Source organism: Klenkia terrae (genome assembly GCF_900491935.1).
GTDB lineage: Bacteria > Actinomycetota > Actinomycetes > Mycobacteriales > Geodermatophilaceae > Klenkia > Klenkia terrae.
In genome coordinates this window covers 3,897,742-3,952,329 of the sequence record NZ_UEXK01000004.1, presented here as the reverse complement: position 1 = coordinate 3,952,329, position 54,588 = coordinate 3,897,742, and the positions used below count along the sequence as shown (strand labels likewise).

The 54,588-nt window shown below is 74.8% G+C and carries 61 protein-coding genes and 1 pseudogene (1 of these 62 only partly in view); 26 read left to right on the top strand and 36 right to left on the bottom strand.

Annotation, left to right across the window (positions count from 1 at the left end; translation table 11 throughout):
- Positions 1-215: the 5' portion of a helix-turn-helix domain-containing protein gene (locus LFA75_RS19695; protein WP_225235290.1), read on the bottom strand. Its footprint begins 52 nt before the window's first position; the window shows 215 of its 267 coding nt (coding positions 1-215); it begins with the start codon at positions 213-215; its stop codon lies beyond the left edge, outside the window.
- Positions 216-250: 35 nt separating this feature from the next.
- Between LFA75_RS19695 and map the strand changes: the two genes are divergently transcribed.
- Positions 251-1,027, top strand: coding sequence for a type I methionyl aminopeptidase (map, locus tag LFA75_RS19690; protein ID WP_225235289.1), 777 nt, complete (start codon positions 251-253; stop codon positions 1,025-1,027).
- 147 nt (positions 1,028-1,174) lie between these two features.
- A complete protein-coding gene (locus LFA75_RS19685; protein ID WP_225235288.1) occupies positions 1,175-1,510 on the top strand; it encodes a hypothetical protein in 336 nt (111 codons plus the stop codon).
- 62 nt (positions 1,511-1,572) lie between these two features.
- On the opposite strand, the gene LFA75_RS19680 is transcribed toward LFA75_RS19685, so the two are convergent.
- From LFA75_RS19680 to LFA75_RS19665, 4 genes are read right to left on the bottom strand one after another with little or no spacing between them, the layout of a single operon-like run.
- Positions 1,573-2,088 carry a hypothetical protein gene (locus LFA75_RS19680; protein ID WP_225235287.1) on the bottom strand — a complete coding sequence of 172 codons (516 nt, stop codon included), beginning with the start codon at positions 2,086-2,088 and terminating at the stop codon, positions 1,573-1,575.
- A 17-nt stretch (positions 2,089-2,105) separates the two neighbouring features.
- Positions 2,106-2,639, bottom strand: coding sequence for a dihydrofolate reductase family protein (locus LFA75_RS19675; protein ID WP_225235286.1), 534 nt, complete (start codon positions 2,637-2,639; stop codon positions 2,106-2,108).
- 52 nt (positions 2,640-2,691) lie between these two features.
- Positions 2,692-3,099: a hypothetical protein gene (locus LFA75_RS19670; protein ID WP_225235285.1), complete on the bottom strand. Its 408-nt coding sequence runs from the start codon at positions 3,097-3,099 to the stop codon at positions 2,692-2,694.
- A gap of 33 nt (positions 3,100-3,132) precedes the next feature.
- Complete coding sequence (locus LFA75_RS19665; protein ID WP_225235284.1) at positions 3,133-3,348, bottom strand: hypothetical protein; 216 nt, start codon at positions 3,346-3,348, stop codon at positions 3,133-3,135.
- Positions 3,349-3,395: 47 nt separating this feature from the next.
- On the opposite strand from LFA75_RS19665, the gene LFA75_RS19660 reads away from it, so the two are divergent.
- Positions 3,396-3,722, top strand: a complete 327-nt coding sequence (locus LFA75_RS19660; protein ID WP_225235283.1) for a hypothetical protein — start codon at positions 3,396-3,398, stop codon at positions 3,720-3,722.
- On the opposite strand, the gene eutC is transcribed toward LFA75_RS19660, so the two are convergent.
- The 4 genes from eutC to LFA75_RS19640 form a co-directional block, all read right to left on the bottom strand.
- Entirely contained in the window at positions 3,682-4,410 is a 729-nt protein-coding gene (gene eutC, locus LFA75_RS19655) for an ethanolamine ammonia-lyase subunit EutC (protein WP_225235282.1), read from the bottom strand. The genes LFA75_RS19660 and eutC overlap by 41 nt on opposite strands.
- The gene (locus tag LFA75_RS19650) at positions 4,407-5,819 is read right to left on the bottom strand and encodes an ethanolamine ammonia-lyase subunit EutB (protein WP_225235281.1); all 1,413 of its coding nucleotides are present in this window, start codon (positions 5,817-5,819) and stop codon (positions 4,407-4,409) included. The genes eutC and LFA75_RS19650 overlap by 4 nt, the downstream gene beginning before the upstream one ends.
- Complete coding sequence (gene eat / locus LFA75_RS19645) at positions 5,816-7,234, bottom strand: ethanolamine permease (protein WP_225235280.1); 1,419 nt, start codon at positions 7,232-7,234, stop codon at positions 5,816-5,818. Before eat ends, LFA75_RS19650 begins: the two co-directional genes overlap by 4 nt.
- A 96-nt stretch (positions 7,235-7,330) precedes the next feature.
- A complete protein-coding gene (locus tag LFA75_RS19640) occupies positions 7,331-8,422 on the bottom strand; it encodes a carboxylate-amine ligase (RefSeq protein ID WP_225235279.1) in 1,092 nt (363 codons plus the stop codon).
- 60 nt (positions 8,423-8,482) lie between these two features.
- On the opposite strand from LFA75_RS19640, the gene LFA75_RS19635 reads away from it, so the two are divergent.
- From LFA75_RS19635 to LFA75_RS19625, 3 genes are all read left to right on the top strand, one after another.
- Positions 8,483-9,742, top strand: coding sequence for a M18 family aminopeptidase (locus tag LFA75_RS19635; protein ID WP_225235278.1), 1,260 nt, complete (start codon positions 8,483-8,485; stop codon positions 9,740-9,742).
- A 45-nt stretch (positions 9,743-9,787) separates the two neighbouring features.
- Positions 9,788-9,976 (top strand): YjzC family protein, encoded by a 189-nt coding sequence (locus LFA75_RS19630; RefSeq protein ID WP_225235277.1) that lies wholly within the window; start codon positions 9,788-9,790, stop codon positions 9,974-9,976.
- Positions 9,977-10,063: 87 nt separating this feature from the next.
- On the top strand, positions 10,064-10,285 hold the full coding sequence (locus LFA75_RS19625) for a hypothetical protein (protein WP_225235276.1): 222 nt from the start codon (positions 10,064-10,066) through the stop codon (positions 10,283-10,285).
- Positions 10,286-10,353: 68 nt separating this feature from the next.
- Here LFA75_RS19625 and LFA75_RS19620 read toward each other — a convergent pair whose 3' ends face one another.
- The 3 genes from LFA75_RS19620 to uvrA all read right to left on the bottom strand — a co-directional run bounded on the left by LFA75_RS19620 (position 10,354) and on the right by uvrA (position 14,125).
- Entirely contained in the window at positions 10,354-10,536 is a 183-nt protein-coding gene (locus tag LFA75_RS19620; protein ID WP_225235275.1) for a DUF2795 domain-containing protein, read from the bottom strand.
- Between the two features lie 30 nt (positions 10,537-10,566).
- Positions 10,567-11,583, bottom strand: a complete 1,017-nt coding sequence (locus LFA75_RS19615) for an IS481 family transposase (RefSeq protein ID WP_225235274.1) — start codon at positions 11,581-11,583, stop codon at positions 10,567-10,569.
- 118 nt (positions 11,584-11,701) lie between these two features.
- On the bottom strand, positions 11,702-14,125 hold the full coding sequence (uvrA, locus tag LFA75_RS19610; protein ID WP_225235273.1) for an excinuclease ABC subunit UvrA: 2,424 nt from the start codon (positions 14,123-14,125) through the stop codon (positions 11,702-11,704).
- Positions 14,126-14,179: 54 nt separating this feature from the next.
- Here uvrA and fae point away from each other — a divergent pair, with 54 nt between their 5' ends.
- Both fae and LFA75_RS19600 read left to right on the top strand, forming a co-directional pair.
- A complete protein-coding gene (gene fae, locus LFA75_RS19605; protein ID WP_225235272.1) occupies positions 14,180-14,692 on the top strand; it encodes a formaldehyde-activating enzyme in 513 nt (170 codons plus the stop codon).
- Between the two features lie 75 nt (positions 14,693-14,767).
- A complete protein-coding gene (locus LFA75_RS19600; protein ID WP_225235271.1) occupies positions 14,768-16,384 on the top strand; it encodes a glycoside hydrolase family 13 protein in 1,617 nt (538 codons plus the stop codon).
- Between the two features lies 1 nt (position 16,385).
- On the opposite strand, the gene LFA75_RS19595 is transcribed toward LFA75_RS19600, so the two are convergent.
- The 5 genes from LFA75_RS19595 to LFA75_RS19575 all read right to left on the bottom strand — a co-directional run bounded on the left by LFA75_RS19595 (position 16,386) and on the right by LFA75_RS19575 (position 20,700).
- Entirely contained in the window at positions 16,386-17,405 is a 1,020-nt protein-coding gene (locus LFA75_RS19595; protein ID WP_225235270.1) for an AAA family ATPase, read from the bottom strand.
- A gap of 29 nt (positions 17,406-17,434) precedes the next feature.
- Positions 17,435-18,010: a TetR/AcrR family transcriptional regulator gene (locus tag LFA75_RS19590; RefSeq protein ID WP_225235269.1), complete on the bottom strand. Its 576-nt coding sequence runs from the start codon at positions 18,008-18,010 to the stop codon at positions 17,435-17,437.
- Complete coding sequence (locus tag LFA75_RS19585) at positions 18,003-18,836, bottom strand: alpha/beta fold hydrolase (protein WP_225235268.1); 834 nt, start codon at positions 18,834-18,836, stop codon at positions 18,003-18,005. The genes LFA75_RS19590 and LFA75_RS19585 overlap by 8 nt, the downstream gene beginning before the upstream one ends.
- Positions 18,837-18,928: 92 nt before the next feature.
- Positions 18,929-19,282, bottom strand: coding sequence for a VOC family protein (locus LFA75_RS19580; RefSeq protein ID WP_225235267.1), 354 nt, complete (start codon positions 19,280-19,282; stop codon positions 18,929-18,931).
- A 107-nt stretch (positions 19,283-19,389) separates the two neighbouring features.
- Positions 19,390-20,700 carry an MFS transporter gene (locus LFA75_RS19575; protein WP_225235266.1) on the bottom strand — a complete coding sequence of 437 codons (1,311 nt, stop codon included), beginning with the start codon at positions 20,698-20,700 and terminating at the stop codon, positions 19,390-19,392.
- A gap of 241 nt (positions 20,701-20,941) precedes the next feature.
- On the opposite strand from LFA75_RS19575, the gene LFA75_RS19570 reads away from it, so the two are divergent.
- Positions 20,942-21,886, top strand: a complete 945-nt coding sequence (locus LFA75_RS19570; protein ID WP_225235265.1) for a hypothetical protein — start codon at positions 20,942-20,944, stop codon at positions 21,884-21,886.
- A gap of 11 nt (positions 21,887-21,897) precedes the next feature.
- On the opposite strand, the gene LFA75_RS19565 is transcribed toward LFA75_RS19570, so the two are convergent.
- The 6 genes from LFA75_RS19565 to LFA75_RS19540 form a co-directional block, all read right to left on the bottom strand.
- Positions 21,898-22,242: a hypothetical protein gene (locus LFA75_RS19565; RefSeq protein ID WP_225235264.1), complete on the bottom strand. Its 345-nt coding sequence runs from the start codon at positions 22,240-22,242 to the stop codon at positions 21,898-21,900.
- Positions 22,239-23,207: a siderophore-interacting protein gene (locus tag LFA75_RS19560; RefSeq protein WP_225235263.1), complete on the bottom strand. Its 969-nt coding sequence runs from the start codon at positions 23,205-23,207 to the stop codon at positions 22,239-22,241. The genes LFA75_RS19565 and LFA75_RS19560 overlap by 4 nt, the downstream gene beginning before the upstream one ends.
- Positions 23,208-23,415: 208 nt before the next feature.
- A complete protein-coding gene (locus LFA75_RS19555; RefSeq protein ID WP_225235262.1) occupies positions 23,416-23,598 on the bottom strand; it encodes a hypothetical protein in 183 nt (60 codons plus the stop codon).
- Entirely contained in the window at positions 23,595-27,179 is a 3,585-nt protein-coding gene (locus LFA75_RS19550; RefSeq protein ID WP_225235261.1) for a TM0106 family RecB-like putative nuclease, read from the bottom strand. Before LFA75_RS19550 ends, LFA75_RS19555 begins: the two co-directional genes overlap by 4 nt.
- A gap of 75 nt (positions 27,180-27,254) precedes the next feature.
- A complete protein-coding gene (locus tag LFA75_RS19545) occupies positions 27,255-28,478 on the bottom strand; it encodes an acetyl-CoA C-acetyltransferase (protein ID WP_225235260.1) in 1,224 nt (407 codons plus the stop codon).
- 27 nt (positions 28,479-28,505) lie between these two features.
- A complete protein-coding gene (locus LFA75_RS19540; protein WP_225235259.1) occupies positions 28,506-28,844 on the bottom strand; it encodes an LppU/SCO3897 family protein in 339 nt (112 codons plus the stop codon).
- 169 nt (positions 28,845-29,013) lie between these two features.
- Between LFA75_RS19540 and LFA75_RS19535 the strand changes: the two genes are divergently transcribed.
- Together LFA75_RS19535 and LFA75_RS19530 are read left to right on the top strand one after the other, a co-directional pair.
- Complete coding sequence (locus LFA75_RS19535) at positions 29,014-29,907, top strand: SDR family oxidoreductase (protein WP_225235258.1); 894 nt, start codon at positions 29,014-29,016, stop codon at positions 29,905-29,907.
- Positions 29,904-31,685: a glycoside hydrolase family 15 protein gene (locus tag LFA75_RS19530; RefSeq protein WP_225235257.1), complete on the top strand. Its 1,782-nt coding sequence runs from the start codon at positions 29,904-29,906 to the stop codon at positions 31,683-31,685. The genes LFA75_RS19535 and LFA75_RS19530 overlap by 4 nt, the downstream gene beginning before the upstream one ends.
- A 59-nt stretch (positions 31,686-31,744) precedes the next feature.
- On the opposite strand, the gene LFA75_RS19525 is transcribed toward LFA75_RS19530, so the two are convergent.
- The 4 genes from LFA75_RS19525 to LFA75_RS19510 all read right to left on the bottom strand — a co-directional run bounded on the left by LFA75_RS19525 (position 31,745) and on the right by LFA75_RS19510 (position 35,122).
- Positions 31,745-32,353, bottom strand: coding sequence for an LppU/SCO3897 family protein (locus LFA75_RS19525; protein ID WP_225235256.1), 609 nt, complete (start codon positions 32,351-32,353; stop codon positions 31,745-31,747).
- 203 nt (positions 32,354-32,556) lie between these two features.
- Entirely contained in the window at positions 32,557-33,342 is a 786-nt protein-coding gene (locus tag LFA75_RS19520) for an ABC transporter permease (protein WP_225235255.1), read from the bottom strand.
- On the bottom strand, positions 33,342-34,145 hold the full coding sequence (locus tag LFA75_RS19515) for an ABC transporter permease (RefSeq protein ID WP_225235254.1): 804 nt from the start codon (positions 34,143-34,145) through the stop codon (positions 33,342-33,344). Before LFA75_RS19515 ends, LFA75_RS19520 begins: the two co-directional genes overlap by 1 nt.
- On the bottom strand, positions 34,142-35,122 hold the full coding sequence (locus LFA75_RS19510; RefSeq protein WP_225235253.1) for an ABC transporter ATP-binding protein: 981 nt from the start codon (positions 35,120-35,122) through the stop codon (positions 34,142-34,144). Before LFA75_RS19510 ends, LFA75_RS19515 begins: the two co-directional genes overlap by 4 nt.
- Positions 35,123-35,184: 62 nt before the next feature.
- On the opposite strand from LFA75_RS19510, the gene LFA75_RS19505 reads away from it, so the two are divergent.
- From LFA75_RS19505 to LFA75_RS19495, 3 genes are read left to right on the top strand one after another with little or no spacing between them, the layout of a single operon-like run.
- Complete coding sequence (locus LFA75_RS19505; protein WP_225235252.1) at positions 35,185-35,433, top strand: hypothetical protein; 249 nt, start codon at positions 35,185-35,187, stop codon at positions 35,431-35,433.
- 9 nt (positions 35,434-35,442) lie between these two features.
- The gene (locus tag LFA75_RS19500) at positions 35,443-35,589 is read left to right on the top strand and encodes a hypothetical protein (RefSeq protein WP_225235251.1); all 147 of its coding nucleotides are present in this window, start codon (positions 35,443-35,445) and stop codon (positions 35,587-35,589) included.
- Between the two features lie 9 nt (positions 35,590-35,598).
- A complete protein-coding gene (locus tag LFA75_RS19495) occupies positions 35,599-35,880 on the top strand; it encodes a DUF427 domain-containing protein (protein WP_225235250.1) in 282 nt (93 codons plus the stop codon).
- Here the strand turns inward: LFA75_RS19495 and LFA75_RS19490 are convergent, their stop codons facing one another.
- Positions 35,881-36,651 (bottom strand): hypothetical protein, encoded by a 771-nt coding sequence (locus LFA75_RS19490; protein ID WP_225235249.1) that lies wholly within the window; start codon positions 36,649-36,651, stop codon positions 35,881-35,883.
- Between the two features lie 173 nt (positions 36,652-36,824).
- Between LFA75_RS19490 and LFA75_RS19485 the strand changes: the two genes are divergently transcribed.
- Positions 36,825-37,988, top strand: a complete 1,164-nt coding sequence (locus LFA75_RS19485) for an RtcB family protein (RefSeq protein ID WP_225235248.1) — start codon at positions 36,825-36,827, stop codon at positions 37,986-37,988.
- 52 nt (positions 37,989-38,040) lie between these two features.
- On the opposite strand, the gene LFA75_RS19480 is transcribed toward LFA75_RS19485, so the two are convergent.
- Positions 38,041-39,009: a coiled-coil domain-containing protein gene (locus LFA75_RS19480; protein ID WP_225235247.1), complete on the bottom strand. Its 969-nt coding sequence runs from the start codon at positions 39,007-39,009 to the stop codon at positions 38,041-38,043.
- A 173-nt stretch (positions 39,010-39,182) separates the two neighbouring features.
- Between LFA75_RS19480 and LFA75_RS19475 the strand changes: the two genes are divergently transcribed.
- Positions 39,183-39,419, top strand: a complete 237-nt coding sequence (locus LFA75_RS19475; protein ID WP_225235246.1) for a hypothetical protein — start codon at positions 39,183-39,185, stop codon at positions 39,417-39,419.
- Between the two features lie 17 nt (positions 39,420-39,436).
- Here LFA75_RS19475 and LFA75_RS19470 read toward each other — a convergent pair whose 3' ends face one another.
- Positions 39,437-40,426, bottom strand: coding sequence for an LLM class flavin-dependent oxidoreductase (locus LFA75_RS19470; RefSeq protein WP_225235245.1), 990 nt, complete (start codon positions 40,424-40,426; stop codon positions 39,437-39,439).
- Between the two features lie 84 nt (positions 40,427-40,510).
- On the bottom strand, positions 40,511-40,948 hold the full coding sequence (locus LFA75_RS19465; RefSeq protein ID WP_225235244.1) for a hypothetical protein: 438 nt from the start codon (positions 40,946-40,948) through the stop codon (positions 40,511-40,513).
- Between the two features lie 33 nt (positions 40,949-40,981).
- Here LFA75_RS19465 and LFA75_RS19460 point away from each other — a divergent pair, with 33 nt between their 5' ends.
- The 7 genes and pseudogenes from LFA75_RS19460 (at position 40,982) to LFA75_RS19430 (ending at position 46,599) form a co-directional block, all read left to right on the top strand.
- On the top strand, positions 40,982-41,422 hold the full coding sequence (locus tag LFA75_RS19460; protein WP_225235243.1) for an SRPBCC family protein: 441 nt from the start codon (positions 40,982-40,984) through the stop codon (positions 41,420-41,422).
- Between the two features lie 19 nt (positions 41,423-41,441).
- Positions 41,442-42,962, top strand: coding sequence for a class I adenylate-forming enzyme family protein (locus tag LFA75_RS19455; protein WP_225235242.1), 1,521 nt, complete (start codon positions 41,442-41,444; stop codon positions 42,960-42,962).
- An 86-nt stretch (positions 42,963-43,048) separates the two neighbouring features.
- Positions 43,049-43,942: an IS982 family transposase gene (locus tag LFA75_RS19450; protein WP_225232589.1), complete on the top strand. Its 894-nt coding sequence runs from the start codon at positions 43,049-43,051 to the stop codon at positions 43,940-43,942.
- Between the two features lie 27 nt (positions 43,943-43,969).
- A pseudogene (locus LFA75_RS19445) lies at positions 43,970-44,080 on the top strand (IS982 family transposase); the annotation flags it as partial.
- Positions 44,081-44,112: 32 nt separating this feature from the next.
- Complete coding sequence (locus LFA75_RS19440) at positions 44,113-45,003, top strand: SMP-30/gluconolactonase/LRE family protein (RefSeq protein WP_225235241.1); 891 nt, start codon at positions 44,113-44,115, stop codon at positions 45,001-45,003.
- 79 nt (positions 45,004-45,082) lie between these two features.
- Positions 45,083-45,427, top strand: coding sequence for a YciI family protein (locus LFA75_RS19435; protein ID WP_225235240.1), 345 nt, complete (start codon positions 45,083-45,085; stop codon positions 45,425-45,427).
- Positions 45,424-46,599 carry an RNA polymerase sigma factor gene (locus tag LFA75_RS19430; protein WP_225235239.1) on the top strand — a complete coding sequence of 392 codons (1,176 nt, stop codon included), beginning with the start codon at positions 45,424-45,426 and terminating at the stop codon, positions 46,597-46,599. The genes LFA75_RS19435 and LFA75_RS19430 overlap by 4 nt, the downstream gene beginning before the upstream one ends.
- A gap of 6 nt (positions 46,600-46,605) precedes the next feature.
- On the opposite strand, the gene LFA75_RS19425 is transcribed toward LFA75_RS19430, so the two are convergent.
- From LFA75_RS19425 to LFA75_RS19415, 3 genes are all read right to left on the bottom strand, one after another.
- Positions 46,606-47,727, bottom strand: a complete 1,122-nt coding sequence (locus LFA75_RS19425; RefSeq protein ID WP_225235238.1) for a serine hydrolase domain-containing protein — start codon at positions 47,725-47,727, stop codon at positions 46,606-46,608.
- A gap of 4 nt (positions 47,728-47,731) precedes the next feature.
- Positions 47,732-48,415, bottom strand: a complete 684-nt coding sequence (locus LFA75_RS19420; RefSeq protein WP_225235237.1) for a Rossmann-fold NAD(P)-binding domain-containing protein — start codon at positions 48,413-48,415, stop codon at positions 47,732-47,734.
- Between the two features lie 98 nt (positions 48,416-48,513).
- A complete protein-coding gene (locus tag LFA75_RS19415; RefSeq protein ID WP_225235236.1) occupies positions 48,514-49,746 on the bottom strand; it encodes a lipase family protein in 1,233 nt (410 codons plus the stop codon).
- Between the two features lie 126 nt (positions 49,747-49,872).
- Between LFA75_RS19415 and LFA75_RS19410 the strand changes: the two genes are divergently transcribed.
- Both LFA75_RS19410 and LFA75_RS19405 read left to right on the top strand, forming a co-directional pair.
- Entirely contained in the window at positions 49,873-50,388 is a 516-nt protein-coding gene (locus tag LFA75_RS19410) for a SigE family RNA polymerase sigma factor (protein ID WP_225235235.1), read from the top strand.
- A complete protein-coding gene (locus LFA75_RS19405; protein ID WP_225235234.1) occupies positions 50,385-51,020 on the top strand; it encodes a hypothetical protein in 636 nt (211 codons plus the stop codon). The genes LFA75_RS19410 and LFA75_RS19405 overlap by 4 nt, the downstream gene beginning before the upstream one ends.
- A 57-nt stretch (positions 51,021-51,077) precedes the next feature.
- On the opposite strand, the gene LFA75_RS19400 is transcribed toward LFA75_RS19405, so the two are convergent.
- Both LFA75_RS19400 and LFA75_RS19395 read right to left on the bottom strand, forming a co-directional pair.
- On the bottom strand, positions 51,078-53,228 hold the full coding sequence (locus LFA75_RS19400; protein ID WP_225235233.1) for an IPT/TIG domain-containing protein: 2,151 nt from the start codon (positions 53,226-53,228) through the stop codon (positions 51,078-51,080).
- Positions 53,229-53,435: 207 nt separating this feature from the next.
- A complete protein-coding gene (locus tag LFA75_RS19395; RefSeq protein WP_225235232.1) occupies positions 53,436-53,882 on the bottom strand; it encodes an NUDIX domain-containing protein in 447 nt (148 codons plus the stop codon).
- A gap of 50 nt (positions 53,883-53,932) precedes the next feature.
- Here LFA75_RS19395 and LFA75_RS19390 point away from each other — a divergent pair, with 50 nt between their 5' ends.
- Positions 53,933-54,586, top strand: coding sequence for an alpha/beta fold hydrolase (locus LFA75_RS19390; RefSeq protein ID WP_225235231.1), 654 nt, complete (start codon positions 53,933-53,935; stop codon positions 54,584-54,586).
- Positions 54,587-54,588: the final 2 nt, after the last annotated feature.

The window sequence follows — 54,588 nt, the reverse complement described above, 5'->3', positions numbered from 1 at the left end:
TCCAGCGACAGGTCGAGCACCCCGGCGATCGCGGCGATGGTGGAGAAGGCGGGCGTGGCCACCCGGCCGGACTCGATCTTGCGCAGCGTCTCGGGCGAGACACCCGCGGCGAGCGCGGTGTCCAGCATGGGCCGGTCGCCGCGGGCCCGGCGCAGCACCGCGCCCAGCCGACGTCCGCGCTCGATCTCGTCGGGGGTGAGCGGCAACCTGACCATGACCGGGATACTAGTACCGGGATAACATGGCCAGCGTGATCGAGATCCTCTCCCCCACCCAGGTCGCCCGCGCCCGGGACACCGGCGCGCTGGTCGCCGACATCCTGCAGTCGCTGCGCGAGCGCAGCACCGTCGGCACGAACCTGCTGGAGATCGACCAGTGGGCGAAGGAGATCATGCTCGGCGCCGGGGCCACCTCCTGCTACGTGGACTACGCGCCGTCCTTCGGCCGGGGGCCGTTCGGCCACTACATCTGCACCTCGGTCAACGACGGCGTGCTGCACGGCCTGCCGCACGACTACGCCCTGGCCGACGGCGACCTGCTGAGCCTGGACCTGGCCGTGATCCTCGGCGGGGTGGCCGCGGACTCCGCGATCAGCTTCGTCGTGGGCGAGAGCCGCCCGGCCGAGAGCATCCGGCTGATCGAGACCACCGAGCGGGCGCTGGCCACCGCGATCGCCACCGCCGGGCCCGGGGTCAAGCTGGGCGACATCTCCGCGGCCATCGGCGGCGTGCTGACCGGGGCCGGCTACCCGGTGAACACCGAGTTCGGCGGGCACGGCATCGGCACGACGATGCACCAGGACCCGCACGTGCCCAACGACGGCCGGGCCGGCCGCGGCTACAAGCTGCGCCCGGGCCTGATGCTGGCGCTGGAGCCGTGGGTCATGGTCGACACCGACGAGCTGGTCACCGACGACGACGGCTGGACGCTGCGCAGCGCTACCGGCTGCCGCACCGCGCACAGCGAGCACACCGTCGTGGTGACCGAGGACGGCGTCGACGTCCTCACCCTGCCCTCCCGCCGCTGAGCCGCCCGGCCGAGCTGCTGCAGCCTGGGTCAACCCACCCTGGCGCCCCTCCGTCGAGGCCACACCCTGGTGGGAGGGACGCTCCGGCGGGTTGACCCAGGCTGCAGCCGAGGAGAGGGCCGGGCCGCGACCGCTACCGTGCCCGTCATGCGTCTGGCCACGGTGGGGAAGCTGCTCGGGGTCGCCGGCATCGCGGGGGTGGCGGCCACCGGTGTCGTGCTGGCCCGGGACGAGCGGGAGCGCCGCGCCTACACCCCGGACGACGTCCGAGTCCGGCTGCACGCCCGGGCGGACGCCGTGGCCTCCCAGCCGGCACCCGGCGAGGGCTCGCTCGAGGTCGTGCCCGAGCCCACCACCCGCCGCGGCCGGCTCGCCCAGCGCGCCAGCTGGCAGCGGCGGCGCTTCGTGGACCCGGTCGCCACGGCCGTCGGCAACCAGGTCGCCCGGCTGCGGCGCCGGTCGTCTGGCAGCGGCGCGAGCTGACCCGGCGCCCGCCGAGCGACAGCTGAGCGGGCGCCGGGACGACGCCCGTGCCCCCTCAGGTGTCACTCGCCGAGGTCGCGGGCCCGGGCGGCAGCGAAGGACCAGGACGCCGGCAGGTCCCACTCGCCGTCCCACTCCTCCCACTGCTCGTCGGTGAGGTCCAGCTCGCGCTCCTCCTCGCCGACCACGGTGCCGCGGACGAACCAGGCCGTGCTGGCGTACTCGCTCTCGCAGGTGGTCACCGCGTGCACCACCACGTCGGGGTGGGCGGCGGTCAGCGCCTGCAGCGCGGCGTAGGGCGGCGCGTAGGCGGTGGCCAGCCGGTAGACGAGCCGGTCGGGGCCGGCCTCCTCCAGGGTCGCGTCGGTCTCGGGCCGGGCGGTGCCCCACATCTCGACGGCGCGCTCCCGGTCCCAGGCATCCAGGTCCATGCCGGAGGGGACGACGGCCTCCAGCGAGAACGCCGACGCGGGTGCCCGCCGGGAGGCTCCCCGCGGAGCCACCTGCGCCTGCACCCGGGCGAGCGCCGCCGGGTCGGCCGACCAGACCGTCACCGTCGACAGCGCGTTGTTGGCCACCCCGGCAGCGTGCCAGCTCAGGCCGGTCGCAGGTCCACCAGCAGGTGCCCGGTCGGCGTCCGCGCGGTGCGCAGGGTCTCCATGGCGATCGCCGGCAGACCCTCGAGCAGCCGCCGGCCGCGGCCGGCGATGTTCGGCGAGATGATCAGCCGCAGCTCGTCGACCAGGCCGGCGGCCAGCAGCGCCTGGGTGACCGAGATGCTGGCGTGCACGCCGATGTCGCCGCCGGGCTGCTGCCGCAGGTCGCGGACAAGAGTCACCAGGTCGCCCTCGATGACCGTGCTGCCTGGCCAGTGGATGGTCAGCGGTGTCGAGGTGGCCACGTACTTGGTGACGCCGTTGATGAAGGTCGCGAACGGCTCGATGTCGCTGCCCGGCCAGTACCCGGCCCACTCGTCGTGGCTGCGCCGGCCCAGGACCACAGCGTCCTGGGTCCCGATGACCGCGGCCAGGTTGTCGTCCATGACGCTGTCCCAGCCGGTGATGAACTCGTCCGGCGCCTCGGCGACGCCGTCCAGGGACACCAGTTCGTACGCGACCACCCGGCGCATCGCTCCTCCTCCGTGTTCGTCCTGCCCCTCCGACCGCGCGCGGCGCGGGGACTCATCGGCCGAGGTCCAGCCAGGCGCCGAAGGGGTCGTTGGCCCGGTTGCCGTCGCGGTCGTCGGGGACGGGCACCACCTCGCGCGCGGTGGCCGGGACGGTCACGCCGAACCGGCCGGTCAGCCAGCTGCCGAACGCGGCGGGTGCCACCCAGCCCCCGGCGGGGCCGTCCTCGGCGTAGGCCTGGGCGGGCCCGACCTCGTGGTGCTCGGGCCAGCACAGCTCGTCGTAGCCGATGGCCAGCAGCCGCAGGAAGTCCACCGGGTCCGCGGTGATCACGCCCGACCAGATCGACCCGGACCCCGAGCCCAGGTGGATGAACTGCTGCCGGCCGGCGTCGTCGACCCAGATCCCGGCCTCGGACCCGTCGGCGCCGGTCGCCACGAAGGCGGCCAGCCGGCCGGTCACCCGGGGGTCGTCGGAGGCCAGCCACCAGTGCCCCTAGTCGCCCGGCACCGGGTGGAACGCGGCGCCGCCCGCGCCCACCGACGACTCCCGCTCGGCCGGGGACAGCAGCGTCGCCACCGGCCCGGTCCGGGTCTGCAGCACGTGGCCGTGCTCGTCCAGCCAGTCCAGCGCCTCGGCGAGCGGGGCAGGGAGGGTGATCCCGGCCGGGAACGACGCCTGCACGGCCTGGGTGAACTGTCCGGTCCCCATGCCGGTCGAACCTGCCACGCGGCGGACCGACCCGCCATGATCAGCCGGTGACCCGCGACGACCTGCCGCGCCTGGAGTTCTGGCCCGAGCACGGCGCCGGCCCGCTCTGGGACACCGACGGTCGCCCGGCGACCGGGGACCACCTGCGGCTCCCGCCCGAGCTGGTCGACCGGCTCGAGGCGTTCACCGCGGCCTGCGCGGAGGAGCGGTTGCCGATCGACGGTGACGGCGACCCGGACTACCTGGCGCTCGGCGCGCACCTCCTGGCCGACGTGCGCGTGGCCCTGGCCGGTCGGTTCGTCGTGGTCGTCACCGAGACCTGGTGGGCGGCGGTCAGCCCGCCCCCGGGGGCAGGGCCATCCCCTCGTCCTTGAGGACGACGCCGCTGGCCCCCAGCTCACGGGAGGCCAGCAGCAGCCCGGCGAGGGTGTCGGCGGCCTGCGCGTAGCCCAGCCCGTGCGGGGGCCGGACGTTGGAGATGCAGTTGCGCTCGCTGTCGGCCCGGCCGGTCCGCGGGCCGAAGGTCAGGTAGAGCCCGAGGCTGTCGGCGCTCGACAGCCCGGGCCGCTCACCGATGAGGACGACGACGATCCGCGCCCCGAGCGCCTCGCCCACCGGGTCGCCGAGCGCCACCCGGGCCTGGGTGGCCACCACCAGCGGCGCCACCGACCAGCCGGCCAGCCGCTCCAGCACCGCGGCCACCGTGCCGGCTGCATGCTCCTCGACCGCCCGCGGCGAGAGCCCGTCCGCGACCACCAGCGCGAGGTCGTGCTCACCGCCGGGCAGCTCGGTGCCCTCGGCCAGCCGGCGGCCGAGGTCGGGTCGCTGCAGGTAGGTCGCCCGGTCCGGCGCCGCCGAGGCCACGGCGAGGACGTCGAGGCCGGTCGCGGCCAGGTCGGAGGTCACGCGGGCGACGTCCAGCGGTGAGTGGACGGCGTCCCGGGCGGCGGCGTGCGCCGCCCGGAACTCCAGCAGCCGCCCGGTCGGCAACCCGTCGCCGGCCCGGCCGAGGGCCACCCGGGCGCGGGTGGCGCTCCGCAGCACGTCGAAGGCGTCGGTCACCGCGCGGCCGCCAGGAGGGCGCGGGCCTGGGGTGCGTCGGCGGTCAGCTCCCGGACCCGGCCGGCGTCGTCCACCAGGTCCATCTTCTGCAGCCAGGCCTCGAACTCCGGCGCCGGCCGCAGGTCCAGCACCTGGCGGGCGGTGAGCACGTCCTGGAAGGAGAGCGACTGGTAGTGCAGCATCACGTCGTCCGACCCCGGGACGGCGATGACGAACGAGCAGCCGGCGGCCCCGAGCAGCAACGTCAAGGTGTCGGTGTCGTCGGGGTCGACGTCGGTGTGGTTGGTGTAGCAGACGTCCACGCCCATCGGCAGGCCCAGCAGCTTGCCGCAGAAGTGGTCCTCCAGCCCGGCCCGGATCACCTGCTTGGCGTCGTAGAGGTACTCCGGCCCGATGAACCCGACGACGGTGTTGACCAGCAGCGGGTCGTAGTGCCGGGCCACCCCGTACGCCCGGCACTCCAGCGTCTGCTGGTCCACCGGCGCCCCGCCCACGCCCAGGTGCGCGCCGGCCGACAGCGCGGACCCCTGGCCGGTCTCGAAGTAGGTGACGTTGTTCCCGACCGTGCCGCGCTTGAGCTCCAGCGCCGCCGTCCGGGCCTCGGTGAGCAGGTCGAGGGTGACGCCGAAGCCCTCGTTGCCGCCCTGGGTGCCGGCCACCGACTGGAACACCAGGTCGACCGGGGCGCCCTGCTCCAGCGCCCGCAGCGTCGTCGTCACGTGGGCCAGCACGCAGGACTGCGTGGGGATCTCGTAGCGGCTGATCACCGCGTCGATGAGCTCCAGCAGCGCGATGGTCTGCGCCGGGGAGTCCGTGGCCGGGTTGATCCCGATGACGGCGTCCCCGCTGCCGTGCAGCAACCCGTCCAGCAGCGAGGCGGTGACCCCGACCGCGTCGTCGGTGGGGTGGTTCGGCTGCAGCCGCGACGCCAGCCGACCCGGCAGCCCGATGGTCGACCGCAGCCCGGTGACCACCCGCGCCCGCCGGCCGACGGCGACCAGGTCGGCGTTGCGCATCAGCTTGGAGACCGCGGCCACCATCTCCGGGGTGAGCCCGCGAGCCAGCCCGGAGATCGCGGTCTCGTCGGCGGCCGCGGCCCGGGCCAGCAGCCAGTCCCGGAACTCCCCGACCGTGTGCGAACGGACCGGCGCCAGGGCCTCGGCGTCCAGGGTGTCCAGGACGAGCCGGGTGACGTCGTCCTCCTCGTAGCCGACGACCTGCTCGTCGAGGAACGTGGTGAGCGGCAGGTCGGCGAGCACCGTCTGGGCGGCGACCCGCTCGGCCTCCGAGGTCGCCGCGCAGCCGGCGAGCACGTCGCCCGACCGCGCCGGGGTGGCCTTGGCCATGACCTCGACCAGGGAGGGGAACTCGTAGGTGTGGCCGGCCAGCGTCGCCCGGCGTGCCGTCATCGGACGTCGTCCGCGGCTGCGGCGAGTGCCGCGAACTCCTCCTCCGGCGCCGAGGCGACCAGGTGGTGCCGGCTGTAGAAGGCGAAGTAGGCCATGAACAGGCCGAACGCGACCAGGGTCAGGCCGGCGGCCAGCGGGTCGACCAGGAAGGTGGCCAGCACGGCGAGGACGGCGAGCACCAGGGCTACCCACGTCGTGGCGGTGCCGCCCGGCGTCCGGTAGGGACGCTCCAGGTCGGGCTCGCGGCGGCGCAGCACGATGTGGCTGGCCATCATCAGCACGTAGGACACGGCCGCGCCGAACACCGCCATGTTGAGCAGGGTCGCGCCCTGGCCGGTGAGGGTGAGCAAGAAGCCGACGATGCCCGGCACGATCAGCGCCAGCACCGGGGCCTTGCGGTTGTTGGTCACCGACAGCGACTTGGGCAGGTAGCCGGCGCGGGAGAGGGCGAAGGTCTGCCGGCTGTAGGCGTAGACGATGGAGAAGAAGCTGGCGACCAGGCCGACCAGGCCCATGTAGTTCACGACCGTCTGCAGGGTGCCCGGCTGCAGCCCGTCGACCGGCGGGTTGGCCGACTCGCTGATCAGCTGCGCTCCCCCGGCGCCGGTGGTGAAGACCAGCATGAGGATCGCCAGGGTGGCCAGCACGGCCATGGCGGCGACGATGCCCTTGGGCATCGAGCGGGCCGGGTCCTTGGCCTCCTCGGCGGCCAGCGGGACGCACTCGACGGCGAGGAAGAACCAGATGCCGAACGGGAACGCGGCCCAGATGCCGAGCAGGCCGAACGGCAGCCAGTCCGAGGCGCCGGCGGCGTCGGTGGGCACGATGTCGGTGAGGTTGGCGGCGTCGAAGTTCGGGATCGCGCCGACCAGGAACAGCACCAGGCCGACGACGGCGACCGCGGCGATGGCCATCATGACCTTGAGCGCCTCGCCGACGCCCATGAGGTGGATGCCGATGAAGATCGCGTAGACGGCGAGGTAGACCCACCAGCCGTCGGTGATGCCGAACAGGCCGAGGGACTCCACGTAGCCGCCGATGAAGGTGGCGATCGCGGCCGGGGCGATGGCGTACTCCAGCAGGACGGCGACGCCGGTGGCGTAGCCGCCCCAGGGTCCCAGCGCACGCCGGGCGAAGGTGTAGCCACCGCCGGCGGTCGGCAGCGCCGAGCCCAGCTCGGCCAGCCCGAAGACCATGGCGGCGTACATGATCCCCATCAGGACCGTGGCGATCAGCAGTCCGCCGAACCCGCCCTCGGCCAGGCCGAAGTTCCAGCCGGCGTAGTCGCCGGAGATGACGGCGGCGACGCCGAGGCCGGCCAGCAGCGTCCAGCCGGCGGTGCCGCCGCGCAGCTGGCGCTTGGCCAGGTAGTCGCTGGTCCCGGTCTCGGGTGGGGCGGTGGGTTCAGCGGTCACAGCAGGCCTCCGGGGTCGGGTGGCGCTCACTGTGGCCCTGCTGTGTTGCGGGGGCAATGCCGCCGCGTTCCGAGTGCTCGTTCCCGGGGGGACGTGTCAGACCGCGGTGCCGCCCACGTACAGCAGGTCCCGGACGACAGCACCGGGGTCGCCGGTGCGGGCCATCACCCGGCGCTGCCGGACGGCGGAGGTGCCGCGGGTCAGCAGCTGGGCGGTCAGCGCGCGGACCTCCTCGAGCTCGCCGCGGGAGTCCAGGTCGTCGGCCAGGAGGTCGACCAGCCCGTGCACCGCGTCGGCGGCGGGGACGAGCAGCCCGGTCACCGGGTCGACCAGCTCGCCGGACAGCCCGGCGCGGGCGGCCTTCCAGCGGGCGGCGCGCAGCACCTCGGGGCGGATGGCGGGCGCCGGCGTCTCGTCCCGGGCCAGCACGGAGACCAGCGACCGGCACAGCGCGGCGTGCAGGACGACGTCGTCCAGGTCCGTGCAGACGTCGCCCATCCGGAACTCGACGGTGGGCACGTGGGTGGAGGGCCGCAGGTCCCAGTACAGCTGGGAGCCGTCGGGGACCATGCCGGTGCCGACCAGCGCGGCGACGACGGCGCGGTAGCCGGCGGCGTCCCCCATCGGCTCGGGCGGGCCGGAGACCGGCCACCGCGACCACCAGACGGTGCGCCAGGAGGAGTAGCCGGTGTCGGCGCCGGCGTGGAACGGGGAGCTGCCGGTCATCGCCATGAGCAGCGGGAGGTACGGGCGGGCGCGGTCCATGACGTGGACGGCGGTGTCCAGGTCGTCGACGCCGACGTGCACGTGGGTGCCGCAGATGTCCTGCCCGGTGGCCAGGCCGGCCCAGCGCTGCACCATCACGCGGTAGCGCGGGGCGTCGGTGAGGACCAGCTCGGCGAGCAGCGCGGAGGGGTGGGTGGAGGCGGCCAGCACGGTCAGCCCGGCGGTCTGCGCGGCGGCGACGGCCTCCTTGCGCGTCTGCAGGAGCGCGGTGCGGACCCCGTCGAGGGTGGTGAGGACGCCGGTCGCAGTCTCGAGCTGGGTCTGGCTGATCTCGGGCTGGACGTGCTGACCGGCCTGCCCGAGGACGGCGGCGTCGGCCACCGCCGGGCTCGCCACCAGGGCCCCGGTCGCGGGGTCGACGAGGTGGAACTCCTCCTCGACGCCGAGGGTGGTTGCGGTCATGCGGGGAGCTCCGTCGGTAGGGCGGGGGTGGCCCGGGAACGGTACGGGAGACTGCTGCGCATGGATCTGACCCTCGGTGACGACCTCCGCGCGTTCGTCGACGCCTCGCCCTCCCCCTCGCACGCGGCGGCGGAGATCGCCCGGCGCCTGGTCGCCGGCGGGTTCCGCGAGCTGGCCGAGACGGACGTCTGGGACCTGTCCCCCGGTGACGCCGTGTTCACGGTCCGCGGCGCCAGCGTGGTGGCCGTGCGGGTGGGCTCGGAGCCGGTGCCCGAGGCGGGGCTGCGGATCATCGGCGCGCACACCGACTCCCCCACGTTCAAGGTGCGCCCGCGCTTCGACGTGCGGCAGGCCGGCTACCGGCTGGTCGGGGTGGAGCCCTACGGCGGCGGGCTGTGGCACACCTGGCTGGACCGTGAGCTGACGGTCGCCGGCCGGCTCGCGCTCCGCGGTGGGACGACGGTGCTCGCGAAGCTGCCCGGTGCACCGCTGCGGCTGCCGTCGCTGGCGATCCACCTGGACCGCTCGGTGCGGGAGGGCCTGACCCTGGACCCGCAGCGCCACCTGCAGCCGGTGTGGGGCTCGGACCTGGGCACGGAGCCGGGCCTGCTGCAGGCGCTGGCGGCCGAGGCCGGCGTCTCCGCGGCCGACGTGGTGGGCCACGACCTGGTGTTGGCCGACACCCAGCCGGCCGCACGCGCGGGGGCGGACGGCAGCTGGATCGCCGCCCCCCGGCTGGACGACCTGGCCTGCTGCCACTCCGGGCTGCTAGCGCTGCTGGGTGCCGACGGCGCCCGGCACACCCAGGTGCTGGTCTGCAACGACCACGAGGAGGTCGGCTCCGGGTCGGCGTCCGGCGCGCGGGGGTCGTTCCTGGAGGACGTCATCAGCCGGCTGGCCGGGTCGGAGCCGCAGGCCTTCGCCCGGACGATCGCGGCGTCGACGCTGGTCAGCGCGGACATGGCGCACGCGGTGCACCCGACCCGGTACGACCGGCACGAGCCCGCGCACCAGCCGCTGATGGGCGGCGGACCGGTGCTGAAGCTGAACGCCAACCAGGCCTACGCGACGGACGCGGTGTCGGGTGGGTGGTTCACCGAGCGCTGCGAGGCGGCCGGGGTGCCGGTGCAGCACTTCGTCACCCGCGCCGACCTGCCCTGCGGCTCCACCATCGGCCCGCTGACCGCCACCCGGCTCGGCCTGTCGACGGTGGACGTCGGGGCGCCGCAGCTGGCCATGCACTCGGCCCGCGAGCTCGCCTCCGCCGCCGACGTCCCGCTCATGGTGTCGGCCTTCGCGAGCTGCCTGCAGGAGCGGTGAGTCCGGCGGTGGGTGCCGCGCCCGCGACCCGGGTACCCGGTCTGGATGGCAGCCGACCAGCAGACCTTCCACCCCGGCCAGATCGTGCCCCGCAGCGGCATCTACCGCTGCACCGAGGGGCACGGCGACCACTCCTACGAGTCCACCGACGTCAAGGGGCACCGCTTCCCGCCGCTGCCCGACGGGTGCCGGGGCGAGGGCTGGGTGCTCGAACGGGCCGCCGGCCAGCACTGAGCCCCGCCCACATCCCGTGCGTCCCCGCTCAGGTCGACGGGTACGGATCCGGGACGCCTGGACCGTCCAGGCCTGAGGGGAGACACCGTGACCCAGCCCGACGATCTCGAGACCCACGGAACCGGGGAGGCGGCCCAGCGCATCGGGCAGGCCCCCACGACGACGGACGTGACCGACCCCGAACGGTCGTCCCGCAACACCGCAGCAGGCACCGGTTCAGACCCCGGCGAGGGCCGGGTGCACCCCGACGCCGACGAGGGGGTCGACCCCTCGGCGAGCATCGAGCCGCACAACGAGGGCCTGGCGTGAGCCGACGCAGCTGACGGCAGGGCGTCGGCGCCGCCTCCGACCGGGGGCGGCGCCGGCGCCCGGCCGTCTCAGTCGAAGACGGCTTTGCTCACGGCCGCGGGAGTGTCGTACTCCCGGTCGTCGATGCCCTTCAGGGCCTCCATCACCTCCTCGGTGCCGCCGTTGCCCTGCGCGTGTTGGACGACCTGGTCCTTCGTCGCGGGGTAGTCCATGCCACCGAGGGCCTTCTGGATGTCGATGGGGCTGACCATGCCGAACCGGTACCCGGTCGTCCGAGCGCGCTAGATGTTGCTCGTCATGACGTTGGTGACGCCGGCGTGGAGGCGTGAGGCGGGTGGTCGGTTCCCGGCGGCGGTGTGTGGTCGGTGGTAGTTGTAGTGCACGGTCCAGACCGCGATCGCCTGGGCTCGTTGGGCTTCGGATGTCCAGGTGCGGGCGTAGAGCAGCTCCTCGGCCAGGATCCGCTGGTAGCGCTCGACCTTGCCGTTGTGCTTGGGCGTGAACGGCCGGGTCCGCTGGTGGCGGCTGGCGTCGAACAGTGACCTGGTGAACGCCCCGGCGCGGTAGCAGGACCCGTTGTCGGTGATGACCCGGGTGATGCGGCCGATGCCGTGGGCGCGGAAGAACGCGCGGGCGCGGGCGAAGAACGCGATGGCGGTCTTGGCGGTCTCGTTGGCCAGGGGTTCGGTGTAGGCCAGTCGGGAGAACCCGTCGATGGCCGAGTGCAGGTAGACGTAGCCGGCCTTCTGGCCGGTCTTGGCCGCGGCGGTCTTGGCGCGTGCGGCGGCGCGGTCACCGTCGCTGCCGCGGCCGTGGGCGCGCCATCCGCCGCCGTCGGGGATGCGGCCGACCTTCTTCACATCGACGTGGATCATGTGCCCGGGGTAGCGGGCGGTGATCTTGCCTGGGGCGCGGTTGTTGTCCCCGTCGGGGTCCAGGAAGCGGCGGCGGTTGATGCCCAGTCGGGCCAGCCACCGTCCGACGGTGGCGGCGCTGATGTCCACACCGTCGCCGTTGAGCTCGGCGGTGATCAACCGCGCGGACCACTTCTTCTCCCGCCGCAGCGCCTCGATGCGGGCTACCACCTCGCCTTCGGTCTGGGTGGGGCTGGCGTGCGGGGCGCTGGAGCGGTCCAGCAGCCCGACCTCGCCAAGGGCGTCGTAGCGGTTCTTCCACTTGGACAGGCACTGCCGGGACACACCGGCCTCAGCAGCGATGTGCGCGATCGGACGGGTAGCGCACCGGTCGATCAACCGCAGCCGGCCAGCAGGGGTCAAGGGCGCGTTAGCGTGGGACAAGACGGGTCTCCGGGTCGGTCAGGACGTGTGGTCAGCGCTTCACATCCTGCCGCCGGGGACCCGTCCTACGTCCCGGCCCCTACCGCCCCGCTGTCAACAACCTCATGCACCGCAACAGCTAGACCTCGACTGCACGTGTCCGACCAGCGAGGAAGCGCGCGGTGGTGCTGTCCGCCCCGGCCACCTGCTCGGGCGTCCCCGCCGCGACGACGCGACCGCCGGCGTCGCCACCACCGGGCCCCAGGTCCAGCACCCAGTCCGCCTGCGCGACGACGTCCATGTCGTGCTCGACCAGCACCACCGTGTTGCCCGCGTCCACCAACGACTGCAGCTGCCGCATCAGCACCTCGACGTCGGCCGGGTGCAGGCCGCTCGTCGGCTCGTCGAGCACGTACAGCGTGTGCCCGCGCCGGGCCCGCTGCAGCTCGCTCGCCAGCTTCACCCGCTGCGCCTCCCCGCCGGAGAGCTCCGTCGCCGGCTGGCCCAGCCGCAGGTAGCCCAGCCCCACCTCCGACAGCGCGGTCAGGCTGCGCGCGGCGGCGGGCACCTCGGCGAAGACCTCCTGCGCCGTCTCGACCGTCAGGTCCAGCACCTCGGCGATCGTCCGGCCGTCCAGCGTGACCTCGAGGGTCTCGGCGTTGTACCGGGCGCCGCGGCAGGTCGGGCAGGGCGCGTAGGTGCCGGGCAGGAACAGCAGCTCGACGGTCACCGCGCCCTCCCCTTGGCAGGTCGGGCAGCGGCCCTCGGCGACGTTGAACGAGAACCGGCCGGCCGACCAGCCGCGGGCCCGTGCCTCGTCGGTGGCGGCGAACAGCTTGCGGACGACGTCGAACAGGCCCGTGTAGGTCGCCAGGTTCGACCGCGGCGTCCGGCCGATCGGTTTCTGGTCCACCCGCACCAGCCGGTCGATCTGCTCCAGCCCGCGCGCCCCGACACCCCCGACGTCGAGCACCTCGTGCTCCTCCTCGTCCGGAGGGGTGCCGAGGTGCTGGGCCACCACGTCGGCCAGCACCTGGCTGACCAGCGTCGACTTGCCCGACCCGCTCACCCCGGTGACCGCGGTCAGCACGCCCAGCGGCAGCACCAGCTCGACGTCGCGCAGGTTGTGCCGGGTGATCCCGGTCAGCACCAGCTCCCCCGACGACGAGCGCCGCTGACGGGCCACGGGCGGCCGGTCGACCAGGAACCGGCGGGTCACCGACTCCTCCACCTCGGCCAGACCGGCGACCGGCCCGCTGAAGAGCACCCGCCCGCCGTGCACGCCGGCGTGCGGACCGACGTCCACGACCCAGTCCGCCCGCCGGGCCAGCGCCATGTCGTGCTCGATGACCAGCAACGAGTTGCCGGCGGCGGTCAGCTGGTCCAGCACCGTCAGCAGCTGCTCGGTGTCCGCGGGGTGCAGCCCGGCCGACGGCTCGTCCAGCACGTAGACCACGCCGAACAGGCCCGAGCGCAGCTGGGTGGCGATCCGCAGCCGCTGCAGCTCCCCCGGCGACAGCGTCGGCGTCGTCCGGTCCAGGCTGAGGTAGCCCAGCCCCAGGTCGGTGAGCACCGCCATCCGGGCGACCAGGTCGGCGACGATGCCGCGACCCACCTCCGGCAGCTCCGCGGCCTCCAGCACCGGCACCAGCTCGGTCATCGGCAGCGCGGTGAGCTCGGCGATGTCCCGCCCGGCCACCGTGACGGCGAGGGACTCCGGCCGCAGCCGGCCGCCGCCGCACACCGGGCACGGCCGCGTGGTCACGTACTGCATCACCCGGCGGCGCAGCGTCGGGCTCTTCGTCGCCGCCAGCGTGTGCATCACGTACGCCCGGGCGCCCTGGTACCGGCCGACGTAGTCGCGCTGGATCTGACCCGGCCCGCGCACCGGGTGCACGGTCACCTCGGGCTGCTCGTCGGTGAACAGGATCCAGTCCCGCTCCTGCGCCGGGATGTCCCGCCACGGCCGGTCGATGTCGTGGCCGAGCTCGGTGAGGATGTCGCGCAGGTTCTTGCCGTGCCAGGCACCCGGCCACGCGGCGACCGCGCCGTCCCGGATGCTCAGCGACGGGTCCGGCACCAGCGTCTGCTCGGTGACCTCGTGCACCGAGCCGAGCCCCGAGCACTCCGGGCAGGCGCCGGCCGCGGTGTTCGGCGAGAACGCGTCGGAGTCCAGCCGCGGCGCACCCGGCGGGTAGGTCCCGGCCCGGGACAGCAGCATCCGCAGCGAGTTGGACAGCGTCGTCACCGTGCCCACCGTCGAGCGGCTGCTCGGCGTCCCCCGGCTCTGCTGCAGCGCCACCGCCGGCGGCAGCCCGGTGATCTCCTCGACCGCCGGCGCCCCGACCTGCTGGATCAGCCGCCGCGCGTAGGGCGCCACCGACTCGAAGTACCGGCGCTGCGCCTCGGCGTAGATGGTGCCGAACGCCAGCGACGACTTGCCCGACCCGCTCACGCCGGTGAACACGACCAGGGAGTCCCGCGGGACGGCGACGTCCACGTCCTGCAGGTTGTGCTCGCGGGCCCGGCGGACGCGGATGAAGGGGTCACGGTCGTCGGCCACCGGTCCAGGCTGCCCTGCCGGTGTCGGGCCTCGTCGCGCGGGGAGACTGAGCGCGTGCTGATTGGTGAGAGCTTCCAGGGCAGCGGTCCGGACGTCGCCCACGTCAACACCGTGCTCGGCCCGCGGCTGGGTCCGGTGGGCACCGCCTGGGCCACCGCGCTCGCCACGCCGTCCCAGGGCCACGCCCCGTTCGTGGTCTGCCTGCAGCCGGGCACCGCGGTGAAGCCGTTCACCCTCTTCGTCACCAAGTCCGCGCCGGAGACCGCCGCGCACCGCACCCTCACCTGGGGCGCCGCCCAGGCGGGGGTCGCCGCCGGGGTCGCGGACGCGGTCAGCGAGGGCGTGCTCGCCCCGGAGCAGTGCGAGGACGACGTCGTCATCGCCGCTGTCTGGGTGAACCCCGACGCCGCCGACGCGGACGCCGTCTACGAGAACAACCGCGTCGCCACCCTCGAGGCCCTGCGCAACAGCGTGCAGGGCCTCCCCGGTGCCGACCAGCAGGCCGCGGCCCGGCGGCAGGTGTCCAACGGCTTCTACCCCGGACCGGACGCCCCGACCACGGAGTGATCTGCTGAAACCCCGGCCGCAGGACTGGTGACTCAGGCCACACAGCGGCACCGCACAGCTGCCGATGACGGAGTCATGGCAACCCGGTTGGCAGCGCTGCCGTCCCCTGCCGCGCCCGCGCCCACCCAGGAGTGGTGGCGCTCGGCCGTGGTCTACCAGGTGTACCTGCGCTCGTTCGCCGACTCGGACGGCGACGGCATCGGTGACCTGGCCGGCCTGCGCTCGCGGCTGCCCTACCTGGTCTGGCTCGGCGTCGACGCGCTGTGGATCAACCCGCACTACCCCTCCGGCGGTGCGGACGGCGGCTACGACATCGTCGACTACCGCGCCGTCGACCCCGACTACGGCGACCTGGCCGACCTCGAGGCGCTCATCGCCGACGCCCGCGCGCTCGGGCTCAAGGTGATCCTGGACGTCGTCCCCAACCACACCTCCGACCAGCACGCCTGGTTCCGGGCCGCCCTCGCCGACCCCGACGCCCCCGAGGCGTCCCGGTACCACTTCGCCCCGGCCTCGGAGCAGCCGCCGAACAACTGGCAGTCGCTGTTCGGCGGACCTGCCTGGTCACGCACCCCCGACGGTCGCTGGTACCTGCACCTGTTCGCCCCCGAGCAGCCCGACCTCAACTGGCGCGACCCCGCCGTCGGCGAGGACTTCGACGCCACCCTGCGGTTCTGGCTGGACCGCGGCGTCTCCGGCTTCCGGGTCGACGTCGCCTACGGCCTGGTCAAGGACGCCGGGCTGCGCGACAACCCCGGCACCTACTCCCCCACCCTCTTCGGCCACGGCCCCGAGCAGGCGATGACCTGGAACCAGCCCGAGGTGCACGACGTCTGGCGCCGCTGGCGGTCGATCTGCGACGAGTACCCGGACACCATGCTCGTCGGCGAGGTCTGCCTGGCCGACCTCGAGCAGGTCGCGCTGTACTCCCGCCCCGACGAGCTGCACCAGTCGTTCTCCTTCCGGCTGATCAAGTCCGGCTGGGACGCCGCCGCCTTCGCCGACGGCGTGCAGACCGCGCTGGACGCCTTCGCCACCGTCGGCGCCCCGGTCTCCTGGGTGCTGGGCAACCACGACAAGGACCGCCAGGTCAGCCGGTTCGGCGGCGGCGCGCTGGGCACCGCCCGCGCCCGCGCCGCGGCCCTGCTCATGCTGTCGCTGCCCGGCTCGCCCTACCTCTACGCCGGCGACGAGCTCGCCCTGCCGCAGGCCGTCGTCCCCGACGAGTCCAAGCTCGACCCGATCTTCCACCGCAGCGGCGGCGCCCGGGCCGGCCGCGACGGCTGCCGGGTCCCCATGCCGTGGAACGACTCGGCCGGCGTCGGCTTCTCCCCCGACGGCGCCGCCGACCCGTGGCTGCCGATCCCCGCGGACTGGGCGCAGCACGCCGTGTCCCGCCAGACGCGGGACGGCGGTTCCACCCTCACCCTCTACCGCCGGGCGCTGGCCCTGCGCGCCGCGCACCCGGCGCTGGGCTCGGGCACGGCGACGGTGAGCACCAGCGGCGACGTCCTCACCGTCCGCTGCGCCGGGGACGACGAGACCGTGACCTGCGTGCTCAACATGGGCACCGACACCGCCCTCGTGCCGCACGCCGGCACCGTCCTGCTGGCCTCGTCGACCCACGTGCGCAGCGCGCACGGCACCGTCGCGCTCCCCGCCGACACCGCCGTCTGGCTGCTGGAGGACTGAGCTACCCGAGCCAACGCTGCCAGCGGGACAGCTCCGGCGCGGACACCGGCTCGCCGAGCAGCGCGCGGGCGGCCTCCGCGACGTCCTCGGCGGTGAGGGTGGTGACCGCGGCGCGGTCCAGGTCCTCGGCGCTGCCGTCGCGGGTCAGCCGCAGCGCCTGCCGGTTGAGCGACTGCTCGAACAGGGTGCGGGCGAAACGGGCGTTGCCGGTGTCCTCACCGGCCCGGATGCCGGCCAGGGTGGCGCGCAGCGTCGTCTCGGCGCCGGGCTCCAGCACGTACTCGTGCTGGGCCACGATGCTCACGAAGATCGCCTCGAGCTCGGCGGTCGAGTAGTCGGGGAACCGGATCTCGCGGCCGAACCGCGAGCGCAGGCCAGGGTTGGAGGCCAGGAAGGCCTCCATCAGCCGGGGGTAGCCGGCCACGATCACCACCATGCGGTGCCGGTGGTCCTCCATGCGCTTGAGCAGGACCTCGATCGCCTCGGGGCCGAAGTCGTTGCGCCCGTCGCCCTCCGGGGCCAGCGAGTAGGCCTCGTCGATGAACAGCACGCCGTCCAACGCCGAGCGGACCACCCGGTCGGTCTTGATCGCGGTCGCCCCGACGTGCTGACCGACGAGCGCGGCCCGGTCGACCTCCACCAGGTGCCCCTTCTGCAGCAGGCCGACCGCCCGGTACATCTCGGCCAGCAGCCGGGCCACGGTGGTCTTGCCGGTGCCCGGGTTGCCCAGGAACACCAGGTGCTGGGACGTCGCCGCCTCCGGCAGACCGTGCTGCTTGCGGCGGGCCTGCACCTGCAGGAACGCGACCAGCGCCTGCACCTGCTCCTTGACCGCCTCCAGGCCGATCAGCGAAGCCAGGTCCTCCTGGATGGCCGCCAGCGGCCGGGCCGGCGCCGACCGACCCCCGAAGAGGTCGCTGACCAGCTCGTCCACCCCGCGCCCGCCGGGCCGCGGCAGCTGCTCGCCCAGGCGACCGACGGTCTCGCGGAGCTCGTCCAACGGCCTGCGGGTGGACGACATGGCTCGAATGTAGGCGGCGCACGGGCGGGTCAGCGCGGTGCGGCGCTGCCCCGCAGGCCGCGGTCGAGCAGGTCGACCAGCCACTCGAAGCTCTCGTCGACGTCCGCGGACCACCGGAACCCCTGGGCGGACTGCAGGGTGGCGTAGCCGTGCAGCGCGCTGCGCAGCGTCCGCAGCGCGTGGTCCTCGTCGGTGGCGGGGAGGTCGTACCCGCGCAGGACGGCGCGGAAGGAGTCCAGCGCCCGGGACGCCGCGACCGCCATCGAGTCGTCCGGTCCGGTCGCCTCGATCCCGATCGTCGCCGCGTACCGCCCCGGGTGGGTGAGCACGTAGGCCCGGAAGGCGTGGGCCGCCGCGGCGAGGGCGTCGCGCCCGGACAGCCCCTGGATCGCGGTGCCCACCGCCTGCGCCGCCTCCTCGAGGGCGAGGGCGGCGATCCGGCGGACCAGGTCCTCCTGCCCGGCCACGTGCTTGTACAGCGACGGCGTCCGGACGCCGACCCGGTCGGCCAGCCCGCCCATGGTCAGCGCGCCGAAGCCCATCTCGTCGGCCAGCGCCGCACCGGCCGCGACGACCGCGGCTGGGTCCAGCCCGGCCCTAGGCACCGACGGACTCGAGGAACGGCAGGACGGCGGCGGCCACCTCGTCGGGGAACTGCGCGTGCGGGTAGTGCCCGGCGCCCTCGATCATCGTCAGCCGGCCGATGCCGTCGGGCAGCTCGGCGAGGATGGCCTCGCCCTCGGCCTGCGGCGAGGCCCAGTCGGGGTCCAGCGTGCCCTGCACGACCAGCACCGGGCAGCGGACGTCGGGCAGCGCGGCGCCGGCGTCGGTGGCCGCGGTGGTGCCCATCTTCTGCAGCGCCTTCATCCGGCCCGGCTCGGCCAGCTCGGCGTCCATCTGCTCGAGCCGCTGCGTCCAGTCGGCCGGCCGGGCGCCGGGGTAGGCGACCTCGAGGTACTTGCGCCACTGGTTGGCGCTGCCCAGCACGCCCATGAGGACCAGGTGCCGCATGCCGCGGCGGAACCGGGACGAGCGCAGGCTCCCCAGCGAGACGGCCTGCTTGCGGGTGAACGGCGTCAGCTCGACCAGAGCGGTGACCAGCTCCGGCGCCTGCGCCGCCGCGACGGTGACCGCCCCACCGGAGATGGAGTGGCCGACCAGCACGGCGGGGCCGCCCAGGTGCCGGACCAGGGCGAGCAGGTCCCCGGCGATGTCGGTGCGGGTGTAGGAGGGCCACACCGCGGTGGACTCCCCGCAGCCACGCAGGTCGGTGTTGGCGACCCGGTAACCCGCCGCGACGAGCTGCGGGACGAGGAAGCGGTAGGCCGCGCGGCTGTCGCCCATGCCGTGGGCGAGGACGATCAGCGGGCCGGTCGTCCCGGTCACCTCGTAGGCCAGCGTGCCGTCCGCGACGGTCAGGTACTCGGTCATCTCGTCCTCCATAGCTAATGTTGTTAGCTGAAGGCTAAGGGTATTAGCCAACCGGTGTCAAGCGGTCGCGGGGACGGGTCACGGGGCTTCGCTCACGACGGCTGCCAGAGCTCCACCCGGTTGCCCTCGGGGTCGGTGACCCAGCCGAAGCGCCCGACGCCGTCCTGGTCCTGCACGTCGTCGGAGACGTCAGCGCCGGCGGCCCGCAGCTGGTCGAGCATCGCGTCCAGGTCGCGGACCCGGAAGTTGAGCATCACCTGCTGGGCGGGCGAGCCGAAGTAGTCGGTGTCGGCGTCGAAGCCGGAGAACACCGTCGGCCCGGCCTGCTGCTCCCACGGCGCGTCCGGGTCCAGGCCGATGCCGAGGTGGTCCCGGTACCAGGCGTTCAGCGCCCCCGGGTCGGCCGCGCGCACGAAGTACCCACCGATGCCCAGGACGCGTTCCATCCCGGCATCCTGCCGCCCGCCGGGCGGGGTGTCGGCGGATTCCCGGGGGTGTCCGGGGAACGCGATCCCCGGACACCCCCAGGGATCCGCGGACACCCCGGACGGGGTCAGGCGACGGCGAGGATCCGGAGGTCGCCGGCGGCACGGTGCACCGGCGCCAGGTCCAGCCGGGAGAGATCCAGGGGCGGCAGGGCCGGCACCCGCACCCGGTCGCCGTCCAGGAGGGCGACCAGCACCGCGGCGACGACGGCGAGCAGCGCGACCGTGCCCAGCGCGACCGGCAGCCCGGCGTGCGTGGCCAGGAACCCGATCGCCGGCGGACCGCCGAGCAGGCCGGTGTAGCCGACCGTCGTCGAGGTGGCGATGCCCCGGGAGCCGCCGAGCGCGCCGGCTCGGGCCACGGCCAGCGGGAACACGTTGGCCAGGCCCAGCCCGACCACGCCGAAGCCGGCCAGCGCGACCGGCACCGACGACGTCGTCACCGCCAGCAGCGCCCCGGCGGCGGCCAGCAGCGTGCCGCCGACCAGCAGCCGGCGCTCGCCGAGCCGGGCCACCAGCGCACCGCCGGCCAGCCGGCCGCAGGCCATCGTCAGCGCGAACCCGGCGTAGCCGGCGGCGGCCAGCCCGGAGGTGGCGCCGAGGTCCTCGCGCAGGTGCAGGGCACCCCAGTCGGTCAGCGCGCCCTCGCCGTAGGCGGTGGCGCCGGCGATGCAGCCCAGCACCACCAGCGCCGCGGTCGGGCTGCGCCGCGGCACCTGGGCCGCAACCGGGACCGGCTGCACGACGGCGGCGTCGGCACCGACCAGGGTCGGCACCAGGACGGCGGTGAGCAGCAGCCCGGCGCCGGCCACGACCACCAGGTGCGCCGGGACGTCGAGCACCGTGGCCGCGACACCGCCGAGCAGGGCGCCGCCCAGCCCGCCGAAGCTGAACGCGGCGTGCAGACCGGACAGCAGCGGACGCCCGGCCCGCGCCTCGACCTGGACGCCGACGCTGTTGGCGGCCACGTTGACCATGCCGGTGGCCGCGCCGAAGGCCAGCAGCGCGGCGCACAGCTGCGGCACCGACGTCGCCAGGCCGGGCAGCACCGCCGCGGCGCAGACCGCGACGGCGGCCACCGCGGCGACCAGACCGGGGCCCAGCCGGGCGGCGAGCGCCCCGGTCAGCTGCATGCAGGCCAGGGCGCCGAGGGACAGGCAGAGCAGTGCGGCGCCGAGGGCGGTGTGGTCGGCGCCGACCTGGGCGCTGACGTCGGGGACCCGGGCGGCCCAGGTGCCGAAGACGAACCCGTCCAGGGCGAACAGGGCGGCGACGGCGGCCCGGAGCCGGCCGAGGGAGGGCTGCGGAGCGCGGCCGGTGGCGCCGCGGACGAACCGGCCGACCGGTTCGCGGGCACGCAGGAAGAAGGGTGCGGACACGGGGGGACCTCGCAGAGGAGTGGGGGCGCGGGTGGCGGNCGCCCACGACACCGCGCGCTCCAGCCGCGCGCCTCGCGGCCCCCCTGCGCTGGGTCAGCCGGCCCCTCCCCGGCGCCGCGCCCCCACGGTGCCAGCCGAGCCTGTCCCTGTCCTGCGAAACGCCCAGGTCGGAGCCGTGATGGTCCGCACGTGACCCGGCCCACCGGTTGCCGCGGGCGAGCGCAGGACCCAGGGTCGGTCCATGACCGGGTCCTTCTCACGGGGGTTGGCCGCCGGTGCGGCCGGCACCACCGTCCTCAACGCCGTCACCTACCTCGACATGGCCGTGCGCGGTCGCGCCGCCAGCAGCACGCCCGACCAGACCGTCGCCGCCCTCGCCGACGCCCCCGGTCAGCAGACCCCGGGCAAGCGCAGCGTGCGGGACAACCGCCGCACCGCCCTGGGCGCACTGGCCGGCATCGGCAACGGCGTGGCCGTCGGCGTGCTCGCCAGCCTCGCCCGTAGCTCCGGCGTCCGGCTGCCCTCGGCCGTCGGCGCCGTCGCGACGGGTGCGGCCGCGATGGCGCTCACCGACGGGACGACGACGGCGCTGGGCGTCGGCGACCCCCGCGACTGGACCGGCCGGGACTGGGTGTCCGACGCCGTCCCGCACCTGGCCTACGGCGCCGCGGTGCAGGCCGTCGTCGAGGCCATCCCCGTGACCGGGGACCAGGCGCGGCGGAAGGCGTCGGGCGGGCTGACCGTGCGCTCGCTGCTGCTGGGCGTGGCCACCGGCTGCCGCAGCTCCCTGGGCATGGGCGCCCCGGCGCTGACCAACCCGGCCGGCGGCGCCGTCCGGAAGATCGGCGCGCTGTCCGCGATCGGCGGTGAGCTGTACGCCGACAAGCTGGCGGCGGCCCCGGAGCGGCCCAGCGCCCAGGGCCTGCCGCTGCGGTTCGCCTCGGCGGCGGCCGGTGCCGGTGCGCTGTCCGCGCGGCAGGACATGAACGCCGCCGTGCCGATCCTGGCCGGTCTCGTCGGTGCGGCCGCCGGGTCGTTCGGTGGCCTGGGCTGGCGGCGCTGGGCCGGCGCGCGGGTGCCGGACTGGCAGGCCGCCGTGATCGAGGACGGCGTCGCCCTCGCCCTGGCGCTGGCCGCCACGCTCCCCGGCCGCACCCGTCCCCGCCCGGTCCTCACCTCCGTCTGACCGCGGGGACCTCAGGCGAGGGCGTCCAACCGGTCGAGCAGCCAGCCGGGGCCGTGCACGGTGGCCCCGGCCGGCAGCCGGGCGCGCAGGCCGCGGTCGGCGGTGACCACCCCCAGCGGGCCGGGCAGCCCGGCGGCCTCGGCCACGAGGGCGTCGTCGCCGCTGCCGGTCGCCCGGACCAGCCGGACGCCGGGCACCTCCGCGACGTCGCGCGCCCGGCCCTCCACCACCGCGACCACCTCGTCGTCGAGCAGTGCGAGGCGGTCTAGCAGCCGAGAGGTCGCGCCTGCCCGGTCCCGCCACCAGCCGTCGGGCCGGGAACCGACCACGTTCGCGACGTCGACCAGCAGGTTCACCCCAGGGCTCGGGCGCCGACCCGCCAGTAGCCCATGAACGCCACCGCGTCGCGGGGCACGCCCAGGTCGCGGACCAGCCGGCGGCGCAGCTGCTTGACCACTGCGGCCTCCCCGGCGAGCCAGGCGTAGCAGCTGGTGTGCGCGCCGGCCTCGGGCACCTCCCACACCATCGCGTCGCCGTCGGCGGCGGACTCCGCGGCCTCCGGGTCGGCGCCCGGCGTGTCCCGGGCGATGCCGAGCTCGCGCAGCGCGGAGTGCACGGCGGCCTCCATCAGCTCGCCGCGCGGGCGGCCGCCGCGGGCCAGCCACCGGACGTCCACGCCGGGCGGCAGCTGCAGCTGCAGGAAGTCCGCGGCCTCGGGCACCTCCAGCACGGCGACCACCCGCTGGTCCCCCGGCAGCGCCTCCACGATCGCGGCGATGGCCGGCACGGCGGTCTCGTCACCGGCCAGGAAGATGGTGTCGGCCTCGACGGGGGGCGCCCACTCCACGCCCCACATGCGGCCGGTGCCGGGGCGGTCGGGGCCCAGGAAGACCATCTCGTCGCCGGGCACCGCCTGCGCGGCCCACGCCGCGGCCGGGCCGGCGCCCTCGCCGGGGGTGCCGTCGGCGCCGATCCCGTGCAGCACCACGTCGACGTCCAGCTCGGCCTGCGCACCCGGTCCGGCGGCGGGCCGGAACGCCCGCACCGTGTAGGTGCGCATGTGCGGCCGGGCCTCGTCGGGCATCGCGCACCAGGCCGGGTACCAGTCCGGGCCGGTGATGGCCAGCAGCTCGTCGAAGGGCCGGCCGGGCTGGGCGATGAGCAGCTTGAACCGCTGGTCGGCCCCGCCGAGGCCGAAGCCGTCGAGGTCGGGGCCGGTGAACGTCACCCGCAGGAAGCTCGGCGACAGCCGCTCGCTGCGCGCCAGGGTGGTGCGGAAGAACCGGTAGACCGGCTGCAGGGTCTCGGTGGCCGTGGTCATGCTCGCTCCCCAGGTCGACGTCTGGTGAGGCTAGCCTAACCATGGCGGTGGTCCAGGGGGTGAACCGCATCGGAGGGACACTCCGAACCCCGAGTGCTGCCGGACCACGAGATCGGTGGCGGGACCTCTGTGGGGGGTCCGGTGATCGGCGACCGGTGGTCTCTCCCGCCGGTCGCCGCTCACCTCCCGCGAGGGGTGAGCGGCTGGATCAGGAGCCGGCCGAGGCCCCGGTCAGCTCGCGGGCCCCGCGGACGGCGTCGCGCAGTGCGCGGGCGGAGGCCAGCCGGCGGGCGCCGGTGCGAGTGCGTCCCGAGTCGCGCCGGGCCTCGTGCGCCTCGTGGGCGAGCTGGCGGGCGGCGACCACCGAGGCCGGCTCGTTCTGCTTCGTCATGATCCGCCCACCCCCTGTGCCCGTTCGCCGTGACCTGTCGGCGAACCGTGACGAGAACCTATCGGCAGAGATGGACTCGGCACCAGAGATGTGTCCACTTCGTGACCGACCGTGGTCACATCTGTCCCTTCACCCACCCGTGGTGCCGCTCCGTGACGACCGATGGCGTGCTCGACGAGCCGGCAGAGGCCGTTCACCAGCCTCAGCTGCTCCGGCGTGTGCACCGGCGAGGTGAGCAGTGCGGGGCTGCCGACCAGGTAGGCCACCGTCTTGGCCCGGGACAGCGCGACGTTCAGCCGGTGCCGGTCGAGCAGGAAGTCCAGCCGCCGCGGCACGTGCGCCCCGCTGGAGGCGGCCAGGCTGAACACCGAGACGGCGGCCTCCCGGCCCTGGAACTTGTCCACCGTGCCGACCTCCACCTGACCGAGGCCCGCCGCGGCCATCGCCGAGCGGATCCGGTTGACCTGGGCGTTGTAGGGGGTCACCACCAGCACGTCGCCCTGCCCGACCACCCGGTCGCCGCCCGGGTCGCGCCAGGCCCGGCCGAGCAGGTCGGCGACCAGCTCCACCACCACCGCGGCCTCCTCGCCGGAGGCCGACCCGTTGCCCTCGTGCACCACCGGGACCCAGCCGATCCCCGCGGGGGCGGCCCACCGGGCGGGGAGGTCGATCCGGTTGCCGGCGGTGGTGGGCGCCGGCCGCAGCTGCCCGTCGTAGGACAGCTCGGACACCACCCCGCACAGCGCCGGCGCCATCCGCCACGACCGGTCCAGGAACACCCCGCGGTCGGCGGGCAGCACGTCGTCGGCGCCGATCACGTGCTGGAGCGCGGAGACGTCGGCGCCGTCGGGGTGGATGCCCCGGCCGGGCTGGCGCAGCTGCTGCGGGTCGCCCAGCAGCACCAGGTTCGCCGCGCAGCGGGAGACCGCGAGGGTGTCGGCCAGGGACAGCTGCCCCGCCTCGTCGACGACCAGCACGTCGAGCCGGGCCGCCAGGTCGGGCCGGGTGAGCAGCCAGGTGCTGCCGGCCACCACGTCCACCTCGCCGGCGTCCAGCAGGTCCACGACCGTGGCGTTGTCGTCGGTGCCCAGGACCGCCGGCGACGCGCACCGCTGCCCGGCCGGTGCCTTCTGCACCGCGCGCAGCGGCACCCCAGCCTCGCCGGCCGCCCGCAGCACGCCGTCGAGCAGGTTGCCGACGACCTTGTGGCTGTTGGCGGTGATGGCCACCCGCCGCCCGGCCGCCACCAGGTCGAGCACCGCCCGGGCCCCGGCGTAGGTCTTGCGCGCCCCGGGCGGGCCCTGCACGGCCAGCACGCCGCCGTCCAGCGCGGCCACGAGCCGGCGGGGGCGGTCGGCCGCCGTCTCGCCGGCCAGCTGCAGCGGGGTGCCCGGCCGCAACCGGGGCGGCCGACGGGCGAGCAGGTCGGCGGCCGCGGTGGGCACCTCCGGACCGGCCAGCCCGCCGTCGGCCACCGCGGTGCCCAGCGCCAGCAGCGCCGCCTGCTGGTTCCGGGCGGCGATCGGCCCCCGGGGCAGCAGGCCCTCGGCGTGGTCACCGGCGCGGTCCACCGGGCGGGACAGCACCAGCTCGCCGGTCGCGCCGTCCAGGGCGACCACCTCGGCGATGACCGTGCGGCCGTCGGCGCCCGGCGGCCCCTGCTCGACCTTCTGCCCCGGCGCCAGCTTGGTCTCCTGCGGCGGGAACCGGTGGGCCACGTGCACCCGGCCCTCGGCGACCCCCAGCAGGACCGGCGCCTCCAGCGCCCCGAGGGCCGCCGTCTCCCGCTCGAGCTCGGCCGGGGTCAGGTCGCGGATCCGGAAGTGCTCCCACCACTCCGACCGGGACTCCCGGGCGTGCCAGCCCAGCTGCTGGGCCAGCAGCCAGACCGCCTGCTGCTCGGCGGACCGGTCGGCCGGCTGCTCGGGCACCCCGGCCAGCAGCCGCTGCACCAGGGCCTCCCGGGCCGCCTCGGCGGCCACCGCGGCCGGGCTGGGGTCGGGGTCGGCGTCGACCGGGCGGCCCAGCGGGACCCCGGCGGCGACCAGCTCGGCCCGGCGTCCCTCCAGCCAGTCCAGCAGCTGCCGGGTGGAGACGCAGTCGTCCCGGTTGTAGTCCTCGATCTCGTCCAGCAGGCGTTGCTCGCCGGTCTGCTGCCACTGCTCGAAGGCGATGATGCTGGCCCCGGCGTCGGAGACCGCCTCGCCGACCGGGCGGGTGTGCCCGCGGTAGAAGTCCTCGACCTTCTTGATCGAGTAGGACTCCTTGCTGATCTGCAGGCCCTGCCGCACCACCGCGTAGAGGTCGACGAGGGCACCGCCGCGCAGCAGCCGGTCGACCGCGGCCTGGCGGCTGCCGAACCGGGCCGACAAGGCCTTGAGGCGGGCCGGCTCGTAGGGCGCGTAGTGGTAGACGTGCGCGTCGGGGTCGGCGGCCAGCACGGCGGTGAGGTGGTCGACCAGCTGCTCGAACCCGCCCTGCTCCTCGGCGGCGGTGCAGCCCCAGAAGGAGCGGTACTCCCCGGCCCGGTCGAGGACGCCCCACAGGTACTCCAGGCCGTGGTCGCCGGAGAACGGGTCGCCCTCGATGTCGAAGAAGACGTCGCCGCTGCTGGGCGGGGGCAGCAGCTCGAACCCGCGGCCAGGCACCCGGGGCAGGAAGTCGTAGCCGGGGACGCCGGTGACCCGCTCGGCGTGCTGCAGGGTCGCCTGCCGGGCGATCCGCTCGCGCGAGGTGCGGCCGATGGTGTCGGGCAGGTCGTCGGGCCCGCGGCCGGCCAGCTCGGTGAGCGTGCCGATCCCCGCCGCCACCAGCGCCCCGGCGTGGTCCCGACGCAGGAAGGCCACCCGGGACAGGTGGTCCTCGGCGGCCCACCGCTGGGTGCAGGTCTCGCGCCAGGGGCAGACCCCGCAGTGCGCGTTCGGGTAGGGCGGCGCCAGGGCGAGGTCGTCCAGCCGCGCCAGGAACCGCTCCTCCGCCGCCCGGGCATAGGCCTCCGCGTCGGCGTACCGGAACACCAGCTCCTGCTGGTCGCCGGTGACCACCGTCAGCAGCTCGGGCGGCACGCCCTGCAGCCCGGTCAGGAGCCGGCCGTAGAGCGCCATCTGCAGGATCGCCGGCACCTTGATCCGCCGGGCCAGCTTGGTGTCGGCGACGTCGTAGGACCAGGACCCCAGCGCCCCGGGCCGGTCCGGCCGCTTGAGCAGGAAGTCCGCGTGCCCGCGCCAGGTCACCCCAGCGGCCCGGCTGCCGTAGAAGGTGGCCTGGTGCACGACGTCCGCACCGGCCTGCATCGCCGCGAGCGTCTCGGCCTGCGCGCGGTGCAGGGCGGCCGGGTCGCGGCCGCTCCCGGGCTGGGCGATCACGACCACCGACAGGCCGCGGTCGCGCAGCCGCTGCACGTGCCGCGCCTCGTGGGCGATGCCGTGGTCGGCCACCAGCCGGGACATCGGGTCGACCGCGGTGGGCCGCGGGCGGTCGCCGCGGGCGACCTCGCGGGACAGGCGGGTCAGGTGCTCGCACGCCAGGAAGCCGGTGAGGTCACCGGCGCTGACCACCAGCCCGCCGTCGGACTCGTACACCCGCCACCTCCCGGCTCCGCCCCGGAGCCGGGGACGCCGTCACCGTAGGACGGGGCACCGACAGGACCGGTGCGGTCAGCCCACCCGCTCGAACACCGCAGCGAGGCCCTGGCCGCCGCCGATGCACATCGTCTCCAGGCCGTACCGGCCCTCGCGGCGCTTGAGCTCGTGGGCCAGCGTGGCCAGGATCCGGGCGCCGGTGGCGCCCACCGGGTGGCCCAGCGAGATCCCGGAGCCGTTGACGTTCACCCGGTCCCGGTCGCCCTCCCCCAGCTCCCAGGCGGCGAGGCAGGCCAGCACCTGGCTGGCGAACGCCTCGTTGAGCTCGATCAGGTCCATGTCGGCCAGGGTCAGCCCGGTGCGGGCCAGCGCGGCCGCGACCGCCGGCACCGGTCCGATGCCCATGGTCTCCGGCGGCACCCCGGCCACCGCCCACCCGCGCAGCGCCAGGAAGGGCTCCCAGCCGCGCCGGTCGGCCTCGGCCCGGGTGGTCACCACGCACATCGCAGCGCCGTCGTTCTGCCCCGACGCGTTGCCCGCGGTCACCGTGGCCGCCGGGTCGACGGCGGCCATCACCGGCCGCAGCGCGGCGAGGTCGGCCATCGTGGTCTGCGGGCGCGGGTGCTCGTCCTCGGTGACCGTCCGCGCCGGCACCTTGCGGGTGCCGGGCACCTCGACGCCGACGACCTCGTCGGCGAACCGGCCCTCGGCGATCGCGGCACCGGCCCGCTGCTGGGAGCGCAGCGCCCAGGCGTCCTGGGAGAGCCGGTCGACGTCGTGCTCGCGGCGCACGTTCTCCGCCGTCTCGAGCATGCCGCCGGGCACCGGGTGGTGGATGCCGCCGGCGGTCTCCCGGGCGCGGGCGAGGCGGTCGTGCAGCATCGTGCCGTCGCCCTTGACGCCGGTCCGCAGGCCCAGCGCGTAGTGCTCGACCTGGCTCATCGACTCCACGCCGCCGGCCACGACGACCGTGCCGGCGCCCGTGGCGACCTGCATGCTCGCGTAGATGACCGCCTGCAGGCCCGACCCGCAGCGCCGGTCGATCTGCAGCCCGGGCACCCCGACCCCGAGGCCGGCGTCCAGCGCGGCGATCCGGCCGATCGCCGGCGCCTCGCCGTTGGGGTAGCACTGGCCCAGGACGACGTCGTCGACCTCGCCCTCCTGCAGCCCCGTCCGGGCGACGACCTCGCGCAGCACCGTCGCGGCCAGCGAGGTGGCGGTCAGCCCGGCGAAGACACCGCCGAACCGGCCGACCGGGGTGCGCAGCGGGGAGCAGATGACGACGTCGTCGAGGCCCATGCGGCCAACTCTGCCAGCCGCAGCCGCTCAGGCGGCGACGAGGCAGAGCACCCGGGCGGGCTCGGCCGAGAGGCCGCCCTCGGAGTAGCTGGCCGTGGTCCGCGAGAAGGCGGCCAGGCAGGCCGGTTGGGAGTCCACCGGCGGGACGTCGTCCAGCACCCCGATCACCTGGAAGGCCGCGCCCGGGTCGTCGCAGTCGACGACCACCACCTCCTGGTCGGCACCGGCGGCCACGCAGTCGCCCACCGCGGGCCCCGACCCGCGGCCCAGCAGGAACAGCCCGGCCACGCACGCGGCGATCACCACCACCGCGACCGGCACCAGCACCCGGACGAACCGGGGGGACGACGGGCCGGGCGCGCTCACGGGGACCCTCCGGGGTGGGACGACGGGCCCCCGACGGTAGGCGGCCGACGTGCGCCGGACCACCTCACCCGGACCGGTTGAGACCGCCCCCACCAGGGCAAGGACCGTTTGGTCGTTCAGCCACCAGCGACCTCCGTGCAGCCACCGCACCACCGGAGGGACCGAGCCCGTGACCGACCAGTACACCTTCACCAACCCCGTCGACCAGTACCGCACCGACGGCTACCCCGAGCAGGGCATCGCCGAGCCGGGCCTGGAGTCCGAGCTCGAGGTCCGCGCCGACCACGGCGAGCAGACCTACCGCGGCACCGGCCGGCTGGCCGGCCGCAAGGCGCTGGTCACCGGCGCCGACTCCGGCATCGGCCGGGCCGCGGCCATCGCCTACGCCCGCGAGGGCGCCGACGTCGTCCTGAACTACCTGCCCGAGGAGCAGTCCGACGCCGAGGACGTGGCCCAGCTGGTCCGCGACGCCGGCCGCAAGGCCGTGCTCGCCCCGGCCGACCTGTCCGTGGAGTCCGAGGCCCGGCAGCTCGTCCGCACCGCCGTCGAGGAGCTCGGCGGACTGGACGCCCTGGTGCTGGTCGCGGGCAAGCAGGTCTGGGTCGACGACCTGGCCGACCTGACCAGCGAGCAGTTCGACGCCACCTTCAAGACCAACGTCTACTCGGTCTTCTGGGTCGTGCAGGAGGCCGTGCCGCACCTGCCGGCCGGCTCCACGATCGTCACCACGAGCTCCATCCAGGCCTACTCCCCCGCCCCCGGGCTGGTCGACTACGCGACCACCAAGGCCGCGATCAACACGATCAGCAAGGCGCTTGCCCAGCAGCTCGCTTCCAAGGGCATCCGGGTCAACATCGTGGCCCCGGGCCCGTTCTGGACGCCGCTGCAGGCCTCGGGCGGCCAGCCGCCGGAGAACCTGCCCGAGTTCGGCAAGGAGACCCCGCTGGGCCGGGCCGGCCAGCCGGCCGAGCTCGCCGGCGCCTACGTCTACCTGGCGTCGGCGGAGTCGGGCTACACCGTGGGCGAGACGCTGAACGTGAACGGCGGCATGCCCACCCCGTGAGCGAGACCTTCCGTGACGCCAGCGGGTACGCCGACCTGCGCAGCTACGCCGCCGTCGGCGACGGCCGGACCGTGGCCCTGGTGGCCCGGGACGGCCGCATCGACTGGCTGCCGCTGCCGACGATGGACGGCCCGCCGGTGTTCGCGGCGCTCCTGGATGCCGAGAACGGCGGTTGCATCGAGCTGTGCCCGGTGGAGCCGTTCACGACGACCCGGGAGTACGTGGCGCACACCAACGTGCTGACCACGACCTTCTCCACCGCCAGCGGCAGCGTGCGGGTGACCGATGCGCTCAACACCGGCGTGGCCGGTCGGCTGCCGTGGTCGGAGCTGGGGCGGCGGGTCGAGGGCCTGTCCGGGACGGTGGCGATGCGCGCCGCCGTCCGGCCCGGCACCTGCCTGAACACCGTGTCGCCGTGGGTGCACCGGACCACCCACGGCCCGGTGCTGCGGGTCGACGGGCTCACCCTCGCGGTGCGCACCCTCGGCGCGGACGCCGTCGAGGTCGGCGACCAGCGGATCGACATCACCTACACGACCACCCCGGGGTCGCGGGCGCTGCTGGGCCTGGTCGCCACCGAGCGCGAGCCGCTGTTCCTGGCCGACCCCGAGGACGTCGACGCCGGCATCGACCGCACCGTGGCCAACTGGCGGGCCTGGTCGGAGGAGTTCCACTGGACCGGCGACTTCGAGGCCGCCGTCCGGCGCAGTGCCCTGGCGCTCAAGCTGCTCATCCACTCCCCCAGCGGCGCGATGGTCGCCGCGGCCACCACCTCCCTGCCCGAGGACCTCGCCGGCGGCAAGAACTGGGACTACCGCTTCGCCTGGGTGCGCGACTCCGCCTACGCCCTGACCGCGCTGTACCGGTTCGGGCTGCGCGAGGAGACGCACGGGGCGGTGAGCTGGCTGCTGGGCACCATCCGCCGGCACGGCCCCGAGCCCCGGGTCTGCTACACCCTGGACGGCGGGCTGACCGAGGGTGTGCACGAGCCCGACGTCCCCGGCTGGCGCGGCGTCGGCCCGGTCCAGGTGGGCAACGCCGCGGCCGACCAGCTGCAGCTGGGCGTCTACGGCGACCTGTTCTCGATCGTGGCGCTGGGCGTGGAGAACGGCAACGTCCTGGACGCCGACACCGGCCGGGTGCTGGCCCAGATCGCCGACACCGCGTGCGACCGGTGGCAGCAGAGGGACGCCGGCATGTGGGAGCTGCACGACCCGCAGCACTACACGACGTCGAAGCTGGGCTGCTGGCAGGCGCTGACCAAGGCCGTCGAGCTGGCCGAGGCCGGTCAGATCCCGGGCGACCCGGCGCGCTGGCGGGCCGAGGCCGGCCGGATCCGCACCTGGGTCGAGGAGAACGCCTGGGACGCCGAGCGGGGCGCCTACCTCTGGTACCCCGGCAGCGACGGGCTGGACTGCTCGATCCTGCTGCACGCCATCAGCGGCTTCGACCGCGGCGAGCGGATGAGCTCCACGTTGGACGCGCTGCGCCGGGAGCTGGGCGCCGGGCCGCACCTCTACCGGTACACCGGCATGGCCGCCGAGGAGGGCGTCTTCCTGGCCTGCTCCTACTGGATGGTGTCGGCCCTGCAGCTGTGCGGCCGCGGCACCGAGGCCCGGTCGCTGATGGCCGAGCTCGAGGGGGCGGCGAACGACGTCGGCATGCTCGCCGAGATGCTCGACCCCGCCGACGGGGCCTTCCTGGGCAACCTGCCCCAGGCGCTGTCCCACCTCGCGCTGGTCAACGCGGCGATCACCCTCGACGAGCACCAGGCCTGAGACGACACCACCCCCGGAGCCGCGTGGGCTCCGGGGGTGGTGTCGGGTGGTGCAGGAGGTCAGATGGTCTCCGCGCAGAAGACCTGGCCCTCGTCGCCGGAGGAGCCGTACCAGAGCGAGACACCGTCGGTGATGTTCGACTCGGTGGCCGCCGCCTGGCAGGTGTCCGGGTCGGCGTAGAACTCCGACTCGGTCATGTCGTCGTCGGTGCCGAAGACGCGGTACTCGGCGTCGTCGGAGTCGCAGTCGACGACCTCGTAGCCGCTGTCGTCGCTGGCCTTGACGCAGTCGCCGACCTCGGGGGCGCTGCCGCCGAGGAAGCTGCGGACCAGGACGCCGACCACGATCAGCGCCACGACACCGGCGATGATCGGGACGAGGCGGGCCACCGCGCTCTTCTTCTTCGGCTGCTCGGGCTGGCCGGGGGCGCCCCACGGCTGCTGGCCGGGCTGGCCGGGCTGGCCGAACTGCTGCGGCTGACCCGGCTGGCCGAACTGCTGGCCCTGCTGACCGGGCTGACCCGGTGCGCCGAACTGCTGCGGCTGGCCGAACTGCTGGGGCTGGTCACCGGGGGTCTGGCCGGGGCCCTGCGGACCGGACGGCGGCTGCTGCCCCCAACCCTGTCCGGGGGTCTGCGGCTGGTCGCCTGAGCCGGGCGGCGTGGTCACGGGTGTCCTCCAAGGGTTCGACGGGCCTGGAGATCATCCCTGCCGGACTGCCCAGTCCGCACACCGGGGGCGCACAGCCTCACCCGTCCGCGGGAACCGCGGCGACCCGCGGGGAGCACGGGGCCCGAGGTCACCGGGCAGTCATCGGGTCGCGTCACGGCGCGACCCGATGACCATGGGGTGACCCGTTGCGGGGCACCGACTCAGGCCGAGGCCCCGCTGTAGGCGCGCAGGCCGACCGACCACACCCACCGGGTCAGCGCGACCAGCCCGACGGTGAACGCCGCGGCGCCCAGGAGCAGCCAGACCGAGAGCCGACCGGTCAGCGCCTGGGCCGGCACGGTGATCGCGAAGGCCAGCGGCACCAGGAAGGTGAACCCGATCCGCAGCCAGCCCGGGTAGATCGTCACCGGCCACCGGCCCGCCTGGTACATCCCGGACAGCAGCTCGACCAGCGAGTCGGTGCGCACCACCCAGAAGGCCGCCGTCGTCAGCAGCAACCAGAACGCCCACAGGACGACGACCCCCAGGGCCAGGGCGACCACGAACCCCAGGACGGCGAGCAGCCCCGGGCGGGTGTCCAACCGGCTGAGCGCGAACCCGACGATGCCGGCGCCGACCAGCACGTCCACGGACTGCCACAGCTCGATCCGCCGGATGCTGACCAGCAGCATGGAGTCCGCGGGCTTGGTCAGCACGAAGTCCAGCGTGCCGTGCTGGACGTCGTCCATCAGCTGGTTCATGGCCGGCTGCACCACGCTGCGCAGCACCCCGCCCATCAGCACGTAGACGCCCATCACCACCAGCAGCTCGTCGCCGGACCAGCCGCCGAGGGAGTCGGTGTGGCTGAAGACCAGCGCCAGCACCGCCAGGGAGGTGCCGACCGCGACCAGCGACTGCAGCACGCTGAACACGACGTTGGACCGGTACTGCAGCTCGGTCTGCACCCCGATCCGCAGGAAGGTGCCGACCAGCCGGAGGGACTCCATCAGTTCCCCACCGCCGAGTAGCGCCGAACGCCGAACCGCCAGACGACGGCGACCATCGCCGTGCCCGCCAGCACCCAGGCGCCCTGCGCGGCCAGCCCGCCCCAGAGCTCGGCGGTCGTGAGGTCCCCGGCGAGCACCTCGATCGGGTAGCCGAACGTGTAGCGGAACGGCAGCCAGTCCGCCGCGGTCGCCGCCCAGGCCGGCAGCAGCACCAGGGGCAGCAACCGGCCCGACAGCAGCAGCTCGGCGGTGAAGTACAGCTCGTAGAGGGCGCTGACCCGCGTCGTCCAGAAGGTCACCATGCCCAGCACCCACAGCAGCATCGACCGGATCAGGTAGGCGCCCCAGATCGCCACCAGGAAGACCAGCACCTCAACCGGGCTGACGTCGAACGTCGGCCGGAACACCAGCGTCAGCACCGCCGCGATCGGCAGCCAGAGCAGGACGACGACGACCTTCCAGCCGGCGAAGTAGGCCAGGTCGTGGTGCAGCGGGTGCACGGGGCGGACCAGCATCCCGGACAGCTCGCCCTGCCGGATCCGGCCCTCCCAGCCGTAGGGGGTGAAGACGATGTTCATGTTCCGGACCAGCGTCCAGACGATGTAGTAGGCGGCGAAGTCCCCGGCGGTGATGCCCTGCACCGACCCGCCCTGGGCGTCGGCCACGGTCTGCCAGACCACCAGGTAGACCACCGGCTCGGCGATCATCCCGAGCATGAACAGGTAGTTCGTCGTCCGGTACTGCAGCTGGGTCTGCACGGCGGTGCCGGCGACCACCCGGTAGACCGACGCCAGGCCGCTCACGCCGTGCGCCCGGCGCTGAACGCCTGCTCGATGACGTCCTCGATCGGCGGGTCCTCGATGGTCAGGTCGGTGACCGCGTGCGCGGCCAGCAGCCGGCCGGCCACCGCGGAGGTCTCGGCCTTGGGCACCTGGATGCTGACCCGGCCCTCGCCCGCCTCCACCACCGCCCCGAACGCGGACAGGTCGGTGCCGGGCTCCGCCAGCTGCACGGTGATCGTCTGGTGCGGGGAGAACCGGGCGGTGAGCTGGCGCAGGCCGCCGTCGAAGAGCACCTGGCCCTTGTCGATCACCACCACCCGCTGGCACAGCGCCTGCACGTCGGCCATGTAGTGGCTGGTCAGCAGCACCGAGGCCCCGTGCCGGCGGGTGTACTCGGCGACGAACCCGCGCAGCCGCTTCTGGGCGCCGATGTCCAGGCCGATGGTGGGCTCGTCGAGGAAGAGCACCTGCGGCCGGTGCAGCAGCGCCGCGGCGACCTCGGCCTTCATCCGCTCGCCCAGCGACAGCGTGCGCACCGGCTTGCGGACGAGGTCGCCGATCTCCAGCAGCTCGACCAGCTCGTCGCGGGCCCGCCGGAACTCCGGCTCCGGGATCCGGTACACCGCCCGGTTGAGCTCGAAGCTGTCCAGCGCCGGGATGTCCCACTGCAGCTGGTTGCGGTTGCCCATGACCAGGGTGATCCGACCCAGGTAGGCCTTCTCCCGCCGGGCCGGCACGTGGCCCAGCACCGACACCTCGCCGCCGGTGGGGTGCAGCAGCCCGGAGAGCATCTTCAGCGTGGTGGTCTTGCCGGCGCCGTTGGGGCCCAGGAAGCCGACGACCTCACCGGGCGCGACGTCGAAGGACACCCCGGCGACCGCGGCCACCTCCCGGTACCGTCGGCGGACCAGGCTGCGCACGGAGGCGCCCAGCCCGGCGTCCCGCTCGGCCACCCGGAAGGTCTTGCGCAGGTCCCGGACCCGGATCGCTGGCTCCACCGGCCGACCGTAGCGACCCGCCGCAGCCCTGCCGAGCGGTTTCCGGCAGCATCGGCGCCACGATGACCGCCACCGACGACGCCGCCCCGATCTGCTCCGCGAAGGGGTGCCGGGCACCGGCCACCTCCGTGTTGGTCTGGAACAACCCGAAGATCCACACGCCGGACCGGGAGAAGACCTGGCTGGCCTGCGACGACCATCGCGAGTCCCTGTCCCAGCACCTCGCGATGCGGTCCTTCCTGCGTCGGGTCGACCCCCTCCCGGGTCACGATCCGGCCGCACCCCTGCCCTCCGGCCCCCTGGGTGCGTAGCGTCGGGGCATGGACCAGACCAAGGCACGGTCGAACGAGTCCGTCGTCTGCCCCGAGTGCGGCCAGCCGACGACCCCCCGCCAGCTCGGCGAGTGGGGGCACTGCCGCAAGTGCCGGACGGCGGATTCCCGTGCCGTCCAGCCGCTGCGCTGGTAGACCGGACGCATGACCACCGCCACCTGGAACGGCACCGTGATCGCCGAGTCCGACGACATCGTCACCGTCGAGGGCAACGCCTACTTCCCGCTCTCCTCCGTCGCCCCCGGCGTCCTGACGCCGACCGACACCACCAGCCACTGCCCGTGGAAGGGCGACGCGAGCTACTTCTCCGTCGTCGCCGACGGGCAGACCAACGCCGACGCGGCCTGGACCTACCGGGCGCCCAAGGAGGCCGCCGCGGAGATCACCGACCGCGTCGCGTTCTGGAAGGGCGTCGTCGTCAGCTGATCAGCTGACGGTCTCGCGCTGGGCGTCCACCCACACGGGTGCGGCGTCCGGCGTGAGCCCGGCGAGCTCGGCGGCCGTGGGGCCGTCGTCCACCGGTTCGGCCACCTCGCCCTGCCACGGGGAGGGCTGGTCCAGCAGCACCAGCGCGTGCTGGGCCATGGCCAGGCTCGGCGCGGCCTCGGCGATCACCGCGAGGTCGGAGTGCAGCAGCTTGTGCACCGTGCCCAGCCGGCGCAGGGCGGCGCGGCAGGAGGCCCGGTCCCCGGTCTCGGTCCAGACGAGCTGGTCCACCAGCGTGCGCTGGTCGGCCACGGCGTCGGCGAACGGGACACCGCCGGCAACCCGGTTGAGCAGGTCCAGGTGCGCCTGGTGCCGGAAGCCCGCCGGCTCGCGGCCGGCCTCGCGGGTGGTGCCCACCCAGGCCTTGTGCGCGGCCAGGCCGTGCTGGGCGAAGCGGCGCTCGGCCCGGGCGGCAAAGCGCTGGTCGCGCAGCTCCCAGGTGGCGTGGCTGTCGTCGAAGCGGAAGAAGAGCAGGGCGAACCCGCGGCGGTTGAGCTCGCGCATCCGGGTGAACGGCAGGGGGACGACGTCGGTGTCCCCGATGCAGACGTAGAGCGCGCGGTCGGTGAGGACGGCGGTGCGGGAGGTGTCCCCCGCGGGCACGTCGAGCGAGTCGCTCAGCGGCACGCAGTCGGTCACCGACACCACCGACTCGCCGTCGGCCAGCGCGGACACCAGCCGCGTCGGCGCTCGTCGTGTTCCCCAGCTCACCTCCACGTTGTCGGCCGGTCTCCGTATTTCTGTAGCCGAGGTCATCCGCGCGGGTGAGCAGGTGCCGCCGGACGGGTGGCCGGGAAAAGGAGAGGCGCCGGACGGCGACCGCGGGTTGACTCGTCCCTCGGTCGGCGCCGGCCACCCCCCATCCCCACGAACGAGGAAGGACCATGGACACGATCAACGGACGCCTGCTGAGCTGGGCGTCCATCCTGGAGGACAACACCCGGGAGCAGGCCGAGCGCACCGCGACGATGCCCTTCGTCTTCCCGCACCTGGCCCTCATGCCCGACGCCCACCTCGGGCTCGGCGCCACCGTCGGCTCGGTGATCCCGACCGACGGCGCGATCATCCCGGCCGCGGTCGGGGTCGACATCGGCTGCGGCATGGCCGCCGTCCGGACGCAGTTCACCGCGGCCGACCTCGACGGGCACGACCTGGCCGGGCTGCACGAGCAGATCAGCCGGTCGGTCCCGCTGTCGGCCGGCGGGCGGAACAAGGAGATCCGCAGCTCGGCCGAGCCGCGGATCGAGGAGCTGCGCGGCATGGCCGGGGCCGAGCAGGCCGACGCGGTGGCCAAGCACTGGCCGCAGCAGCTGGGCACCCTGGGCTCGGGCAACCACTTCATCGAGGTCTCCCTCGACGAGGCCGACCGGGTGTGGGCGTTCCTGCACTCGGGGTCCCGGGGCGTGGGCAACAAGCTGGCCCAGCGGCACATCGCCGTCGCCCGGGAGCAGTGCCGCCGGCGGTTCGTCGAGCTGCCCGACCGCGACCTCGCCTACCTGGTGGAGGGCGAGCCGGAGTTCGACGCCTACCTGGAGGCGCTGCTCTGGGCGCAGCGGTTCGCCTTCCTCAACCGCGAGGAGATGATGGACCGGGTGCTCGACCAGCTCGGCAGGTTCCTGGGCGTCGAGGTGCAGCGGCAGGAGATGGTGGCGTGCCACCACAACTACACCGCCCGCGAGCACCACTTCGGCCGGGACGTGTGGCTGTCCCGCAAGGGCGCCATCTCCGCGCGGGCCGGTGAGGCCGGCCTGATCCCGGGGTCGATGGGGGCGGCGTCCTACGTCGTGGTCGGCAAGGGCGACGTCCGGGCGCTGCACTCGGCCCCGCACGGGGCCGGCCGGTCGCACTCGCGGACGGCGGCCCGGAAGCTGTTCGACCGGGCCGACCTGGACGCCCGGATGGCCGGCGTGGCGTGGGGGCACTCGGACGCGTTCCTGGACGAGCACCCCGACGCCTACAAGCCGATCGACCAGGTGATGGCCGACGCCACCGACCTCGTCGAGGTCCGGCACACGCTGCGCCAGGTCGTGAACGTGAAGGGCAACTGAGCGAGGCCCGCACCCCGGGTGGGGTGCGGGCCTCGTCGGCGTGCGGGGTGGGTCAGCTGATGCCGACGGCCTGCTTCGCGAGGGCGGCGAGCTGGGTCTGCGCGGCGGAGACGACGGACGCGCGGTCCTTGTGGGCCTCCTCGTAGCGGATGACGGCCTCGATGTCGCCGGCGTCGGTCAGGGCCTTCACGGCCTTCACGGCGTCGGCCACGGTCAGCTCGTCGTACTTCTCCACCGGCAGCTCGGCGGCGTCGAGCGCGCCCAGCTCGGTGCGGGTCTCGTGCAGGGTCCGCGCGGTGTTGGCCGCACCCTCGGCGCGGGCCTGGGTCTCGGCCTCCTTGAGCGAGGCGTCGCGGCCCACGGCCAGCGACTCGCGGACGGCGCCGGCGAACGAGCTCGCCCGGGTGGCCGCGGCGTCGAGCTTCTGCTGCACGGAGTCGGTCGCCTGCTGCGTGGTGTCGACGACCTTGTTCACCGAGTCGGCGACGTAGCGGGCCGGGAAGGCGGCCAGCCGGGTCGCGCCGCCGGCGACGCGCTGCAGCGGGGTGGCCTTCAGCGCGGCCGGGCCACCGAGGGCGGTCTCGGCGAGGACGACGGTCAGCCACTCGACGGTGGCGGTGTGCGCGGTGACCAGGCGCTCGGCCAGGCGGGCGACGCGGGGCAGCTCGGCGGTCTCGGCGAGCACCTTCAGGTAGGTGGCGCGGTCACGCAGCTGGTGCTCCAGCGCGAGGTCGCCCAGCAGCGCCTCGTCCAGCGGGCCGGCCTGCTCGACGGTGGCCTTGACGATCGCGCCGAGGCGGCCGAGGGCGGGGGTGACGACGTCCGGGACGCCGCCGAGGTCGCGCAGCGTGCGGGTGATCGCCTCGGTGCGGGAGGCGGCGTTGTCGGCGTTCTGCAGCAGCTCGCGGCGGACGGCCTCGGTGCGGGCCTGGGCGACGCGGGTGCGGGCGACCTGCTCCTCGGTCTGCGTGAGCAGGAGGAGGGCGCGGAGCTGAGCGGTCAGGACGGTGGTGTCGGCCATGAGGACTCCCTGGGGGTCTGGACTGTGGGCCACCCCCTCACTGCCCCGTTGCTAGCCGGAGCAAGCACGTAGCTAGCGGTATGCTCCGTCACCCTGGGACGGGTGGGGCTGCTGGGGCGCGACACGTCCCCGGCTCACCGGATCCACGGCCGCCGCGGGGCACCCTGGTCGTCATGGGGTTCGTCTACGGCACAGCGCGCGCCGAGATGGTGGTCGGCTCGCTGGTCGGTGCCGCGGGCCGGCCCGCGCTGATCGGTCCGGTGCACGCGACCATCGGCAGCGCCGCCGGCGGTCGGCGCAACTCCCTGTGCGGGGCGTTCGTCACCCACGACGACGACGTGCCGTGGCCGCCGGACCCGGCCGTCCTGGGTGCGCTGTGCCCGACCTGCGCCGAGCTCGCGGAGTGGTGACCGACCCGTCCTGAGGATCAGGCGCTGACGGTCGCCATCGCGTCGGCCAGCAGGGCCACCGAGCGCAACCGCTGCTCGACCCGCGGCGAGGCGTGCCCGACGATCAGCTCGTCGGCGTCGGCGAACGCCCGGAACTCGACCAGCTGCTCGCGCACCTGGCCCGGCGTCCCGACGGCGGAGTGGGTCATCATCGAGTCGACCTGGCGCCCGGCACCGGACTCCAGCAGGAGGTCGGTCTCCTCCTCGCTGAACTGCTTGCCCCGGCCGAACAGCAGGGTGGCCCGAGCACGGCGGACCGTCTGGAACTGGGCGCGGGCGTCGTCCTCGGTGTCGGCGGCGATGACGTTCACGCCGGCGATCACGTGCGGGGCGTCGAGCTGCGCCGACGGCCGGAAGTCGCGGCGGTAGATCTCCACGGCGGCCTGCAGCGCCTGCGGGGCGAAGTGCGAGGCGTGGCCGTAGGGCAGGCCGAGCGCGGCGGCGAGCTGGGCGCCGAAGGTGGACGAGCCCAGGATGTACAGCGGCACGTTCGAGCCCTTGCCGGGGAAGGCATCGACACCGGGCACCCGGGTCTCGCCGGCCAGGTAGGCCTGCAGCTCCTGCACGTCCTGCGGGAACCGGTCGCTGGAGCGCGGGTCGGTGCGCATCGCGTACATCGTGTTCTGGTCCGAACCGGGAGCCCGGCCCAGGCCCAGGTCGATCCGGCCCGGGTACATGGCCTCGAGGGTGCCGAACTGCTCGGCGATCACCAGCGGCGAGTGGTTGGGGAGCATCACGCCGCCCGAGCCCAGCCGGATGGTCGAGGTGTTCGCCCCGACGTGGCTGATCAGCACGCTGGTCGCCGAGGAGGCGATGGCGGACATGTTGTGGTGCTCGGCGTACCAGACCCGGGTGTACCCGTGCTCCTCCGCGGCCTGGGCCAGCGCGACGCTGTGCGCGATCGACTGGCCGACGGACTCACCCGGGGCGACGGGGGCGAGGTCCAGGACGGAGAGCGGGAACGACATGGGGAGTGCCTCTCTGGTCGGAGCGCGGAGCCTTCCGGCTCCTCATGGGGCAACGCCCGGGGGCCGCCGGCATTCCCCGGGCGCTCAGCTGGGCCGGCGGCCGGCCAGGTCGCGGGCGGTCGCGGCGGCGCCGGCGTCCAGACCACCGGTGCCGCTGGTGCGGTGCAGCCGGAACTGGTCCTCGATCCACTGCTGGTGGGCGTCCCAGGCCAGGCCGGGGTCGCCGTCCAGCGCGGTGGCGATGTCGCTCCAGCCGGCGCCCTCGCGGAGCGCGGCGTGCATGCCCAGGTGCCGGCTGTCGTGCGCCTTGCGGTAGACGACCTCCCCCAGGGCCAGCAGCTCCAGCGCCTCGTGCCGGTCCAGCCGGGTGCCGGTGTTGCGCAGGTCGGCGAGGAAGTCGTCGGCGTCGTCGGGCGCCGTGGCCTCCACCACCCCGGCGTCGCGCCGGGAGAGGAAGTCGATGCGGTTGGCGGCCACCTGCAGGGTGACCTCGTCCTCGAGCTCGCGGGGCGTGATGGTCATGCCGACAGCCTCCCGCACTCCTAGGTTGGCTGCATGGGCTCCCGCACCGCATCCGGCTCGACCGTCGTCGCCGCGCCCCCGGCGGAGGTGTTCGCGGTGGTCGCCGACCCGCGCCGGCACGCCGAGATCGACGGCTCGGGCACCCTGCGGGGCGTCGTGGACGCTCCCGACCGGCTCGAGCTCGGCTCCCGGTTCTCGATGGCGATGCAGATGGGCGTCCGGTACACCGTCACCAACCGGGTGGTGGAGTTCGAGCCCGACCGGCGGATCGGCTGGCGGCACATCGGGCTGCACCGCTGGCGCTACGACCTGGAACCGGCGGGCACCGTCACCCGGGTCACCGAGACCTGGGACGGCACCCGCTACCCCGCCGCGGCCTTCCTGGTGGTGCGCGCGATGGGGTTCCCGGGGCGGGCCGAGCGCGGCATCCAGGGCACCCTGCAGCAGCTCGAGGAGCGCTTCGGCCGCGGGTGACCCGTGCCACACTGCGGGCGTGATCGAGAGCCCGTTCGACCGCACCGGCGTCGTCCGCGGCACCGACGGCGTGCAGCGCTACACCGGCCTGCCGCAGAACCTGGTGACGATGCTCCGCCGCTCGGTGGAGGAGCACCCCGACCGCGTCGCCGTCATCGAGCTCGGCGGCCGGTCGCTGACCTACGCGCAGCTGTGGGACGCCGCCGCCCGGGTCGCCGGCGGGCTGCGCGACCTCGGAGTCGCACCCGGCGACCGGGTGGCCAACCACCTGCCCAACGGGGTCGACTGGGTGCTGACCCTGTGGGGCACGCTGCTGGCCGGCGCCGTCACCGTGCCGGTGAACACCCGGTTCGCCGCGCCCGAGGTCGACCACGTGGTCCGCGACTCCGGCTCGGCCGTCGTCGTCGCACCCGGGACGCCGCTGCCCGACGGCGAGCCGCTCACCCGCACCGGTGCCGGGCACACAGACCTGGCCGGGATCTTCTACACCAGCGGGACGACGGGTGCGCCCAAGGGCGCGACCACCACGCACGAGGCGTTCCTGTCCAACGTCGAGACCTGCATCCGCTGCCTGGCCCTCCCCCGCGACGAGCCGCTGAGCACCTTGATCTCGGTGCCGCTGTTCCACGTCACCGGCTGCAACTCCCAGCTGCTGGTGCTCACCGCGCTGGCCGGCACGTCGGTGGTCATGCCGGTGTTCGAGGTCGGCGCCTTCCTGGCCGCGGTCGGCGAGCACCGCATCTCCGTGCTGACGACCGTCCCGGCGATCTACTGGCTGGCGCTGAGCGCACCGGGGTTCGCCGCAGTGGACACGTCGTCGGTCCGGTCGCTGTCCTACGGCGGTGCGCCGATCGCCCCGGACCTGGTGCACCGGATCCAGGCCGCGTTCCCGACCGCCCGGGTGGGCAACGGGTTCGGGCTCAGCGAGACCGCGTCGGTGTCGACCTACCTGCCGCACGAGCTCGCCGCCGACCACGCCGACTCGGTCGGCTTCCCGGCCCCGGTGGTCGACGTGGCCGTCGCCGACCCCGACCCGGTCAGCGGGGTCGGCGAGCTGCTGGTCCGCGGACCCAACGTGGGCACCGGGTACTGGGGCAACCCGGCGGCCACCGCCGCGGCGTTCGTCGACGGGTGGCTGCACACCGGCGACCTCGCCCGGGTCGACGAGCACGGGCTCACCTACGTCGTCGACCGCGCCAAGGACATGATCAACCGCGGCGGGGAGAACGTGTACTGCGTCCAGGTGGAGAACGCCCTGGCCGCGCACCCGGCCGTCGGCGAGGTCGCGGTGGTCGGGGTGCCCGACCCGGTGCTCGGGGAGAAGGTGGGCGCCGTCGTCGTCCCACGGCCGGGCACCGCCCCGACCGCCGCCGAGCTGCGGGCGCACGCCGCGACCCTGCTGGCCGACTTCGAGGTGCCGCAGTTCGTGGTGGTCCGCGACGAGCCGCTGCCGCGGAACGCCGGCGGCAAGGTGCTCAAGCCCCAGCTGCGCACCGGCACGACCTGGCCGGCGGAGAGCCCGCTGCGCGACCGGTCGTGAGGCGCCGATCACACGGCGGGTCCTAGATGAGTAAGTCCGAATGACACGGGTGTGATTTCAGGGCGGAGGGTGCTGGGGTACGGGTTGTGACGACCGACCTCAACACCCTCCTGACCTCACTCTATGTCCGCATCGACGACTACCTGGGCCCTCGCTCACGTGTGGGGCGCCCTCCGCGGCTGACCGACGCCGAGCTGCTCACCTTGGCCGTGGCCCAAGCGCTACTGGGAGTCCATTCCGAGGCCCGCTGGCTGCGGCAGGTCCCGGCTGCACTGCCCGGTGCGTTCCCCTACCTGCCCGAGCAGTCCGGTTACAACAAGCGGCTGCGTGGGGCGTTACCGCTGCTCAAGCGGCTGATCCGGGTCCTGGCCACCGACACCGACCTGTGGGCCGACCCGGTGTGGCTGGTGGACTCCACCCCGGTGGAGTGCGCCCGATCCCGGCCCACCGTGCGGCGCTCGGAGCTGGCCGGGGTCGCCGGCTACGGCTACTGCGCCAGCCACTCCCGCTGGTTCTGGGGCCTACGCCTGCACCTGGTGTGTACCCCGGCCGGACTCCCGGTCACCTGGGCGCTGGCCGATCCCAAGATCGATGAACGTCAGGTGCTGATGTGCGTCCTGGACTACGACGGTGACCTGATCACCGAACGGCCCGGGCTACTGGTGCTGGCCGACAAGGGCTACATCTCCGCCGAACTGGACGACTACCTGCACGCCCGCGGCGCCGACCTACTGCGCCCCTCCTACCGCAACCGCCCACCACGCCCCGGCCAGCACCTGCTCAAACCGGTCCGACAACTGGTCGAATCGGTCTTCGACACCCTCAAAGGCCAGCTCGACCTGGAACTCCACGGCGGTCGCACCCTCACCGGTGTCACCGCACGCATCGCTCAACGACTGCTGGCCCTGACCGCCGCGATCTGGCACAACCGCGCCACCGGCCAACCAGTCACAAGATCACTGATCGCCTACGACCACTGATCCAATCGGACTTACTCATCTAGGNCCGGTGTCACCGCACGCATCGCTCAACGACTGCTGGCCCTGACCGCCGCGATCTGGCACAACCGCGCCACCGGCCAACCAGTCACAAGATCACTGATCGCCTACGACCACTGATCCAATCGGACTTACTCATCTAGGGTCCGGGCATGACGCTGAGCACGCTGCTGACCGGTGGGTCGTTCTTCGAGGGCCCGCGCTGGCACCAGGGCCACTGGTGGGTGTCGGACTTCTACCGCGGCACGGTGAGCCAGGTGTCGATGTCCGGTGAGGAGACCGTCGTCCTGGAGGTGCCGACCCAGCCCTCGGGCTCGGGCCGGCTGCCGGACGGCTCGCTGGTCGTGGTGTCGATGACCGACCAGCGGCTGCTGCGCTGGGACGGCAGCGAGCTGGCCACCTACGCCGCGCTCGCCCCGTACTGCGGCGGCCTGCTCAACGACCTGGTGGTCGACGCCGCCGGGCACGTGTTCGTCGGCGACTTCGGCTTCGACCTGATGGCCGGCGGGGCGCCCGCCCCGGCGTCGCTCAAGCGGGTCGATCCCGACGGCACGATCACCGTCGTCGCCGAGGACCTGCTGTTCCCCAACGGCATGGTGATCACCGCCGACGGCGGCACGCTGCTGGTCGGCGAGACGCTGGGCAACCGGTACACCGCCTTCGACCTGGCCGCCGACGGGTCGCTGAGCAACCGCCGGGTGTGGGCGGAGTTCGGGCCCGCGCCCACCGGCACCACGTTGGACGAGGTGCTCCGGGCGCTGGTGATCGCCCCCGACGGCTGCACCGGGGACGCCGAGGGCCACGTGTGGGCCGCCGACGCGGTGGGCGGACGGGCCGTGCGGATCGCGCCGGGCGGCGAGGTGGTCGAGTCGGTCGCCGCGCCCGAGGGCCTGGGCGTCTACGCCTGCGCGCTGGGCGGGGACGACGGCCGCACCCTGCTGCTGTGCTGCGCCCCGGACTTCCTGGAGCACAACCGCCGTCCGGTCCGCGAGGGCGTGCTGATGACCACCGAGGTCGCCGTCCCGCACGCCGGCCGCCCCTGACCGTGTCGATCCGGGGCCAGCTCATTCGTACAGGGGGTGGGTCGGCCGACCGGGCCGACCGGAGAACGAGGAGGCAGTCATGGCCCAGTACCTGTTGAGCGTCGTCACCCCCGGCGCGGGCGAGCAGCCCACCGCCGAGCAGCTCGAGCCGATCATGGCCAGGGTCGAGCAGCTGCGGACCGACATGCAGCAGGCCGGCGCGTGGGTCTTCACCGGCGGGCTGGAGGCGCCGTCGACGGCCACCGTGCTGCGGCCCGAGGGCGACGACGTGCTGCTGGTCGACGGCCCGTTCGCCGAGGGCAAGGAGTACCTGGGCGGGTTCACCGTCGTCGAGGCCCCCGACCTGGACGCAGCGCTGGACTGGGGACGGCGGACCGTGGCCGCGATCGGGCTGCCGATCGAGGTCCGCCCGTTCGCCTGGTGAGCCCGCTGGAGCAGGTCTTCCGGGAGGCGCACGGCCGGGCGGTGGCCGTGCTGGCCCGCCAGCTGGGCGACCTGGACCTGGCCGAGGAGGCGGTCGCGGAGGCCTTCGCCGTCGCGGCCGCCACCTGGCCGGATCGCGGGACGCCGCCGTCCCCGGTCGGGTGGGTGATCACCACGGCGCGCCACAAGGCGGTCGACCGGCTGCGCCGGGAGGCGGTGGGGACGGCGAAGCTCGCGGAGGTGGCCCGGCTGCAGGCCGGGCCCGGGCAGGAGGAGGTGGGTGCGGTGCGCGACGACCAGCTGCGGCTGCTGTTCACCTGCTGCCACCCGGCGCTGGCCCCCGAGTCCCGGGTCGCCCTGACCCTGCGGATGGTCGGCGGGCTGACCACCCCGGAGATCGCCCGGGCGTTCCTGGTTCCCGAGGCGACGATGGCCGCCCGGATCACCCGCGCCAAGCACAAGATCGCGAAGGCCCGGATCCCGTACCGGGTGCCGGCCGAGGCCGACCTGCCGGCCCGGTGGGCGTCGGTCCTCGCCGTCGTCCACCTGGTCGGCACCGAGGCGCACTCCCCCGCCACTGGCACCGAGCCGACCCGCCCCGACCTGGCGGCCGACGCGATCCGGCTGGCCCGGCTGCTGGTGGCGCTGCGGCCCGACGAGCCCGAGGCCCGGGGGCTGCTGGCGCTGCTGCTGCTCACCGCCTCCCGGGCGCCGGCACGGGCCCGGCCGCTGGACCGGCAGGACCGGTCGCTCTGGGACCGGGCGCAGGTCGAGGAGGGCCAGGAGCTGGTGCGGCAGTGCCTGCGGGTCGGGAGGCCCGGGACCCACCAGGTGCAGGCGGCGATCGCGGCGGTGCACGCCGACGCGGCCACCTGGGCAGACACGGACTGGGCGCAGGTGGTCGCGCTGTACGACCTGCTCCCGGCCACGCCGGTGGTCGCGCTGAACCGGGCGGTGGCGGTCGCCGAGCTGGACGGGCCCTCGGTCGGGCTGGCGCTGGTCGACCGGGTCGACCTCGACCGCTCGCCGGTGCTGCACGCCGTCCGCGCCGACCTGCTGCGCCGGCTGGACCGGGTCGACGAGGCCCGCGCCGCCTACGACGCCGCGCTGGCCCGCACCCAGAACACCGCCGAGCAGGCCGACCTGCACCGCCGCCGGGCCGCCCTGCCCTGACCCGCCTCAGGCGACGGCGTCGTGGGCGACCTGCCAGAACTCCTCGGGGCCGTCGTGCGGGCCGGTCATCATCCGTTGGGTCAGCAGGACGGCGACCAGGTCCAGCGACGGGTCGGCGTAGGCCGTCGTCCCGGTGCCGCCGGTCCAGCCGAAGCGGCCGGGCGTCGTCCACGGGTCGGTGGCCTCGAGGGTGAGCTCGAGGTTGCCGGCCGCCCAGGTCCGGCCCGGGCCGAGGAAGGCCTGCGCCGCCGTGCGCTGGGTGTCGGTCAGCCCGTCGCGCAGCACGTCGGCCGACCGCACCCCGCCGGGCAGCGCGTCGTCGGCGATCGCCCCGAGGAGGGCGCACACGTCGGACGCCGTCGACACCAGGCCGCCGCCGATGGACTCGAAGGCCGGCGGCCGGGACCACACGCCGTGCGGCGGGTCGACGACCTGCAGCCCGTCGTCGCCCGGTGCGTACTGCGTCGGCAACCCGGCGGCGGTCCAGAACCGGGTGCCGGTCAGGCCGAGCGGTCCGGTGACCCGCTCGGCGAGCAGGTCGGCGAGCGGGCGACCGGTCACCCGGGCCAGCAGGACGCCGAGGACGTCGCTGCCGGTGTGGTACCGCCAGCCCTCCCCCGGCTGGTCGGACAGCGGCAGCGCACCGAGCCGGGCCAGCCACTCGTCGGGGGCCAGCTGCGGCGGCAGCGGGCCCGGGCTGACCTGGCGCTCCCACATGGCGTGGGCGAGTGGTGAGGTGTCCATCCGCAGGCCGGCGCCGGCGGTCATGTGCAGCAGGTCGCGCACCGTCGGCGTCCGCTCAGCGGGGACGACGTCGGTCAGCTCGGCGTCGGGGTGGGCGAGCACCTGCTGGTCGGCGAGCTCGGGCAGCCAGCGGGTGGCGTCCGCGTCCAGGTCGAGCAGGCCGTCGGCGGCCAGCGACAACGCCAGCACGCCGCCGAACGGCTTGGTCAGCGATGCGACCCGGAACGGGGTGTCCGCGGTGACCGGGTCGGTGCCGCCGACGGCCAGCGTGCCCGCGGGGTGCACCGTCGTCGTCCCCGCGTGCCGGACGGCGAGCACCGCGCCCGGGTAGCGGCCCTCGGCGACGTGCCGGTCCAGCAGCGCGGTCAGCGCGGTGGTGTCCATGCCGTCAGGACCGCCGCCCGCCCGGGGACTCATCGGCCAGCGCGTTGATCCCCGACGTGGTGAGCACACCCTCGGACGCACCCCCGGTGACCGCGGCGAGGAACGCCCGGCCCACCGCCTCGGTGGTCGTGACGTGGTCGGGGGCCACGCGCCGGAGCAGCGGGAACGCCGGGCGGAGCGCCGCGTACACCACACCGTAGAGGCGGGTCTTGGTCCGCACCCCGTGCAGCGGCTGGATGATCCCCGGGCGCAGCAGCCAGGTGCGCAGCGGCAGCGCGGCGACGGCGTCCTCGGTCTCGCCCTTGACGCGGGCCCACATCAGCCTGCCGTCCCGGTCGGTGCCCGCGCCGGAGACGTAGGCGAAGGCGGAGCCGGGCGAGGCGTCGGCGACCGCGCGGGCGATGCCGACGGTGAGGTCGTAGGTCAGCCGCCGGTACTCGGGCTCGCGCCGGCCGGAGGAGGAGACGCCCACGCTGTCGAAGGTGGCGTCGACCCCGGCCAGGTGCTCCCCCGGCAGGGCCAGGTCGGTGCCGACGACCTCGCGCAGCTTGGGGTCGGTGACGCCCAGCGGCGCCCGGACGACGGCCCGGACCTCGCGCACCCGGTCGTCGAGCAGGCACTCGCGCAGCACGCCCTGCCCGACCATCCCGCTCGCCCCGAACACCAGCACCGTCAGCCCGTCCGTCATCGGGCCAGTCTGCCGGTCCCGCGGGTGTCGGCGATGGTCGAGATCGGGGTTCTCGGGGTCCTGCTGCCCCCAGGACCCCGGGAACCCCGATCTCGAGGTCAGCAGGCCGCGAGCACCGGTCGGCCGGCGGCGATCGCGGACAGCCAGAGCCCGAACGGGGCGGTGCTCAGCGCGCCGCCGGTGACGTGCTCCGCCGGCAGCAGGTCCAGCCGGGTGGTGACCCCGGCCGCGCACCAGGTGGCGTGCAGGTCCTGCGCCTGGCCGAGCGCCACGACCTCGTCGGCCGCGGCGTGCGACTGGTAGATCGGCACGGTCGGCACCGGCCGGGTGGAGAGGTCGTTCTGCGCGATGACCGCGGCGATCTCCGGCTCGGCCAGCAGCTGCTCCAGGGTCGACCCGTCGGCGGTGTAGTCGGCGATCGAGGTGAACGCCGTGCCCAGCGTGCCGGCGCCGCCGACGCACTCGCTGCGCAGCTGGGCCACGACCTGCTGACCACGGGCGTTCAGCCGCTCGTCGAGGCGGATGGCGTCGGGGTAGGCGGCGTCCAGGCCGATCACCCCGAGCAGCCCGAAGCAGGCCGCGGGTCCGCCGTCCAGGCTCTGCGCGAGCGCACCCAGGTCGGCCGGCACGCCGCCGACGGCGGCACCCTCGATCGCCAGGTCGGGCGCGTACTCCGGCGCCAGCGAGGTCGCCCACGCCGCACCGCCGCCGCCCTGCGAGTAGCCCTGCAGCAGGACCGGGGAGGCGTCGGTGCTGCGGGCGCCGGGCACCGCGGAGGCGGCCCGCGCCAGGTCGAGGACGGCGTGCGCCATCGCCGGCCCGGTCGTGTAGGTCGGCGAACCCCCGTTCAGGTACCCGTCGTAGTCGGTCACCGCGACGGTGAAGCCCTGCGCCAGGCCGGCGGCCACCGCGCTCAGCTCGTACTCGGTGCCGGCGACGAACTGCTTGCTCGGCGCGCACTGCGGACCCAGGCCCTGGGTGCCCGGCGCGATGGTCAGCACGGTGCCGGCCTGCGCGGACAGCGTCGGGGTGAAGACGGTGCCCGACACCACCTGCGGCTCCCCGGTCGCCGTCGTCGACGTGTAGAGCACCGTCGTGGCGGTGAACGGCAGCACCCCGGCAAGCGGGACGGCGGCCGGGCGGGTGCGCAGCACGGTGCCCGGCGCCCCCGTCGGCGCGGGCGGGTCGTAGAACGGGTCGACCGCCGCCGTCGGCGCGGGCACGGCGGTCGCCGGCGTCAGGTCGGACACCTCCGGGGCGGCCGAGGCAGGGGTGGCGCCGAGGGCGAGTGCTCCGGCGGTGAGGGCGCCGAGGACGAGGCGACGGGACATCAGGCGACTCCGGTGTCGTGACTGTGACTGTCAGGTACACCAACGAGCCGGGGCCGGTCAGGTGACGCGGTGGGGCAACCTGGGCCGACCACCGATCCGTCAGAGGGGCATGAGGGACGACAGCCCATGACGACGACCACCCGCGACGAGCAGTTCCGCGCCTTCGTGACCGACGGGCGACCGCAGCTGCTGCGCACCGCGACCCTGCTCACCGCCGGCGACCGGCACCTCGCCGAGGACCTCGTGCAGACGGTGCTGACCAAGCTCTACGTGGCCTGGCCGGCCTACCAACGGGCCGGCAACCGCGAGGGCTACGTCCGCCGGATGCTGGCCAACGCGCTGGTCGACGAGCACCGCCGGCCGTGGCGACGCGAGCTGCGGGTCGCCGAGGTGCCTGAGGCGGCCACAGCCGAGCGCACCGAGGCCGGTCCGGTCCTCGGCGCGCTGCGCGGGCTGCCACCGGGGATGCGCGCCGTCCTCGTCTTCCGCTTCCTGCACGACCTCACGGTGGCCGACACCGCCGCCGCCCTCGGCCTGTCCGAGGGCACCGTCAAGAGCCAGACCTCCAAGGCGCTGGACCACCTGCGCCGGGCGCTCGGCCCGGCCACCCTCTCCCCCGCGACCACCAGGAGCCCCCGATGACCGACCTGCGCACCCTGCTCGCCGACGCCGCCGGCCCCGTGGTCCCGACCGCCCCGGGCACCGTGGACGACGACCTCGACCGCGGACGCCGCGCCCTGCGCCGGCACCGCCTGCGCACCCGGGCCACCCGTGGCGTGCTGGCCGCCGCCGTCGTGGCCGCCGTCGCCGTGGGCGGCAGCACGGTGCTCGGCTGGTCGACGCCCCCCGCCGCGTCCCCCGCCGCCGGCTTGGAGCTGGCGGCCTACACCGGGGACCAGCCGGCCGGGTTCGACCTGGCCACCGCGCCGGCCGGGTGGGTGGTGCGCACCTCGGACCCCGGGTCGTTCGTGCTCGCCCCGCCGGACGCGCCCCCGCCCTCGGGCCCCGCGGGTGCGGTGTCCTACGTCGACGCGGTCGCCGTCTCGCTGAGCGCGGACGTCGCACCCGACTTCGCGGCCAGCACCCTCACGGTGGGCGACCGCCCGGCGGTGTGGCAGGTCGCCGACGACGGCACCCGGACCGTGTACGTCGAGCGGGACGACGCCGCGCTGACCGTGCAGGTCTGGGCCGGGCTGCCGCTGACCGACGCGCAGGTGGTGGAGCTGGCCGCGGGCATCACGGTGACCCCGGACGCCGTCCCCTCCTTCGGCTGACCCCGGACGGCCACGGCCCCCCGCGCAGCTGCGCGGGGGGCCGTGGACACGGGCGGGTCAGGCGGTCCGTCGCCGCCGGGCGCCGACGGTCAGCGCCAGACCGGCTAGCAGGGCGAGCCCGCCGCCGAGCACCGGCAGGGCCAGATCGGCCCCGGTGTAGGCCAGCCCGGACGGACCCGACCTCGAGCCCGAGCCGCTCGCGGCGGACCCGCTGGTCGGCGTGCCGTAGCGGAACCGCAGCTCACCGCTGGCGCCGCCCTCGGTGGTGACGACCACCCCGACCGTGCCCGCCGCGTGCGGCGGGGTCACGAACGTCAGGGTCGAGGCGTCGACGACCGTGACCTGGTCGGCGGGGACGACGACCCCGCCGATGGTCACCGTGGTGCCGCCGGGGACGAACCCACCGCCGGTGACGGTGACCGTGGTCCCGCCTCCGGTCGGACCGGTCGCCGGGTCCAGCCCGGTGGCCGTCGGCGCGACGACCACGTAGGTGAACGGCAGCGGGGCCGCCGTCCCGCCCGGGGTGCCGACCACCACGTCGACCGCGCCCGCGGCGTGCGGCGGGGTGGCGAAGGTGGCCGTCGTCGGGCCGGTCACCGTGACCTGGCCGGCGGGCACGACCACGCCGCCGATGGTCACCGTGGTCGCGCCGGGCACGAAGCCGCTGCCGGTCACGGTGACCGTGGTGCCGCCGGACGTCGGGCCGGAGCCCGGGTCGAGCTGGCCGGCGACCGGCGCGGCGACGTAGCGGAAGGGCTGCGGGGCCGTCGTCCCGCCGTCGGTGGTGGCGGTGACGTCGACGACGCCCGCCGCGTGCGGCGGGGTCGCGAACGACAGCGAGGACGGCGAGGTCACCGTGACCGCGCCGGCCGGCACCGTCGTCCCGCCGATGGTCACCGAGGTCGACCCGGCCACGAAGCCCGAGCCGGTGAGGGTCACCGTCGTGCCGCCGGCGGTCGGCCCGGCGGACGGGTCGAGCCCGGTGGCCGCCGGCGCGACGGGTGTGTAGACGAACGGCAGCGGCGCGGAGGTGCCGCCGGGCGTGGTGACGGTGACGCCGACCGGGCCGGCGGGGTGCGGCGGGGTCGTGAAGGTCAGCGTCGTCGGGGAGGTCCCCGTGACCTGGGCCGCCGGGACGACGACCCCGCCGATGGTGACCGACGTGGCACCGGGCACGAAGCCGGTGCCGGTGACCGTCACCGGGGTGCCACCCGGGGTGGGCCCGGACGTCGGGGTGAGGGACGCGGCCGTGGGTGCGGCGACGTAGGTGTAGCCCAGCGGTGCGGAGACCCCGGCCGTGGTGCCGACGGTGACCGCGACCGAACCCGCCACGTGGGGCGGGGTCGCGAAGACCAGCGTGGTCGGGCTGGTCACCGTGACGTCGCCGGCGGGCACGGCCACGCCGTCCACGGTGACCGTCGTCCCGCCGACCACGAAGTCGGTGCCGGTGACGGTCACCTGGGTGCCGCCGGCCGTCGGGCCCGAGTCGGGGGTGAGGCCGACCGCCGTCGGGGCGACGACCGGCGGTGCGACTGCGGGCGTGGTGCAGCTGGCCTCGCCGGCGACGACCTGGCCCAGCGGCACGGTGACCGGGAGACCGGCGACGGTGGCGGTGAGCTGCAGGTCGATCTGCAGGGCGCGGGCGGTCGCGGTGGTCGCGGTGGTCGTCTCGACGTCGGTGGTCACCGAGGCGACCAGCCGGGCGTCGACGACGGCGAGGCTCGCCACGGCGGCGTCGACGGTGACCGTGGCCCCGGGCACCGTGGCCGTGATGGTCTGCCCGAGCACGGACAGGTCGGTGACCTCGGCGGCGGCGACCGGCGCGCCGCCCACCGGGCAGGTCGCGGTGCCGGCCAGCACGGTGGCCGAGGTCGGCACGCCGAGCAGCTCCAGCAGCAGACCGTCGACCTCGGAGGTGCCCTCGCTGCCGGTCGCGCCGGAGGTGGCCGCGGCCGAGACGACGCCGTTGCTCGCGGTCAGCCCGGTGGCGCCGGCCAGGGCGGCGGCGACGCCCAGGCCGGTCACGGAGTCGTCCGGGGGCGCCGTGACGCTGCCCAGCAGGGCGCCGACGTCCAGGGCGAGCCCGGGCACGACCCCGACGCCGGCCTCGAGGTCGATCCGCAGCGCGGTGCCGGCGGCGTCGCCGGGTGCGGCCGACGCCGGTGGTGCCAGTCCGAGGAGGGCTACCCCTCCGACCAGTGCTGCCACGCCGACGCGCGACCAGGAACGATGCTGCACGGTGATACCTCCGACCCCGTCCGGGCACCTGTCGCGCCCGGATCCCCGTCCCGGGCCGACTCCGGCCCGGGTGTGCGCATCGTGGGTGCGGGGACGTGACGGAACGGTCCGGGACGGGGTCGGCCTCACCCGGGACGGGGCAGGACCACCCCCTGGGATGGCGTGCTCATGTCGACATCACGCTGTGTCGACAAGTCGCTCCAGGAACGGCAGCTGACCCTTCACGAGCTTCGTGCGGGCCGTGGCGAGGTCGAACCAGGCGGCGCGGTCGATCTCCGGGAACTCCTGGAGCCGTCCCGACCGCGGTGGCCACTCCAGGGTGAAGGTGTTGCTGACGACGGCCTCGGCGTCCAGATCGCCCTCGGCGGCCCAGACGGTGAGCGTCTTGGACCCCTTCACCACGCCGAGCGGGACCAGGTCCTCCGGCGCCGGGGACCCCGTCTCCTCGGCGAACTCCCGCCGGGCGGCGGTCTCGGCGTCCTCGTCCGGGCCGTGCTCGCCCTTGGGGATGGACCAGGCGTGCTCGTCCTTCTTGGCCCAGAACGGGCCGCCCATGTGGCCCAGCAGCACCTGCAGCTCGGGCGCGCGGCGGAAGAGCAGGATCCCGGAGCTGAGTCGTGGCACCGACCGATCCTCCCCCGATGAGTTCGGCGGGGTGCGGCAGTCTCCCCGGCATGATGCAGACCCTGGACGCCCCCGGCGCGACGCTCGCCTACGGGGTGCTGGGCTCCGGTCCGGTGCTGGTGCTGATCGGCCACCCGATGCCCGCCGACGGCTTCCGGGCCCTGGCCGCCGAGCTCGCGACCGACCGGACCGTCGTGCTGCACGACCCGCGCGGCACCGGGGCGAGCACCATGGCCGACCCCACCGAGCTCCCGGACCCCGAGGTGCTGGCCGACGACCTGTCCCGGGTGATCGCCGCGGTCACCGACCAGCCGGTCGACGTGTTCGGCTCCAGCGGCGGCGGGATCGCGGCCCTGGTGCTGGCCTCCCGGCACCCGGAGCAGGTCGCGACGGTGGTCGCGCACGAGCCGCCGCTCACGGAGTACCTGCCCGACGCCGCCGAGCTCCGCGAGCGCCTGGCCGGGGTGAGCGCGACCCACCGCGAGCAGGGGCTGTTCCCGGCCATGGGTGCGTTCATGGCGATCGCCGGCTTCGCCCCGCCCGCCCCCGCGGCCGACGACGAGGACCGGACGGCGGGCCTCGGGGATGACGGCGTCGACGGTGCGGGCTGGCTCTTATACACCTCTGACGCTGCCGACGATACCCCTTGCGGAGATCTCAGTGGGCGCTGGCCCCGTTCACACAAACACCACCATAGCCGCTGACG

Bases quoted from the DNA above. Each gene is read 5' to 3' on its own strand.
- LFA75_RS19435 (WP_225235240.1), top strand. From the start codon at position 45,083: ATGGCCCAGTACCTGTTGAGCGTCGTCACCCCCGGCGCGGGCGAGCAG.
- LFA75_RS19470 (WP_225235245.1), bottom strand. From the start codon at position 40,426: ATGTCGTTCCCGCTCTCCGTCCTGGACCTCGCCCCCGTCGCCCCGGGT.
- LFA75_RS19480 (WP_225235247.1), bottom strand. From the start codon at position 39,009: ATGGCCGACACCACCGTCCTGACCGCTCAGCTCCGCGCCCTCCTCCTG.
- LFA75_RS19580 (WP_225235267.1), bottom strand. From the start codon at position 19,282: ATGGAACGCGTCCTGGGCATCGGTGGGTACTTCGTGCGCGCGGCCGAC.
- LFA75_RS19485 (WP_225235248.1), top strand. From the start codon at position 36,825: ATGGACACGATCAACGGACGCCTGCTGAGCTGGGCGTCCATCCTGGAG.
- LFA75_RS19665 (WP_225235284.1), bottom strand. From the start codon at position 3,348: ATGGGGACCGGACAGTTCACCCAGGCCGTGCAGGCGTCGTTCCCGGCC.
- LFA75_RS19650 (WP_225235281.1), bottom strand. From the start codon at position 5,819: ATGACGGCACGCCGGGCGACGCTGGCCGGCCACACCTACGAGTTCCCC.
- LFA75_RS19620 (WP_225235275.1), bottom strand. From the start codon at position 10,536: ATGGTCAGCCCCATCGACATCCAGAAGGCCCTCGGTGGCATGGACTAC.
- LFA75_RS19630 (WP_225235277.1), top strand. From the start codon at position 9,788: ATGGCAGCCGACCAGCAGACCTTCCACCCCGGCCAGATCGTGCCCCGC.
- LFA75_RS19570 (WP_225235265.1), top strand. From the start codon at position 20,942: ATGACCGGGTCCTTCTCACGGGGGTTGGCCGCCGGTGCGGCCGGCACC.
- LFA75_RS19460 (WP_225235243.1), top strand. From the start codon at position 40,982: ATGGGCTCCCGCACCGCATCCGGCTCGACCGTCGTCGCCGCGCCCCCG.
- LFA75_RS19685 (WP_225235288.1), top strand. From the start codon at position 1,175: ATGCGTCTGGCCACGGTGGGGAAGCTGCTCGGGGTCGCCGGCATCGCG.
- LFA75_RS19440 (WP_225235241.1), top strand. From the start codon at position 44,113: ATGACGCTGAGCACGCTGCTGACCGGTGGGTCGTTCTTCGAGGGCCCG.
- LFA75_RS19640 (WP_225235279.1), bottom strand. From the start codon at position 8,422: ATGACCGCAACCACCCTCGGCGTCGAGGAGGAGTTCCACCTCGTCGAC.
- LFA75_RS19545 (WP_225235260.1), bottom strand. From the start codon at position 28,478: ATGGGCCTCGACGACGTCGTCATCTGCTCCCCGCTGCGCACCCCGGTC.
- LFA75_RS19555 (WP_225235262.1), bottom strand. From the start codon at position 23,598: ATGACGAAGCAGAACGAGCCGGCCTCGGTGGTCGCCGCCCGCCAGCTC.
- LFA75_RS19495 (WP_225235250.1), top strand. From the start codon at position 35,599: ATGACCACCGCCACCTGGAACGGCACCGTGATCGCCGAGTCCGACGAC.
- LFA75_RS19585 (WP_225235268.1), bottom strand. From the start codon at position 18,836: ATGACCGAGTACCTGACCGTCGCGGACGGCACGCTGGCCTACGAGGTG.
- LFA75_RS19505 (WP_225235252.1), top strand. From the start codon at position 35,185: ATGACCGCCACCGACGACGCCGCCCCGATCTGCTCCGCGAAGGGGTGC.
- LFA75_RS19520 (WP_225235255.1), bottom strand. From the start codon at position 33,342: ATGGAGTCCCTCCGGCTGGTCGGCACCTTCCTGCGGATCGGGGTGCAG.
- LFA75_RS19425 (WP_225235238.1), bottom strand. From the start codon at position 47,727: ATGGACACCACCGCGCTGACCGCGCTGCTGGACCGGCACGTCGCCGAG.
- LFA75_RS19420 (WP_225235237.1), bottom strand. From the start codon at position 48,415: ATGACGGACGGGCTGACGGTGCTGGTGTTCGGGGCGAGCGGGATGGTC.
- LFA75_RS19635 (WP_225235278.1), top strand. From the start codon at position 8,483: ATGGATCTGACCCTCGGTGACGACCTCCGCGCGTTCGTCGACGCCTCG.
- LFA75_RS19600 (WP_225235271.1), top strand. From the start codon at position 14,768: ATGGCAACCCGGTTGGCAGCGCTGCCGTCCCCTGCCGCGCCCGCGCCC.
- LFA75_RS19465 (WP_225235244.1), bottom strand. From the start codon at position 40,948: ATGACCATCACGCCCCGCGAGCTCGAGGACGAGGTCACCCTGCAGGTG.
- LFA75_RS19410 (WP_225235235.1), top strand. From the start codon at position 49,873: ATGACGACGACCACCCGCGACGAGCAGTTCCGCGCCTTCGTGACCGAC.
- LFA75_RS19415 (WP_225235236.1), bottom strand. From the start codon at position 49,746: ATGTCCCGTCGCCTCGTCCTCGGCGCCCTCACCGCCGGAGCACTCGCC.
- LFA75_RS19595 (WP_225235270.1), bottom strand. From the start codon at position 17,405: ATGTCGTCCACCCGCAGGCCGTTGGACGAGCTCCGCGAGACCGTCGGT.
- LFA75_RS19560 (WP_225235263.1), bottom strand. From the start codon at position 23,207: ATGACCACGGCCACCGAGACCCTGCAGCCGGTCTACCGGTTCTTCCGC.
- LFA75_RS19405 (WP_225235234.1), top strand. From the start codon at position 50,385: ATGACCGACCTGCGCACCCTGCTCGCCGACGCCGCCGGCCCCGTGGTC.
- LFA75_RS19500 (WP_225235251.1), top strand. From the start codon at position 35,443: ATGGACCAGACCAAGGCACGGTCGAACGAGTCCGTCGTCTGCCCCGAG.
- LFA75_RS19675 (WP_225235286.1), bottom strand. From the start codon at position 2,639: ATGCGCCGGGTGGTCGCGTACGAACTGGTGTCCCTGGACGGCGTCGCC.
- LFA75_RS19475 (WP_225235246.1), top strand. From the start codon at position 39,183: ATGGGGTTCGTCTACGGCACAGCGCGCGCCGAGATGGTGGTCGGCTCG.
- LFA75_RS19390 (WP_225235231.1), top strand. From the start codon at position 53,933: ATGATGCAGACCCTGGACGCCCCCGGCGCGACGCTCGCCTACGGGGTG.